A 49,584-nucleotide genomic window follows, 5' to 3' on the forward strand; every position below is an offset into this window, starting at 1 on the left:
CGCGCATTCTCGACCCCTCTCAAAACCTCTGCGGAGTATCTGCCTCGCTATGCGCTTGCGTGAGTTTTCTCCTACCTGCCTTCTGCAAGGTTCGTAACACTATGGACTCTTTCTGGCTTCTGTACGCTCTCGGGCTAGGCTTACACTGATCCCGCCGCTGCCCGTGCTGCAAGCTTTTCCTTCAGGTCCGCTATATCCTTGGGAATAAAGCGCCCAGCAAAGATGAAAAAGGCAAAGCATGCAGCCCAAGCCACCGTACATATAAGGAGGATCGCGTTTCCGAGCGTGCTTTTGTCGGCGATGATCCCCGCCATGAGGGGGGCGAGCGCGGAACCCGCGGCTTCGATAAAGTTCTGTACCGCGTTGGTCGTGGACCTGATTTCGGGCTCGGTCACATCGTAAAACGACGAAAGCACATTCGGCGACGCAAATGGGATGAACAGCGCGGTGGCACACAGCATGATGCCAAAAGGCAGGTGCGCTGCCAGGGGTATGTTCATGGTGATCCATAGCAGCACCGCCCCAATGGCAACACCCGCCGCACCCACGATCACCCGCCCTTTGGGTGTCTTTTTGAAGAGCCTGTCGCCCAGTGCCCCTCCCAGAGGGTAACCCGCGGCCAGAATGAGCACGGCTGGAACCATCGTCAGAAGCGTCTGCGTATCGCTGTAACCCCGCTCGGTCTTCAGGTAGTCGAAAAACCAGTAGGTGATGACATTCCAGGGGAACACACCGATGAATCCCTGCACGAAAAGAATGATGAGACTCTTTTTCCTGAAAAGCCCGCCCACGGTTTTCCAGCTGAACTTGAAACGCTCGAGATGCTCGACCGACGAAAGCTCCGGCTCTGTCGACCCGCGCGGCCTGTCCTTGACAAAGAGAAAAATGATAAAGGACACAACGATACCGAGCGAGCCCGTGAGGTAGAACACGTTCCGCCAGCCGTAGACCGCTCCGAAGGCCAGAGCAAGGATCATCCCGACAAGGTAGCCGAAAGGCTGGGCCACCTGCAGAAATCCGTAAATCTTACCTCGCTTTTTCGGCGGATAATAGTCGGAAATGAGGCTGTAGAGCCCGGGGTAGCTTGAGTCATCGATGCCGGTGCCCGCGCGTGTGGCAAGGAATATCGGGTAAGTGGGGGCTATGGCGTTGAGCCATGTCGATGCTCCCCACAGAAAAGACGCGAGCGCGATGAGTTTCGGCCGCGAGAACTTGTCGTAGAGCCATCCCCAGATCGGGTAGAAAATGGCACCGACGATCAAGGCTCCCGTGGTCACCGCTCCCATCTGGGTGCGGCTGATCTTGAAGGTATCCATTATCTGCGTGGTCAGCGGCCCGATCAGCAGCTTGTCCGCCTGATGCAAAAGCATAAAGCAGAACATGATCCAGAATGTGGAGCGCGCGCCTTTTACGGCGATTTCTTTTGTCTTTTCTTTCATAAGATTTATGATTTCCGCTTGCGGGTCATAACATCAAATATTACTGCAAAGAGCAGCACAAGGCCACGGATAATATACTGCAAGGATATATCAGTTCCGAGCAGGTTCATGCCGTTCATCAGCGACATATACACGAGCGCGCCGACCAGTGAACCCGTTACCGAACCGATGCCGCCAGCTGCCGAAACGCCGCCGATGTATGAAGCCGCGATGGCGTCCATCTCGAACAGTTGCCCCGCCTGGGGAGTGGCCGATTTGAGCCTCGCGGTAAACAGGATGCCGGAAAGCGCCGCGAGGAAGCCCATCGATGCGAATACCGCCATGGTTATGCGCTTGACATCGATACCCGAGAGTTCCGCCGCTTCCGGGTTGCCGCCTACCGCATAAATATGCCGTCCGATCACCGTGCGCTGGGTGATGAAGTAATACACGAGCACGACCGCGACCATTATCACGACTGTCCAGGACATCCCGTTGTATCCGGCAAGAATCCAGGTAATGAAACCGAGGACGACCGATATGAAGAGAAGTTTGGCGGTAAACAGGCCGGTCGAAAGCACTTCGAAGTTGTACTGCAGTTTCCGCCTGCGGTCGGATATCTGGCCTATAATGAAGAGTACAATCGCAACAGCGCCCAGCAGCAGCGTCGTCTTGTGCACGTTCGGCAGGAAGGATGCGCTTGCAAACAGGTCCGGTATATAGCCGTTCCCGATTGCGTTGAAGGATTCATTCGGAACGATGATCGTACCGGTCGCGGCTGTTACCAGCATCAAGGCGCCCCGGTAGATCAGCCATCCTGCGAGGGATGCGACAAAGGCGGGAATGCCGAGCTGCGCCACGGGGAAGGCCGTGACAAGCCCTGCAATGGTACCAAGCAAGAGCACCAGCAGTATGGTGAGCCATACCGGCCAGTTCCACTGGGTAAGCGCTATCGCCGCGACCGCGCCGAGGAATCCCGAAAGAAATCCGACCGACAGATCGATATGCCTGATCACGATGACCAGGGTCATTCCTACTGCAAGAACAGCAATGTACCCTGTCTGGTTGAGCAGGTTGGCAATATTTCTCGAAGAAATGAAAAGCCCGTTCGAAAGAATCGTGAAAACCGCCATTATGACTGCCAGCGCGATGTACATGCCATATTCGCGGACATTCTTTTTCAGTACCGTCAGCAATTCGTTCATTCTTCCCCTCCTCAGTACTGCGTGGCAAGGCGCATGACCGCTTCCTGAGTCGCCGTTTTTGCGTCGAGCTCGCCGGTTATCGTGCCGTTTGCGACAACGTAAATCCGGTCGCTCATGCCCAGGATCTCCGGCAATTCGGAAGAGATCATCAGTATGCTCATGCCTTTGGCCACGAGATCGTTGATTATCGTGTAGATTTCGTATTTTGCGCCGACGTCGATTCCTCGCGTGGGCTCGTCGAAAATCAGAAGATCTGGCCCGACAAACAGCCATTTTGCCACAGAAACCTTCTGCTGGTTGCCTCCCGAGAGATTCATCACGAGCTGATGAATTCCGGGTGTTTTTATGGAAAGGGACCTGACGAAATTGACGGCATTCTGCTTGTCGAGCTCTTCGTTGACAATGCCGTTTTTTGACACCCCCTGGAGATTTGCAAGTGAAATGTTGTGCTGGATTGACTGGATGAGCACGAGCCCGTTGCGCTTGCGGTCCTCGGTCGCGTACGCGAGCCCTGCCCTGATTGCATGGCGCGGATGGCGGAACACTTGCTTTTTGCCTTTGAAAATCATCTCGCCTGTGGTGATATAGCCATCCGGATTACCAAAAAGGCTGCGCGCAAGTTCAGTACGTCCCGAGCCAACGAGGCCGGAAAGCCCGACAACTTCGCCTTTGCGCACATGAAAATTGACATTATTGAGCACCTGGCGGCCAAGGTTGACATCGAATGCGCTCCAGTTGTGCACTTCGAGCAGGATTTCATCCGAAGGCTTTGTTGTTCTTGGTGGATAGATATTTTCGATGGAGCGGCCTACCATGTGCTTGATGAGAACCTGCTCGTTCACCTCGTCCTTTTGCCGGTCGAGCGTACAGATGGTCTGACCATCGCGAAGGACTGTGATAGTTTCCGCGATTTCAAGCACTTCCTTGAGCTTGTGCGAAATCATGATGCAGGTAACGCCCTGGCTCTTCAAAAGGCGCAGAATATCGAGCAAGTTTTCGCAATCGTCCTCGTTCAAGGCAGCGGTTGGCTCATCGAGAATAAGGAGCGATACATTGCGGCTCAAGGCTTTGGCAATTTCCACAAGCTGCTGCTTTCCGATACCCAGATCCTTGATCTTTGCGCTTGGATTGACTGAAAGCCTCACACGCTTCAGAAGCTCCTCGGCCTTGCGGATCATTTCTGGCGTATCGATGGTAATTCCGCGCCGTATTTCGTGCCCGAGCATGAGATTTTCGTACACCATCATTTCGGGCACGAGCGCAAGCTCCTGATATATAATGCCGATACCTGCCTTCTCGCTGTCATGAATGCCGCTGAAGGCAACCTTCTTGCCATTCAGGATAATCTCGCCCTCAAATTCGGTGTGCGGATAGACGCCGCTCAATACTTTCATCAATGTCGATTTGCCGGCGCCATTTTCCCCGACAAGACAGTGGATTTCCCCTCGGCGTACAACAAAATTCACATCATTCAAGGCGCGTACACCGGGAAACGTCTTTGTAATGTGCCGCATTTCCAGAATATTGTCACTCATACCGTACCTGCCTTGATACATAGTAGTACAAAGAGGAGCCGCCCGGAATGAGCGGCTCCACAAAATGCTTCTAATTAGCAATCACAGATTGCTCGACCCCGATTATTTGAGGCCGGTGAATTTGTCGGCAGGCCAGTATCCGGAATCGACAATTTCCTTCTTTACATTATCCTTTGTAACGGTGACGATTGCGGTCGGTTTGGCCGGAACGTCTTTCTTACCATTGTTGTAGTAGGAAGTGACGGGCGGGGTCTGACCCTTCATGTAGGCGACTGCCGCATTGATGGCATCATTGACGAGGGTGCGCACGTCTTTGAGGACCGTCATGGATTGCTTGCCGTCGATGATGTACTGGATGGACGCAATCTCGGCATCCTGGCCAGTGATGTAGTAGGTCTTGACATCCTTGTCGGCTGCAAAGGCGTCTGCGATTGCACGAGCGGTGCCATCATTTGGCGCGCAGATGTACACAGTGCCTTTTGCTTCTTTTGGCGCAGCGGTGAGGTTGGCTTCGGCCTTGTTCTTCGCATCGTTGAAGTTCCAGTTCGTGGTTACCTGGCCGATGATCTGGGCTTCCTCATCGCGGGTCAGCTTGGCCTTGTTCTTGAGTGCGACAGCCTTGTCCGAATTTCTTACGATGTAGGTGCCATCGGCAATCTTCGGCTGGAGGGCGCTCCATGCACCTTCGAAGAAGATGAATGCATTGTTGTCGCTGGCTGCGCCTGCATATAGATAGAGGTTGTTGCCCTTGCTGCCAGCCGGAACCTTGGAATTGAGATAGTCGCCCCATGCTTTTCCGACCATGAAGCTGTCGAAAGTAACATAGTAGTCGACGCTTGTGGTGTCGCGGATCAGGCGGTCATAGGAAATGACCTTTACACCAGCTTTATGGGCCAGATCGGCTGCGGCTGCTGCAGCGGTTCCGTCCTGCGGGCAAATAATGAGCACTTTGATCTTCTCGCTTATGAGTGCTTCAACGTTGGCTTTTTCCTTTGCGGAATCGCCCTGGCTGAAGAGTACTTTTGCGGAGAAGCCCGCGCTCTTGAGCGCGTCTAGGAAGCGGGTCTGGTCTTGGATCCAGCGAGGCTCGTCTTTTGTGGGAAGAACGATACCTACCTGCGTGTCAGCGAATACGAAGCCCGCTACCACCGTGAAGAGCAACGCAATAAAGAGGGTTCGTTTCATCAGGATTCCTCCTTTATGAACTTTCGCCGCATGAAGCGGTGAATTTGGCGTTCGGCTTTCAATGCTCCAGCCTTCGCCGTCTATAAGTTTCTTCCTGTTTTTTGAATCCCGCATCAGGAAAGTTATGATTATTCCAGGGGATTTGCGCACGGAGGTTAATGTCGGAGCACAAGATAGCACTTTTCTGACCAGATGAAGCAAAAATGTCCTGTACGAACTCAGCGCTTTACATTGCGGTACACATCTTCGCGTGTATGGAAGCCATCTTTGATTACCGTCGAGCCCAGGGTTTTTGCAGTGACAAGAATCGGCTCAAGCGCAATGTATGGCACCTTGTAATGGCCATCGTCGATCTTGTTGTCATAGCGAACTTTTTCGCCGCGCGCCATCATGACAGCAAAACCGGCTGCTTTCAACGCGAGCGCATCGATCGGCTTGTAGATGGTCGCGAACTGACTGCCTTCTGCAATGCGCTGGCACGCAGCAAGCTCCGCATCCTGCCCGGTGACTATGGTCTTGCCTACCATACGGTTTTCTGAAAGGACCGATATCACCGTCTCTGCAAGCATATCGTTCCCGCACAGCACTGCATCGATTTTTTGCCCCGGCTGCAAAAGCGTTTCGAACCTTGTCCTCACCTCATCGCTGATCCAGTCGCTTGGCCAGATCTCCCCTGCGAGATGAATCCGGCCGCTCTGTATGAGCGGATCGAGCACTGCGTGGAAACCTTTGTTGATCATGAATGCGTTGTTGTCGGTAATCGCGCCGTTCACGATGATATAGGTGCCGCTCGGCACCGCTTCGGAAGCTGCTTGTGCCTGGAGGCTGCCCACTTTTTCGTTGTCGAATGAGATATACAGGTCCACATCCGCGTTATGCACTAGTCGGTCATAGCTCATCACAGGCACGCCGCGGCGCTTCGCTTCGCGACACACTTCAGTGAGTTTTTCGGCATCATTCGGGATAATTACAAGCGCATCGATGCCCTGATTCAAGAGTTCCTTTACTTGGGAAATCTGGGTGTTGGCATCCTGGTTGGCGACTCGCAGCACAACCTCGGCTCCCAAGTCATGGGCCGCCTTAGTAAAGCTGTCGACATCGCGCCGCCAGCGCTCGACAACCAGTGAATCGAGGGAAAAACCGATGATGGGCGCTCTGTCCCCGATAGGCTTTCTGGCTTTGGAGCATGAAACAAGATTGAGGCTCAATGATGCCGCAAACAGGATAATCAACAGAGAAAAATAAAAATTCCCGAATTGATGCACGTGCCTCGGCCCATGCTGCAGCATATGTTTTGCATTATGCATCACTTTCCTCCCCGCCGGATTTCCGTGCGGAATATTCGCTTGGCGAGACACCCGTCATCCGGCGAAACAAGCGCGCAAAATAATTCGCATCGGAATAGCCGCAGAGCCTGCTCACATCGCGCACCGATACGTTCGGCTTTTTCAACATTTCTTTTGCTTTTTGCAGGCGGTAATCGATGAGCGTGCGCGCAAAGCCTTTTTTTAGCTCATCCGACATGAGCCTGGTAAGGTGGCCAGCTGAAATACCAATAGCCTCCGCTGCGCTCTCAAGAGTAATCGGCTCCTGATAATGATTTTCGATATATTGGATTGCGCGGACGACAAATGGCGAATGAGAACCCGCCGCCACGGCATACTTCTGCAGCGATGCAAAGCGTTCGCGCACTTTCGCCGCGAACAGATGACAGGCGGCTTGGTTCCAGAGCTGCTCGATATCGCTGAAATCCATAAACTCGCGATAGACCTGCTCGGAGAGAATACCGCCGCCGGCAAGCTTCAATGCAGCAAAAGAGAGAGCAGCAATGATACGGAAGAGCGAGTCGCGCGCTGCTGTGTGCGAGCACTCGATCTGCATGAGCATTTTCTCGAGAGACTGGCCCGCCATGGCATATTGGCCTTCCATAATTTCTTCCGAGAATTGCGCGTCGAGCGCACAGGAAGCATGATTCTTTTCCCATTCGGACAGCTGGATTTCCAAATTGACTTGAGGCTGGACAATAGCTGATCCTACAGCGGCGCTAATTCCTGCGATATCGGAGCCTTTTTTCGGAATCAGCGTGCTGCCGGCAAAAACCTGAACCGCTGCACTCCAAGACCGCTCGAGATTCTCCAAGATTTCAGGCTGGCCATGCGCGAGCACAATCTCGCCCGTCGCAAGCTCGGACGAAAAAGCTCCCCTGAGAATTTCCAAAAAGGCAGAAATTTCGGAAGCAGCAATACTTTCGCTTTCAAGCACTGCCTTCTTCATTGGCAAAAACCATGCGCAATATCGGTTATCCTCAAGCGGCCCGACCAGCACGACAGTTTTGTATTGGATTAATGAACAGAAACGCTCATACAAGGCACCTGCGTTTCCATCCATCGGCGAAAAGCTCGCAATGCCAAGAACACCCGCATCTTCGTTTATCTTGAGCATTTCTTTCACAAGCCCCAGGTTCTTCCTGAGCTCTTGCTGCCAGCGAACACTGCAGAAAAAAGCTGTCCGGATGAGCGGCACCAATCTCTGCTGGCGATCCCGAAATTCAAGCTCGCGCTTGTCGAAAAGCCGACTTCGGTCAAGATAATCAGAAGCGACGCGCAGCGCGATTTCGAGCCGTTCCCTTGATACCGGTTTCAGAAGGTAATCGCACACACCCATGCTCAGCGCTTCCCGCGCGATGTCAAAGCGCTCATACGCAGTGACAAGAATGAAGGCAGTGGCGCTTTTCTGCCGCGACAGTTCGCGAATCGCATCAAGCCCTGTGATGCCGGGCATCTGCACATCCATAAGGATAATATCAGGCGCGAGTTCCTTGGCCTTTTCGATCGCTTCGCGCCCGGATTGCGCAACCCCCACAACGGTATACTCAGTCTGGAAATAGCGCTTGAAAAGGAGCAAAAGCCCATTGACAATCGGCATTTCGTCGTCAACTACGAGTACCCGTTTCATATCGGTTTTCCTACTGGCAGCACGATAGTAATGCGCGTGCCATGACCCGGCTCGCTTTCTATTTCGACCTTGCCCAATCCGCCGGTTGCGAGCGCAACTCTGCGCACGACATTATGGAGCCCAATGCCGCGTTGCGGAGTTGTGTCTTCAGGATCGGCTGCGGAGAGTGCGCGAGCAATATCATCCTTTGCCATACCTTTTCCTGAATCGCTGACCGAAAGCCTGATTGTCTCGCCTTCAATGCGCGCTGACACGATCACATCACCGCCTTCTTCAATATCGCGCAAACCATGGGCAATCGCATTTTCGACGAGAGGCTGCAAGACCAGTGCCGGCGTTTCATTGCCGAGCGCTTCATCCTGGACTTCAATCCTGAATCTGTAGCGCTCGCCAAACCTCAGCTTCAAAAGCCAAATATACTGCCGTACACATTCGATTTCTTCGGACACAAGGACAAATCGCGTAGAAGGCTTGAGGGCATATCGAATAAAAGCCGCAAGTTTTTCGAGAAATTCAGCTGTCTTTTCGTTTCCTTCCGCCAGCGCAAGCTGCCACCCCGCCGAAAGCGTATTATAGAGAAAATGCGGATTTATCTGCGTCTGCAGCGCGAGCAGTTCCGCATCTTTGAGGCGGTGCTGGTACGTGAGCACGCGCATTCGTTCTTCCATGAGCGAGCGCTCGAGCTCTGCTTTTCTTGTCAGCTCGGCAAACGCTTTCTGGACGCTGTCCTGCATGTTGACAAACGCGTCGTGAAGCGTGCGGATTTCATCTTCATTTTCGTAGGGGGGAAGAGGATGGTCATATTCTCCGCGCCCCACTGCCTCCGCTGCAACCGACAAGCGCGCAAGCGGCTCGGTGATCGTGTACGAATACCTGGCAATGAGCGCGATGGAGAGAAGAAAGGCTGCAAGCAGCAATACTGCGTTCGACACCAGAGCAAGGCTTATATTTGCCCTATAGGAAGAAAATCCCTTGAGCGATTGGCCGAGGTGAATAGTATCCATTTTCGCACTCAAAAATTCAATCAGAGAAGCGGTGCGACGCGCTTCTTCGTAGAGGCTGACATATTGCGTCACATTCCTGCCACGTTTTGCCTGGACCGCCCCTTCCGCGCTCACGAGATAGCTGTCGACCAGAAAAGCAAGGTCCTTTTCCAGCAGAAACACATCATCCACCTTGTTTTCTTTGTTGAGCCGAAGCTTCATGTTCGACAGCGAAGTGGAAGTACGTATGAAATCCTTGAGCGATTCGGAGTTCTTGGCGCTGAGATATCCGGTCAGACTCTCCTGCGTCTCGCGCAGGGTAGCACGCAATTCTTCCATTGATATGGAGTTGCGAAATAAAAGCTCGACACTGCGGGCAAGATCGAACGATGCGAATGCAGTATACGATGTCGCAATGACGAGCACGAGCAAAATGATGATAGAATTGACAATAATGCGGTTGCGCAGGCTGCCCTGGCGCCTTGGCTTCCACGGACGGGCGAGAGACACAAGATCGATCATGGTGTCGTCCCCCGCTCAGGCTTGACATGATATCCGACCGAAATTCTCTCCGGCTTCCGGATGCCGATCCGCTGTCCAACCGCAAGCGCTACAGCGGATCTGCCCATTGCAGCAGCATCGCGGACAATGCTCGCATGTACGACGCCTTTCTCGATAAGCCGGTTTACTTCTGAATTCTCATCCGAGCCTATTATCACAACCTGCCCGACAATTCCCCGGTCGATAATGACCTGCGCAGCTCCGATTGTCGCCTTCGCATCGATACAGAGAATCGCATTGATATCAGGATGGCTCGAAAGCATCCGCGCGCAGGCATCTTCGCCGCCAAGGATACTCTCTTCTTCTCTTACAGCAGCAACAATTGCAGCGCCCGGACGATTTTTTATCATTTCCACCACGCCCCGATAGAATGGCTCCTCGGCCTGCGCATACCCCTGCGAAGTATCAGCTGAAAGAATAATACCTATGCGCGCCGCAGAACCGAGCAGCCCCAGCACAAGGGAACTTGCCTCTTTGCCCTGGCTGAAAGAATCCCCTGACACACCAGAGCGAGTCCATTGGGCCGGAGCATCCATTGCGAGCGGCACAAACGGCATCGCTGCGCTCTCTGCTTCGGCTGCAAATCGGCTTGTCTCCATGCCTTTGGACTGAAAAAGAATAATGCCGTCGGTTTTGCTGCGCAGAGCAATCTCGAACCATCGCCACACTTCTTCTGACGGGTTGCTTCCTTCGCCGATTGCCGATGCCGAATAATAAAAAACCTGCAAGGCCGCGTTCTGCCTGTCCGCTTCCTCGCGCAAGCCCTCGACAAGGTGACCATAAAATGGATCAACAGCGTCAGGAATAATCGCAGCAATATGGAATCGGGCTGTCCTTACAGTAGCCGGATTGCGCAAAATTGTCGAAGCGAGAGCACTGCGGCTTCTGCTCACAAGGGCGATATTGAAGGCAAGCGCTCCGATCATGGCGACCGCGAATACCACAATCGGCAGCATGCGCCATGCGGGATTTTTCATTCTACGGTAACACTCTTGGCAAGATTGCGCGGCTGGTCCACATCTCTGCCCAGCTCGAGCGCGCAGAAATAGGCGAACAGTTGCAGCGGCACGACCATGCTGAATGGATAGAAACGTGGATCTGCCTTGGGCACAGCGATGAAATCATCCGCCAGGGCCATGGCTTCAGTGTCCCCCTCGACGCCAACCGCGATGATAGGGCCGCCGCGCGCCTTTATTTCGCGGATATTCGAAATTGTCTTTTCGTGCAGATAGTCATCCGAAACAAGAAATACGCTTGGCACCTCGGGGCTTATGAGCGCGATCGGCCCGTGCTTCATTTCCCCCGCGCTATAACCTTCCGCGTGGATATAGGAAATTTCCTTGAGCTTGAGCGCGCCTTCGAGCGCGATGGGATAGAGAATGCCGCGGCCGAGGTACAGAAAATCCTTTGCTCTGCAATATTTTTTTGCAATGGCCTGGATGTGATCACGCTGTGCAAGGGCATCGCGGACCATTTCGGGCACTGCGAGCAGGGAGCGCGTGAACTTCTGCCCTTCTTCGCGGGACATGTCGCGCATGCGCGCCATAAGGAGGGTAAAAAGATAAAATGCCGTGAGCTGGCTGGTAAACGCCTTGGTGCTCGCAACAGCAATTTCTGGGCCCGAGTGAACATACACGCCACCGTCGGATTCGCGGGCAATTGTAGAGCCGACAACGTTGCAGATTCCGAGCACAGTGGCGCCTTTGCGCTGTACTTCGCGCATTGCATAGAGCGAATCGGCAGTCTCGCCGGATTGGCTGACCACGAACCAGAGCGAATCATTTTCCACAACGGGGTTGCGGTACCGCAGCTCGCTCGCAAGCTCAGCCTGCGCGGGAATGCGCGCGGCCTGTTCGAGAAGGTAGGAGCCTGTCATGCCGGCATGCCAGCTTGTCCCTGCGGCGATAATACGCACTCGATGCACGTCAGCGAGCTGGCGACGGCTTAAGTTGAGGCCGCCGAGCTTGGCGGTGGCATTCTCTTCGTCGATGCGGCCGCTCATCGCGCGCGCGATGGAATCGGGCTGCTCGAAAATTTCCTTTTCCATGTAGTGCATGAAGCCGCTTTTTTCGATTGCTCCAAGCTCCCATGTGATTTCATCGACCTGCTTGTCAAGCATGTTGGAATGCCGGTCGGTGATCGTGTAGCTGTCCCGGGTGATATCGACGACCTCGCCGTCATTGAGATAGATGACACGATTCGTGTAGGCGACCATCGCCGTGATATCGCTCGCAAGGAACATCTCGTCGTTGCCCACTCCGACGATGAGCGGGCTGCCATTTCTGGCACCCACAATGCGGCCTGGCTCATTGGCATGGATACACGCGATGCCATATGTGCCCTCCAGATGCTGAAGCGCAGCCAGCACTGCCTTGAGAAGGTCGCCTTCATAATACGAAGCGATCAGATGGGGGATCACTTCGGTGTCGGTTTCGCTTTTGAAAACCACACCTTTTTTTCCGAGCATGGTGCGGAGCGTTTTGTGGTTTTCGATGATGCCATTGTGCACGACGACAATTTTGCCGGACATGTCAGTGTGAGGATGGGCGTTTGCCTCGGTCACCCCGCCATGGGTTGCCCATCGGGTGTGTCCTATGCCCCAGCTGCCGTCGATATCCTCGGGCATTTTCTTTGCGAGTTCGGCAATCTTGCCGACTGATTTTATAATTTCGAGGCGAGGCTCTGCATTTTCCCTACCGACCGCGATTCCTGCCGAATCATATCCGCGATATTCAAGCCTTCTTAATCCTTCAAGGAGAATTTTCGCTGTCTTTCTAGGACCAGTATAGCCGATAATGCCGCACATCGAGCGCTCCTTTCTTTCTATGCAATTCTGACATGATTGTAATTCGATAGTATCATATAATGGATTTGCTGCAAGCGGCGCAGAGCAAAAGCTATCGGGAACGGCATACACAAGGTTCGTGACAGTATAAGCGGCTTGCAGCGCGCGGGCCTTTTCGTTCATTATCAATTCAAAATCATGAGTGAACCGGCATTCCTTTTTCGAATGTTTTCTCTTCCCATGGTAGGCTCGACTATGGACGAAGCCCGGCGCATTGCCGAAGAAGGTTTTCCTGGCGCAGCGCTGGTGCGCGCCGATACACAGAGCGCGGGTCGCGGCCGCCTTGCGGGAAGGCAGTGGGTCGATGCTCCTGGCAGCTCGCTTCTTGTGACAATGCTCATGCCTTCGGATTTCCGTACAGTAGAGGCGCTTCCGCTCCGCGCGGGCTTGGGCATTCTGCGCGCGATTGAATCAGACACCGGAAAAAGCTTGTTGCTGAAATGGCCGAACGATGTGCTTGCGCCCCCTCGATGGGGCAAGCTTTGTGGCATCCTCTGCGAGAATTCCAAAGGAAGGGTTCTGATCGGCTTTGGAATTAATATAAAAAAAAGCGCACATGCACGGGCAAATCCCTCATTCCCCGCTGCAAGCATCGAAGAACTGTGCGGCTTTGTCCCTTCGACATTTTCTGATCTGGATGCAGCGGCACAGCGAGTGGCTCGCTCAATTATGAAAGCCTTGCAGGACTCCGGTTGGCATGAAGCGTATGAATCCTATTTATGGGCGCGAGGCTCGTCTGTGCAATTCGATGCCGGGCACCCCGATGCTCCAAAACGAATCGAGGGCATTCTTGAAGGAGTCGATAACGAAGGCAAGCTCATTCTGCGCGTCGCCGGGCAGCGGAAGACGTTCGCTTCCGGAGAACTGTCTCACCTAAGAAGCATATGACTCCTCAAGCGCGCATATCGCCTGATATAGCATTTCATTGTAGGGACAGCGGATACCTGCTTCTTTCGAAAGGCGCACCATGGTTCCAGCAAATGCCTCGACTTCAGTTCTCCTGCCTGCCTCCACATCCTGCAGCATAGAAGTGCGTCCGAATGATGGCAGGCCATCCAGAATCGAAAGCATCCTTGCGATATCGTCATCAGAAAGCCCGGTGCCGAATTTTTTCGAGAGATTGACGACTTCGGCCATTGTCTGTTCCAGCAATGCGCGCGCATGCCGACTTCGATGGAACAGCGAATACGAAGCTCTCAAAAGCGCTGACCACTGGTTGACCGCAACATTCATCATGAACTTGAACCAGACCTCTTTGACAATATCTTCCGGAATTCGATATGGCACATTGCAAACGCTAAGGAAATCGCCGAGCACGCGCAGCTTTGATTCGCCAGCCGCAATCCGCTCTTTTTCAAAACCGAAAAAGATCTGGCCTTTTGATGTAAACTGGACTTCATTCGCATGACGATGCGCATCGATGCCCAGAATCATCGCAAAAGGAACCTTGTCCGCACCGAACTCATCACGAAGCCGGGGAACCGCGGTAATGCCATTCAACAGCGACAGGATTATTGTGTCGTTACCAACAAAGGGCTTCATTTCGTCGATCGCTTCATCGAGACTGTAATTCTTGACAGCCAGAATGACAAGATCGGCTTTGCGGCTTGTGTCTTTTTCTGCGAGCGGGAAAAAATACCGCGTGCCATTCACAACAAATCCTTCCTTTCTGTACCGCTCCTGCCGCTCTCCGCTCGCGCATACCTCTACTTCCGCATGACCGGAATCGCTCAGCATTGCTGCCACAGAAGCACCTATGGCTCCAGCACCCACAATGACCACTGAAGAAATCCTGTCCATTTCTCACTCCCCTTCTGATTCACGGGCTTTCCCTACTTCGGGATCCTCCGCGGCAATGTATTGCAGAATTTTGGATTCCATGCGCTGGGGCACTCTGCATCGCAGCCATGTGTATGCATCGTCGCTGCGCTCTTCCAGAACCGTTCCCTCCCGCATCACGAGGCTCACGATCCAGTAATCAGCGTGCGGAATGCGGAGCGTGCACGTTTTCATGTCCTTCGTAAGCGATTCCTGAATCGCTTCTATAAGCGCATCGAGGCCCTCTCCAGTCTTTGCTGATACCGCAAGGCTGCCGGGGTATCGCGCCAGAAAGGACTGCACGACATCGGGCTCTGCGAGATCAATTTTGTTGAGCACGAGAATGCGCGGCACATCCTGGGCGCCGATTTCAGAGAGCACCTGAATTGTCGTCGCAATATGGGCATCCACCCGCGAATCGGATGCATCCGCGACATGTATGAGAATATCCGCCTGCGAGGCTTCCTCCAATGTAGAATGAAAAGCTTCGACAAGCCCATGCGGCAAGTTCCGGATAAAGCCTACGGTATCGGTTAAAAGAAGGGTCTGACCCCTTGTTAACATAAGCCGCCGCGTTGTCGGATCGAGCGTGGCAAAGAGCTTGTCTTCCGCTCGCACGCTTGCAGCGGTGAGCGCGTTGAGGAGGCTCGACTTGCCGGCATTGGTGTAGCCGACTATGGCTGCGCGCGGCACAGACGCTCGTTCTCTCCTCCTCCGCTGGACTGCCCGCTCTTTCCGTACTGCTTCGAGTTCGCTCTGTATCTCATGAATGCGGCGCTCGATTTCGCGGCGGTCAAGCTCTATTTTCTGTTCGCCCGAGCCTTTGGTGCCATATCGCCCGCCTCGCTGGCGCATAAGATCATCGTAGGAGTGAGCGAGGCGCGGCAGTGCATATTGAAGCTGGGCAAGCTCGACCTGGAGGCTGGCCTCTTTTGTGAGTGCCCGCGATGCAAATATCTTGATAATGAGTTCAGCGCGATCGTACACCTTTTTCGAGGACAGCTTTTCCCAGTTGCGCTGCTGGACGGGGCTCAGAATGTGGTCGAAAATAATGGAATCCGCGTGCGCTTCCTCGGCCGCCGCAGCGATTTCATCCGCTTTGCCGGAACCAACCAGAAGCGAAGGTGTCGGATCTCTCAGCTGAATGAGCATTTCGCCCGCTATATCAAGGCCAAGGGTCCGCGCCAATCCATGCAGTTCATCGAGCAGCTCGCGCGCTTCTGCCTTGCGAATTTTATCTGTGGCCATGCCGACAAGAAAGGCTCGCTCGACGCTCTCGTTCTGATTCTTTTGCGCTGTATTCGAAGTCATTCTCTTATAGTACACATATATTGCGTTCTTGGCACTATGCTCGACCGCCCTGCGCTCGACTGCCCTGCTCGCCGCATGGTACAATACGTTTATCAATATTGGGAGGGTATATGCCGCTTCAGATTTCCGACCTCAGCAACGCCGTTCTCCATACCCATTATGCAGTACGTGGACCAATTGTCGCGCGCGCCCAGGAACTCGAGAATCTTGGCAGAGAAATAATCTATTGCAATATCGGAAATCCTCAGGCGCTGGGGCAGAAACCTCTTACCTACGTGCGCGATGTGCTGGCGCTATGCGAACAGCCTGCCCTTTTAGAAAGCGCGCCGCACGCCTTCCCCGAAGATGTGATTGAAGCCGCGCGCACCATTCTCGGCCAGTCAAAATACGGCCTCGGCGCCTATTCGGAATCCAAAGGCATGCGTTTTGTCCGCAAGGCGATTGCCGACTTCATAGCTGCGCGCGATAGCACAAGCGGTGTCATGCAGGCTTCCAACCCCGAACACATCTATCTCACCGATGGTGCATCAAAAGGCGTGCAGACCGCGCTGCGCCTTCTCATCGCCTCGGAAAAGGACGGCATTCTCATCCCTATTCCTCAGTATCCGCTCTATTCAGCGACAATCACACTCTATGGAGGCCGCCAGATAGGCTATTATCTCGACGAAGATTCCGGCTGGAGCCTGAGCGAACAGATGCTGGAAGAGGCGATGCACGAGGCAATAAAAGAAGGCATCCGCGCCCGGGCAATTGTTGTCATCAATCCGGGGAACCCAACGGGTGCCGTACTCACCGAAGAAAACATCGAAATGGTCATCCGCTTTGCGAAGCGCCACAACCTCGCAATCCTCGCGGACGAAGTGTACCAGGAAAATATCTACAAGCCAGGGGTGCGCTTTCTGTCCTTTGCCCATGTCATGACCAAGTTGTCCGAGCATGAAGTGAGCCTCTTTAGTTTCCACTCCACATCCAAGGGCTTTTTCGGCGAGTGCGGCCAGCGCGGCGGCTATATGGAAGTGCGCAATGTTCCCGAAGAAGTTATCGCCCAAATTACCAAACTGCAGTCAGTGGCGCTCTGTGCAAACCTTCCCGGCCAGGTGATGACCTACCTTATGGTCAATCCGCCGAAACCCGCCGATCCGAGCTACAAACGCTACGTCGAAGAGCGGAGCCATATCCTCTCGGAGCTCGCACAGCGCGCAAAAATCCTCGAAGAAGGCCTCAACCGAATCCCCGGCATCCATTGCCAGCCTATCCAGGGAGCAATGTATGCCTATCCTTCGATTTCGCTGCCTGCAGGCAAAACCGATGAAGAATACTGCATGGCCCTGCTGGAACAGACCGGCGTCTGCGTCGTGCCGGGCACGGGTTTCGGCCAAAAACCAGGCACCGCACATTTCCGCACGACAATTCTGCCGCCGACACGACAGATTGAGGCGGTAATCGATGCAGTCGATGCATTCCAGAGACAATGGGGGTGAGCGCATGGAAAAGGGGGAGCGGTCGGCATTTTCGATGGGCGAGAGAGATATCCAGGCGCAATAGGTTCCTTTTGGCCTCTTGATGTTCGATATCGACCATTTCAAAAAAGTGAACGACACCTATGGGCATCTGGCCGGCGATATCGTACTCAAAATGGTAGCCGGCACAATTTCGGGCGCACTCAGGCCGCTTGACACCGCTGCCCGCTTCGGCGGCGAGGAATTTGTGGTGCTCGTGCCCAACTGCAATGAAGAATATCTCTTTTTGCAAGGCGGCTCTTTCTGACGCAATGAGCGCGGCCAGAGGGCACGCGGCACTCAGATCGCCCGCAATTTTCGAAGCTGATTCAGGGCTGCCCTGAAGTCGCGCGGCAGCGGTGCTTCAATTTCGAGCCGCATGCCGCTTGTCGGGTGCAGAAACGTGACTTTGGATGCGTGCAGTGCCGATCGGGCTATGACAGGCTTTTCCTCGAACGCATCGCCTTTCCATCGTCGTTTGAGCTTGGAAAGCATAAGCGGCTTGGTATCCCCGTACAGTGCATCCGCAAGAATCGGCAGGCGGGATGCCGCAAGGTGAACCCGAATCTGGTGCGTTCGCCCAGTTTCCGGCAATGCGCGCACAAGCGCAAATCCGCGGAAGCGCTCGACCACTTCAAATCTGGTAAGGGCCGGCTTTCCCTTGGACATATCAATTATGGTCCTGTGCATCCGGTCGCCATCGGCGCGCAAAGGTGCGTCAATCTCCCATTCATCGTGTTCAGGTTCGCCTGAAACAATTGCAAGATAGACCTTTTCGACCTGGCGAGTGGAAAAGCGCTCATTGAGGGCGCGGTGCGCATCCTGGGTCCGGGCATAGAGGAGCACGCCGGTAGTATCCTTGTCGATGCGATGGACAGGCAAAAGCGTGCCGTATTCTTTTGCAAGCATTTGCTGGGCTACCGGCACCTCGGGATCCCAATGATCGGGGATGGCGAGTACTCCTGCCGGCTTGTCGATCGCAATGATCGAATCATCGAGGTACAGAATCGGAAATTGTGCTTTCACATGCCTACTGTAACATAAAGCAGCATATGCGGATACTCTGGAGGGGCCGAGATTATACTACGCAGGATGCGGAATTCGTCTTCCACTTGCCGAATTTTCTCATTTTTTATATCTTTGTTGAGGCCTTTCAAAGCCGTTCCAATATAGAACATCCGGTTCCGCGGCATCTCAAATCGATGCACATGTCGGCATCCGGAAAAACACTGCCATTTACAGGAGAGCAAAGGTATGGCGAAACAATTGTTGTTCAGCGAAGATGCGCGACGGAAACTGCTCGTCGGCGTCGAGACTATCTCCAAAGCTGTCAAGGTAACGCTTGGTCCGAAGGGCCGGAACGTACTTCTTGACAAGAAGTTCGGTGCTCCTACAGTGACCAAGGACGGCGTTTCGGTCGCCAAGGAAGTAGAGCTTGAGGATCCGTACGAGAACATGGGTGCCCAGCTGCTCAAGGAAGTGGCCACCAAGACAAACGACATCGCCGGCGATGGCACAACCACCGCAACCGTGCTTGCCTATTCCATCGTGAAGGAAGGGCTCAAGTCCGTTGCTGCCGGTATCGATCCGATGGCGCTCAAACGCGGCATCGACCAGGCAGTCACAATTGCTGTTGAAGAAATCCGCAAGAATTCTAAAGAAATCAAAGAAAAAGAAGAAATCGCGCATGTTGCATCTGTTTCCGCGAACAACGACATCGAAATTGGCAACCAGATCGCCGATGCGATGGAGAAAGTCGGAAAAGATGGCGTAATCACCGTCGAAGAATCCAAGACCATGGATACCACCATCGAGTATGTGGAAGGCATGCAGTTCGATCGCGGCTATACGTCCCCCTACTTTGTGACCAACCGCGATTCCATGACCACTGTATTCGAGAATCCGCTCATCCTTATCCATGACAAGAAAATCTCCAACATGAAGGATCTTCTCCCTGTCCTCGAGAAGATTGCCCAGACCGGCAAGCCCCTTCTCATCATTGCAGAGGATGTCGAAGGCGAAGCCCTTGCTACCCTCATTGTGAACCACCTGCGCGGCACGTTGAATGTCTGCGCGGTCAAGGCTCCCGGCTTCGGCGACAGGCGCAAAGCCATGCTCGAGGATATTGCCATCCTCACCGGTGGCGAAGTCATCTCCGATGAGCTTGGCCTTAAGCTCGAGAACACCAGCCTCAACCAGCTCGGAACCGCCAAAACCGTCAAGGTCGACAAGGACAATACCACCATCATCAATGGCGGCGGCAAGCAGAAAGATATCCAGGACCGCATCGCCCAGATCAAGAAGCAGATCGAAGAGACCACCAGCGATTATGACCGCGAAAAACTCCAGGAGCGCCTTGCCAAGCTCGCCGGCGGCGTAGCAGTCATCAATGTCGGTGCAGCCACCGAAGTCGAAATGAAAGAGAAGAAGCACAGAGTCGAGGATGCACTCTCCGCAACCCGCGCTGCAATCGAAGAAGGCATTGTGTCCGGCGGCGGCATTGCACTTATCCAGGCTGCGCTCGCTCTCGACAAAGCGGACATTTCCAAGCTGAGCGATGACGAGAAAGTTGGATATAAGATTGTCAAACGCGCCCTCGAGGAGCCCATCCGCCAGATCGCCGAGAATGCAGGCATCGATGGTTCCATCATTGCCGACAAAGCCAAGCACGAAAAGAAAGGCATTGGTTTCGATGCAGCGAAGATGGAGTGGGTAGACATGATGAAGGCTGGAATTATCGACCCGGCCAAGGTTACCCGCAGCGCGCTGCAGAACGCAGCCTCCGTTGCCGCACTCCTTCTTACCACCGAGTGCGCCATCACCGATCTGCCCGAGAAAGAAAAGCCCATGGCAAATCCCGGCGGCGGAATGGGTGGTATGGGCGGAATGGATTATTGATCTCCTAAGAGCAGGCTTTTATCGAAAAATTAAAAGCCTGCTCTTGCAGAAAAAACCAGTAAATCAGAAAAACGCGGTGCTATTTAGCGCCGCGTTTTTTGTTCTATTTAAGCTTATACTTCAAACTCAAGCTTGCGAATCCATAATAAAGGAGGCGACGCTCACGAGCACGCCACCTGCGCCTCGCCCGTCTCATCAAACTGGCTGTTGTAGAGCTCGGCATAGAATCCACACTTGGCAAGGAGCTCTTCGTGGGTGCCCTGCTCTACGATATCTCCGTGGTCCATGACAAGAATGAGGTCAGCGTCGCGGATGGTCGAGAGCCGATGCGCGATCACAAAGCTGGTGCGCCCTTGCATGAGCGTGTTCATGGCTTTTTGAATCAGAAGCTCGGTGTGCGTGTCGACATTGCTCGTCGCCTCGTCGAGGATAAGCATGGGCGGATGCGCGAGCATGGCCCTCGCGATGGTCAGAAGCTGCTTCTGCCCTTGGGAAATATTGGTCGTTTCTTCATTCAGAACAAGGTTATAGCCCTCAGGGAAGGCGCGCACAAAGTGGTCGACATGCGCCGCTTTTGCCGATTCGACAAGTTCCTCTTCAGCTGCATCGTGCTTCCCGTATGCAATATTTTCTTTTACGGTTCCCGAGAACAGCCAGGTATCCTGCAGAACCATGCCGAACCATGAACGCACGACCGAGCGCGGCAGGTTCCGAATCGGTATTCCATCGACGAGAATCTCGCCACTGTCCGGTTCATAGAACCGCATGAGCAATTTGACAAGCGTCGTCTTGCCTGCACCTGTCGGGCCGACAATGGCGACCTTCTGCCCTGGCAGCACGGTCGCGCTGAAGTCCTTGATAATAGGCTCACCGGGCACATACCCAAAATGCACATGCCTAAATTCGACCTTGCCTTCGATGCGCGCGGGGACAAGCGTCGCAGATGCCTCGGAATCGGGGCTCTCTTCCTCTCTGGCCAAAAACTCGAAGATGCGCTCGGCGGCCGCCGCTGTCTGTTGCAGCACATTCGAGATATTCGCTACCTGTGTGATGGGCTGGGTGAACGAGCGCACATACTGCAAGAAAGCTTGTATATCGCCCACTGTCACCATCTTCTTCGCCGCAAGGTAGCCGCCGGATACCGCGACCGCGACATAGCCCAGATTGCCGACAAAATTCATAAGCGGCATCATGATGCTCGACAAAAACTGGCTTTTCCAGGCCGACTGGTACAGTGTCGAATTCAGCGAGTCGAAGGTCTTGATGGCCCTGGACTCGCCGCCATACGCCTTTACCACCGTATGCGCACCGAAATTTTCCTCGATATGCCCGTTCAGGTGTCCGAGATATTCTTGCTGTGTCTTGAAATACTTCTGGGAACGAATGACAATAAAGCGCACCAGCACGAGCGAAAGCGGAATCATCACCATTGCGACAAGCGTCATCTGCCAGCTTATGGTGAGCATCATCACGAGCGCGCCGATAAGCGTCATCACCGAGGTGATCATCTGCGAAAGGCTCTGGCTCAATGTCTGGTTGACGGTGTCGACATCGTTCGTCATGCGGGAGAGTATTTCTCCATGGTTGGTGTTGTCGAATGCGCGGAAGGGCATGCGATTGATCTTTGCAAGTATATCTTTCCGCAAATTATACGTGATTTTTATCGCGATGCCGGATACGACCCATCCCTGTATATATTGAAGAATTGCCGAGGACAGATACAGACCGAGTACCGTCAGCAAAATGCTTCCGATTTTGGCAAAATCGATATCGCCTGTGCGAGAGAGTTTTTTAACGACGCCATCGAACAGCGTCGTGGTCGCGGTGCCGAGGACTTTCGGTCCCATAATTCCAAGAATCGTTGCAATAGTCGCAAGAATCATGACCGCAAGTATTGCCCAGCGATACGGGCCTAGGTATGCGATGAGTTTTTTCATCGTGCCCTTGAAGTCCTTGGATTTCTCGCCGGGCATGAGAGCTCCGGGGCCGCCGCGCCCCATCATGGCGCCAGGGCGGATTTTGGCTGTTCCCTGGGTGGAGCTGGGGGCACTTGAGGGTGCGCCTCCCTTGGCTGGCTCCATGCCACTGTTGGCATGGCTGGTTTGGGCCGGGCTTGCAGACTTCTGTATATTTTCAGGTTTTTGTGTGCCGTTCATGCAAGTTCCTCCTGCTTGAGCTGCGAGAGTGCGATATCGAGATACACATCGCAGGTTTTCATAAGTTCTTCGTGCTTCCCGATTCCTACTACATGCCCATCATCGAGGACAATGATCTGTTCAGCATGGCGAATAGGAGCCACACGCTGGGAGACCAGGAAAACGGTGCTGTCCTTGGCGTAGGTCTTCAATGCCGCACGGATTGCCCGCTCGGTACGGTAATCGAGGGCAGAAAAACTCTCATCGAAAATGTAGACCGGCGCTCGGCGCACGAGCGCGCGGGCGATAGCGAGGCGCTGCCGCTGGCCGCCGGAAACATTCATGCCCCCTTGAGAAATCTGGCGCTCAAGCCCTTCCGGGCTTTCTTCAACCAGGCTCCATATCTGGGACAATTCAAGCGCTTCTTTGACTTCTTCTTCTGCCGCGCTGTCTTTTCCATAACGAACATTGTCTGCAATGCTGCCGCTGAAAAGCATGCTCTTCTGGGGCACGAAACCGATCGCGCCCCGCAAATCCGAAAGCGCCAGCGTTCTGATATCAGTACCATCAAGCAGGACAGCGCCTTCTGTTACGTCATACAGGCGCGGAATGAGGCTGACGAGCGTCGACTTGCCTGAACCTGTCGTGCCGATTATCGCCGTGGTTGTACCAGGCTTCGCGGTAAAGCTGATATCATGCAGGACATCTTCCTGCGCTCCCGGATAGCGGAAGCGGACATTGCGGAATTCAATTTCGCCGCGAGTCGGTTTCGGAAGCAGCTTTGGCGCTTCAGGATCCTTGATGCTCACCGGCGTATTGACAACTTCTGCGATGCGGTCGGCAGAGACGCTCGCTCGCGGCAGCATGATGAACATCATTGACATCATGAGGAATGCAAAGAAAATCTGCATCGAATACTGCATGAAAGCCATCATATCGCCGACGCGGATCGAACCGGCCGAGACTTCGTGGGATCCGACCCATATGATAGAAACGCTGACCACATTCATGATCACGGTCATAATGGGCATCAGTACGACCATGACGCGCGTCACATAGAGCATTGTGCTGGTCAAATCGCGGTTTGCCTTGTCAAAGCGCTGTACTTCATGGTCCTGCCGGTTAAATGCGCGAATGACCATCATGCCGGAAAGATTTTCGCGCACAACGAGATTGAGCCTGTCGACCAGCTTCTGCACAGTGCGGAATCTCGGCACAACAAGGGCAAATACAAGACCAATAATGCCAATAAGCACGCCTACGGCTGCAGCGATAATCCACCACATTCCGGAGGCTTTCCCGAGCGCGCGTATGACACCCCCGATACCGATGATCGGCGCATAGAACAGCATCCGCGTGCCCATCATGATCATCATCTGAACCTGCGTCACGTCGTTCGTGGAACGCGTAATCAGCGATGCTGTGGAGAACGAATCGAACTCCGCAAGCGAAAAATCCTCAACCTTGGTAAAAACTGCCCGCCTGAGGTCGCGCGCTGTTCCTGCTGCCACTCTCGACCCCAAAAAGCCGACCATAATGGTTGAAGCCACGGAAATGAGTGTAATGATGAGCATTATCGCGCCAATGCTCAGGATGTATCCTGTTTGGAGGACTACTGTGTCGACGCCAAGCGCTTCAAATTCCTTCTGGAGTCCTCGAACAACGAGCTGCGATTTTGCGAGAGGGTCGAGGCTGTCGATCTGCGAAAGAATGGCTTGCGGACTGAGAGCCGCCGGGGCGCCTGAGGCCTGGCCGCTCGGCACTTGGCCGCTTGGCGCGGGCATGTTCGGCGCGGCTGCGCCTGGCACCGCGCCAGCCGAAGGCAATGTGCCTGCAGACGGTCCTGCGCTTGGCACCGCCCCTCCAAGTGCCCCAGCGCCACCCATCGCAGCCGCATTCGGCAGCTGCGACATCACCACAAGCTTTGGATATTCTGCAAGGAAGACCTGGCGCGCTGCATCGACAGCAGCCTTGTCCGAAAGATCCAGCGACATGACCGGCTCGGAGTTCGCGAGCGGCCATTTTTTCGAAAGCGTTTTGGCCTGATCCGAGCCGGGCGTTACGTGCGTATAGACCTTTTGAAGCGCTGCAAATTTCTCGCCTGCGCCTTCGGCCTGCAAAAGCCTGCCGAGCGCCTCGAAACTGCTTATGCGGATAACCTGCGGGAGATCCGGCTCGATGCCGCCCTGCTGAATACCGATATTGACAATTTTGGAAAGATAGTCAGGCAATGACAGGTCAGCATTCGCCTGAATAAACAAAAGCGCAATCACCAATACAATGCTGAGCCAATATGGTTTCAGATAACGGAATAACGTGCGCATTCAATTCTCCTTAGTGGCTGCTTGGGGTGTGCAGTGCGGTTTCAAGCTGCTCAGCTATCTGCGCAAACTGATTAAATAGGCCGGCTGCTTCTTTTGCTTTTTCTTCGCTGAGGCTGCTGCAAAAGTGTCCGATCCATTCCTGCCGCGCTTCAATACTGCGCTCGATAATCGTTTTTCCTTTCTGCGTGAGTAAAAGCCGCCGCACTCTTCGGTCATGGGGATCTTCCAGACGATCGACCAATCCAAGCTGTACGAGTTTATCCACCATCTGGCTCGCCGCAGCACCGCTCACGCCCAGCTCATCGCCAAGCTCGGTCACTGCACAGCGCTTATCGCCATTCAAGCGGAACAGCACCGCAATCTGCGGCATCGAAAGGCCTATCTCTGTGGCAAATGTAATAAAGCCTCTCATCGAGAGCCGCATTATCTGGCTGATCCATGCCTTCAGCGCGTTCTCGAGTTCACTATGTTCAGACATTGTTAGAGTCCTTAGAAGATAAGATGAATAAATAATAAAGAAAACTTATATTTTCGGCAAGTCCTCGGATTGGGCGCGCCATTCTCCCGCCTAGAAATACTTCCCCCTGCAGTACAGCACATCGAGCATATCGAGGCGCTGGGTATGGGTGGCGAGCCGCGTGCTGAAATCATTGAAATCGCGATTCTCGCGCGGACTCCAGAACACCTCCGAGAGCGCGCAGAGGCGCGGAAAGAGCATGTACTCAGCCTGTCTGCCAAAATACACAAGTTCGCTCCACAGGTTCGCCTGCCCGCCAAGGATGTGCGCCGCCTCTTCTTTACGGAGGCCATCGGGCACGGGATCGAAGTTGTAGGAATCCTTCAGCGTGCAGACGCCGAGATGGCCGGGCTCCTCAGGCACATCGAACTGCTTGTGATCGAGGTAGCAAGCCTTGGTCTGAGGGCACATGACGACATCATAGCCAAGCGAAGCTGCACGAACCCCAGGCTCAGCGCCCCGCCATGACATGATGAGCGTATCCTTTTGGATGCCGCCTTCCAGCACCTCATCCCAGCCGATCATCCGCTTGCCGCAGCGCGTAAGCATCTCAGCCATCCTGCCCATGAACCACGCCTGCAAGCGCTCGGGCTCGTACTGGCCGCCACCCTTGCGCATGCCAAGCACATCCATTCGCGATCTGCATGCCGGGCAAGAAAGCCATCGCGCTTTCGGGGCTTCGTCACCGCCCATGTGCACATATTCGCCGGGGAACATCGCGCAAACCTCTTCAAGCACCTCGTCTATAAAGGCCAACACGCGATCATTCCCTGCACACAAAATATCTTCGAAAATGCCGTAGTGGTCTTCAGGCTTGAAGAGGACCGAGGGATCGCTCGCGCCCCTGCATGAAAACTCGGGATGCGACGCAAGGAGCGCGGTCGAATGGCCTGGCGTCTCGATTTCCGGCACTACCATGATATGCCGCGCTGCTGCATATTCCACAACGCGCGCTACATCGGCTCTCGTATAAAAGCCGCCCTTTTCCCATTCGATCTCATACCGCATGTCCTGTCGGAATGCGCCTCGACCAGTCAGCTCGGGTTTCGAAGCAATTTCGAGTCGCCATGCCTGATCGTCAGTGAGATGCCAATGGAACACATTCAGCTTGTGCAGAGCGGCGAGATCGAGCAGTTTTTCTATAAATTCCACCCTGAAGAAATTGCGCGCACAGTCGAGCATGAATCCACGCCATGCAAAACGCGGCCAATCCTGAATCCGCAAGGATCGCAGCGCTCGGCTCTGCGAAAGCGCGAGCTGATACAGGCTTGACGCTCCTCGGACAATGCCAGCCGCATCCTTCGCTGCAATGCGAATCCCCTGCGGTGCTATGCCAAGTTCGTATTCTTCGGCCCGCTGCATTCCCGGATCGAGGCTGAGGCTGATCGAGGTCGCCGCGTTTGCCACAGGCGCCCTTGAGATACCAACCTGCCCGACTCCTTCAATTCCCGAAAGCCACTCGGCCAGTAGCGCCGCTTCTTTTTCCAGCCCCGCCGACACCTGAACACTCATCCCGGGACCTAGCTCAAAAACCCCTTCCTTCGCCTCGCAGAGCACAGGAATCGGAACAAGATCGCACCCCATGGGCACCCCCATCTAAAGCCCAAAGCCCGCAATCGCGTCGCGATAGTAATAAAAACTGAGCTTGGGCCGCCGCGCCTTGGTAATATGATCGATGCTCACCAAGCCAAATTTGCGCGTATATCCGAATGACCACTCGAAATTGTCCATGAGGCTCCAGACAAAATAGCCTTTCAGCGGCACCTCGTCAGCGATTACCTGCCGGCATGCTGCAAGATGCTCTCTCAGGTATTCGATTCTGTCATAATCGCGAATCACACCATCGGGCGAAGGCGCATCTGCAAAGGCCGCCCCGTTTTCTGTCACATACAGTACTTTTGCCGGCCAGTTCCTCGCTATATGCATTAAAATGCGGCGCAAACCCTGCGCTTCGATATCCCACCCCATCTCGGTTTTTCTTTGCCAGGTAGGCACATATTCAAAGCCATACGGATTTTCTTCGCTTAGCAGCGCTGCGCGCACTGCATCCTCGTTATAGTAATTCACCCCGATAAAATCGATCGGCGCGGCAATAATGTCCATGTCGCCGGGCTCGATGGGCATCTGGCTCCCAAAGTGCTGCATGAAAAGCTCGGGGTAGCCCCGCCCGAACACAGGATCGAGCCATAGCGATGTCCGTTCGATCGACGCACGCTCCGATGCTTCGACATCCTCCGGTCTCAGAGTCGCTGGCCTCGGCTTTGCCGCATTGATGACGAGGCCATATTCGCCTTTGAATCCGCCCTCGCGGTATGCTCTCGCCGCAAGTCCATGTGCCAAAAGAAGATGGTGCACTGCCCTGCTTGTCTTCTCCCTGTCGCGCAAGCCAGGCGCATGCTCGCCGGTAAGGTGCCCCAGAAACGCAGCGCACCAAGGCTCGTTCATGCTTGTCCAGTGCTCGACCCGATCTCCGATGGCCTTGTACATGATCCGGGCGTATTCCTCGAAACGGAACGCAGTGTCGCGATTTCGCCAGCCGCCGGCATCTTCGAGGGCCTGTGGAAGATCCCAGTGGAACAGTTCAAGCCAGGGCTCGATGCCAGCCTCCCGCAAGCCATCGACAAGCCGCGAATAGTAATCGAGTCCTTTCTGGTTGGGCTTGCCCTTGCCATCAGGCTGAATCCGCGTCCACGAAACCGAAAAGCGATACGCACCCGCATTCAACTCTTTGAGCAGCGCGACATCCTCTCTCCACCGATGGTACGAATCGCAGGCGATATCCCCTGTGTGCCCCTGAACCACCTTCCCGGGCGTATGCGAAAATGTATCCCATATCGAAGGCCCGCGCCCATCTTCGCTCGCTGCGCCCTCGATTTGATAGCTCGATGTAGAACAACCCCAGACAAAATCCTCAGGAAATCCGTCCTGCCGCTTCATGCAATGCTCCTTTCAGCCTTTATGGCGCCCGCGGCCTCACTGCAATCGCGCTGCGCCCCAATTCAATCTGAAGCCTATTGCTCAACCCTTTATCGCGCCCGCCGCCACGCCCTTCGTAATCTGCTTGCGGAAAATCATATAGAATACCAGCATCGGCACCATCCCGATGGTCAGCGCCGCAAACTGTTTCCCGTAATCAGTGGAGAGCGAGCCCGAAAACTTGTAGATGCCCAGCGGCAACGACTTGAGCTCGGTCTTGGACACCAGAATATTGATAAGCGCGAACTCGTTCCATAGCCCCGTAATGTTCAGCATCGCGAGCGTCGTTGCCACGGGCACGCTCATCGGCACAATTATCTTCAGAAAAATCGTAAAAAAACCTGCCCCATCGATGCGCGCCGACTCGACCACCGCACTCGGAATCGCCTTAATGTACTCCGTCGCAAGGTATATCCCGATAGGTAGCCCAGCCCCGATATACACAAGCAGCACCGCGAGCCTCGTATTATAAAGGCCAAGCAGATTCACCTCCAGAAACAGAGGGATCATCAGAGTCTGCGTCGTGAGCAGAATCCCGATGACAAAACTGTTGTAAATAAGCTTTGTCGCCCTCGACTTCAACTTCGCAAAGGCAAACCCCGCCATCAGCGAAAGAAAAATGATCCCCGCTGTCGCGCCCAGCGTGTAGAGCACCGAGTTCGGGAACAAAAGCCCGAAATCGCCCATTTTCCATGCTTCCACATAGTTCTGGAGTGTAGGCGCCCTGGGAAAAGCAAGCTGGCTCACCTGGAATTCCCTCGTGGTCTTGAACGAGTTCATGATAAGCCAGAAAATCGGGTACAAGGTCATCAGCGCAAAAAGGCTCATCACAATATACACAGCCCCCCGCCCCACGGCAGCGAGCGCTTTTTGCAACTTCGTTTCTTTGATCATCTCGGACATCGCTCATTCCTCCTTTCCGCCGTAGCGTTTTTCCACAGCCTTTGTGAGCACAATCAGCACTACGCTGATGAGGACCATAATGAGCGAAATCGCATTCGCAAGCGGAAAATTGGGCCTTCCCAGGAATGCGTTGTTGTACATATAAATAGAAAGAATTTCGGTGACCCGCGACGGTCCTCCGCCCGTCATCGCGAAGATAAGGGCGAAGCTCGACAGCGAGCCCGAAATCGCAAGTATCGCGGAATTGACAATCGTGCCCGACAGCGCAGGCAGAATGATGTAGCGCATGACCTGCCCCTCGTTTGCGCCGTCGATCCGCGCCGATTCGATGATCTGCGCATCGATTTTCTGCATATTTGCAAGAAAGAGAATGAGATACATGCCCGTGTACATCCACAGGATGACAAACAGAACTGGCAGCATCGCGATATCCGTTTTGGTCAGAAATGCAGGGCTCCATTTCTGCACAAAGAGATTGCTGAGCGCAGTGTAGATTTCTGAAATCGGCTGCCCATTGTACGATGCCAGCAAATCCCTTAGCTCCGGCACAGGGTCCGAAAACATTGCCTGCCCGGAAGGCCCGGCCAAGTGCAGTATTTTTTTGATGACATCATCCGAAAGCGAAAAGCCCCCGGCTCCATCAAAAATCGCCTTCAGCTGCCCCTGGAAACTGCTCGCATGAATGCTGTTCACTATTTCGGCAATAGGCCCGTGCGGCGAAAAAATCACTTGCCACAAAAGGCCAACCACAATCACCGAAATGATATTCGGCACATAGAGCACGCCCTGCCAGAAACTCGGCGCTCGTACTATTTTCGAGTAAATGAAATACGCGAATATAAAACCGAGCGGGAGCTGGCCGAACACAGAAATCAATACAATATACAAGTTATTTTTAAGCGCATTCCAGAACCACGGGTCGGTAAACACGCGGGCATACGCGGAAAATCCGGCGAATCCCCATTTTTCTCCCCCGAACATCTTGCCGCCCGAATAGTTCGAGACCGACAACATGATCGAAAGAATGATAGGGAATGCCATGACAAGAAGATAGAGAGCGAATGCCGGCATCACCATTGCCCAATATGCCCGCTTTTCTTCCAGATGTACTCTATTCAAATGCACCATAGCAACTCCAGAAATGGCCAGCGACTCATATACTGCGTTCCATTTTTTGCAGCGCTTATTAAAGCGCTTTTTTGCGGCGCCTTTGCAGCGCCTCGAGTTTTTCGTAAAACAAAACCAGGATGCCTGGCCGCACTTTTACGCGCGGCACAGCTGCATCCTGGCTCACAATTATTTATTATTTCTGGGAAGCTTTCCAGGTTTCGTACGCCTTCTGGACATCAGCAGCCACTTTTTCGGGAGTAGATGTGCCAAGGCCGATTGCGATGAGGCCATCATTCACGACATTGTACACAGCCGGGTCGAACATGCCATCGAACACATAGCAGGTTTTGGGATTCGCCGCATAGAACAGCGGAACCTTCGCAACGAGCGGCTCGACATTGGCTTTGACATTCTTGCGGGTTGGGACATAGGCGCCGGTGCTGTAGCGGATTGCCTGCACTTCGTCAGAGTACAGATACTTGATAAGCCGCACAGCTGCTTTTTCTTTCGCCGAACCAGCAGGAATCGATGCGGAAATTGCCCAGCCTGTGCCAGCGATTGCAGATAGCACGCCAGGATTCACTTCGCCGGGGATAGCCGGGAAAGGCAGCAGCGCAAAATCGCTCTCCTGTGCTGCTGGCGGAATGAGCGCTTTGCCGGATGCCTTGTCGGTAATGTAGGCACCCACTCTCCAGTCGCCATCGATGTAGATCGTTGCTTTGCCGGAGACGAAGAGTCCGGGGGCCTCGCCATAGCCGACCTGGTTGTCTTCGCGGGCAATAATGCCATCTTTGTAGAGGTTGTCGATCACCTTGAGCGAATCAACAAATGGCTTGTCGGTGAATTTTGCCTTTCCAGCGAGAATTGCATCCACGAAGGAGTTGCCCGCCATGCGCCCGAGCACTGTGGAGAAAAGGCAGGACTGCATCGGCCAGCCATCCTTGTCCGGAAGCATGATGACATTGATGCCTTTGGCTTTGAGTTTCGGCACCATTTTCTTGAGGTCATCGTAGGTCTTCGGCAGGTCGAATCCGTTGTCGGCAAGCAATTTCTTGTTCACATACATCACCGAGGTGTACGTAAACGACTGCGGCAGCATGGCCATATACTTGCCGAGCTGGTTGTTCGGATCGGTCGCTGCGCCGGAGAAATCCTTGAGGAAGTCCGGGCCGAGGAGCTTCGAAAGATCCTTTGCAAGCTTCTTCTCATGAATAACCGCGCTGCGGGCAGTCGGCCATACATAGAACACATCCGGCAGAGTTCCCGCTGCGGCATATGCCTGCAATTTCTGGTGATACGGCTCATTGAACAGCACTTCCATATTGAGCGTGATATCGGGATTCAGCTCCTGGAATCGCTTCCAGATTGCCACATCTTCCTGATACCCCGCCTGGTCTGCCTGCTGATAATTGAGCACATTCAGCGTGACTTTTTCCTGCGCCATAACACTGCCCAGTGCAATGATCAGCGCAAGGAACACAAACAATCCCTTTTTCATGAAAACCTCCTTGAATGGGCTTTTCAGCCCTTATTCCAAGACTATATGCAAGGCATTTCTGCCTATGCTCCAATCTGTTGGTCGAGATTTTTCAGTTCGACCGCAAGCCCGGGCATGCTCCGCTCTGCCATGAGCCGCTCGAATACCATGCCCGCCGCACCAAATGCAACCGCTTTATCGCCCAGGCTAGAATACCGGATTTCGACATCCTTGGGAGAAGGATACATCCAGTTTTCCTCGAGCCTGTGCCTCAGAATCGCCGGCAAATCGATATCGAGCGCTTCGATATCGCCCCCGATATACACATGCTGAAAATCCATCGTATTGATGAGCATTGCCATGTTGCGCGCGAGCTCATCGACAGTTCTATGCAAAAGGTTCTTGTCGCCTCTGAGGCACATAAGTTCTTCGCGGCTCAGCGAGAATTGCAGCTCGCCTGGCCCATCACAAAAGGCGCTTCGGAATTCCCCTGAATATCCATGGGCTCCCGTATGCACCCTCCCTCCGAGCACAACACCGAACCCAACACCAATACCTCCATATCGAATGAGCGATGTTTCATCCTGACGGTACTCAACCAGCGCGAACAGAAAATCCTTGAGTTCTTCATCTCTATTGAAGGCAAGCTCGCCCCAGGCGCAGCAATTCGCATCGTTCTCTATAAAAGCGGGAGCCTTCAGTTTCCCTGCAATGGCTTTGGCAAAATCCAGGGTTTTTTGAATCCCGAGCGGAACGGAATATTTGATTCGCCCTTTTTTCGAGTCTACCAAGCCAGCAGTGCCGACTCCGACACCCAAAAGCAGAGAATCGCTGCAGAACCGCTTCTGCATGGTATCGACGATATCAGCAACGGTTGCTGCAAAATTCTCCTGTGTGATACGCACTTCGCCTCGCGCTGTCTCGAGAATATCGCCTGCAAGATCGACAACCACCGCTTCAAAAAATCCAAGCTGGAGCTCGATTCCTATAAAGCGCCCATATTCCTTGTTCACGGCGAGGTAAATTGGCTTGCGGCCGCCTCTCGCGGATGCTTCTCCTTCTTCTTTTTCTTCGATGAGGCCATTTTCGAGCAAGTCTGCAACCTGCTTGGTGACGGTGGATTTGTCAAGCCCGAGTTTTTTGGCAAGATCGACGCGGCTTATGTTCGGGTTGCGCCAGATTGTGCGAAATATCCGCGTTGCGGTGCGCGTCCATTGATCACTGCGTGAAGACACATGCCAGCTCCTATTCAAGTTGGTTGGTTGGCCAGTTAGTTGGTTGATTTATTCAATCAATCATGGTATAGCATCACTATCTTGAGTTGTCAAGAAAAATCTTTCACAATCATCAGGGAGGCAGCGTGTGGAGATTATCAACCTTGCGGGGCAATGGCGGCTTGTCCGGCTCGCTGATGGAAGCGCGCGGCCGATGGAAGTGCCCGGCGATATTTATTCAGCTCTCATTCAATCAGGAGAGCTCAAGGATCCGTACTATGGCGAAAGCGAACTGAAAGCCCAGTGGCCGGGCAGAGAAGACTGGAAAATCGAGCGCAGCTTTACAATTCCGGAGCATTTCCTTCAGCTCGAAACAATCCGCTTGCAGGCAGATGTGATCGATACCATCAGCGAGGTGTATATCAACGGCAGCCTTGCGGGAACCAGCAACAACATGTTCCGCAGCTTCGAAGCCAACCCCAAACCTCTTCTGCATCCTGGCGAAAATTTCATTGCCGTGATCATCCGCTCCCCCGAACAAGCGGCCATCCGCGAAGCTGCCCGCCTTCACTACCCTATTCCTGCCTCGCTCTATCCTGTTTCATCGCCGCACCGCAACCTCATTCGCAAAGCGCAGTGCATGGCGGGATGGGACTGGGGCCCCTGCCTCATGACTGGCGGCATCTATGACAGCATCAAGCTGATCGCGACCGATGGGCCGGTGATCAAATATGTCCAGACACGCATGAAAGCGCTTGGACCTTTCCCCGCCACTGAAGAAGAGCCGGCATCCGGCCCCGATTTTTCACTTGACATCTTCGCCGATATCGAAGTCCCCGAAGAAATGGATATCGAAACAGAATTCTTTCTGGTCGGGCGCCACGTTTCCCATGACTGTCACCTTGTGTCGAACTATCATCTCGCGGCCGGCACGCATCGCATTTCAGCCACAATGCTGGTCAAGAAGCCTGACCTATGGTGGCCGAACGGGCATGGAAAGCCTGCGCTGTATGACCTTTATTTAAAAACGGGGTCTGACCCCCTTTCTGAAATTTCTGCTGAAGTGCATAAAAAGATCGGCTTCCGCGAGCTTCGCGTCGTATCCGAAGAAGACGACATCGGACGCAGTTTCAAATTCGTCGTCAATGGCAAAGAAATCTTTGCAAAAGGCGCAAACTGGATCCCCGCCGATGCCCTTCCCTCGCGCTGGACACGTGCGCGCATCGCAGGCCTTCTGGACTCAGCAGTAGAGGCGCATATGAATTGCCTGCGCGTGTGGGGCGGCGGCCGCTACGAAAGTGACGATTTTTACGAACTGTGCGATGAGCGCGGCATCATGATCTGGCAGGACTGCATGTTCTCTTGCGCGCTGTATCCATCGAGTCCCGAATTTCTTTCGAATGTCGAGGCTGAAATCACGCATCAGGTCAAGCGTCTTTCGGATCATCCAAGCATCGCTTTGTGGTGCGGAAACAACGAGGCACTCGGCGCTATCACATGGTACGAAGAATCGAAAAAAAATCCTGCGCGCTACATCGTCGACTACGATCGCCTCACAGAAGGCGTGCTGGGGCGGGTCATTCGCGCTCTCGATCCCGACCGCTGTTTCTGGCCATCAAGCCCGTCTGCTGGGCCTAATGACTTTTCCGATAACTGGCATTCGGATGAACGTGGCGACATGCATTTCTGGTCGGTCTGGCACGAGGGCAAGCCCTTCTCGGAATACCTCACTGTGCAACCGCGCTTCTGCTCGGAATTCGGCTTTCAGGCATTCCCTTCCATGCGTACGATCGAAAGCTTTGCACCGTCCGACGAACGAAATATCAGCGCCCCGGCACTGGAGGCGCATCAAAAACACCCCCGCGGCAACAGCCTTATTCTCGATACTATGCTGCGATATTTCCGCCTTCCGAAAGGATTCTGGGAGCTCGTTTATCTGTCGCAGGTCCAGCAGGCGATGGCGATCCGCACCGCCGTCGAATACTGGCGAAGCGCTATGCCGCGCTGCATGGGCACGTTGTATTGGCAGCTCAACGATGTCTGGCCGGCTGTAAGCTGGTCGAGCCTAAATTACGACGGTACGTGGAAACTTCTCCACTACGAAGCTAGGCGATTCTATGCGCCCGTCATCCTTGCGCTCTTTATAAAAGATGGCATTGCGCAGGCTCATATTGTCAGCGAAATCCCCGGAGAGCACACCGCAACCATTACTTTGCAGCTTCTTGATTTTCATGGGGAACCGCGCGGCGTACTGTGCACGAATAGCTCGACAATCACGAATCTCACGTCGCAGATAGTGTGGCACATGCCAGTTTCGGAACTGCCTTACAAACCAGAAGAAGCCTACATTGAGGCGGCGCTCGACGTTCCCGACCTCGGAATCAGTACTATTGCGATACTCTTCCTCACTGAACCAAAGCGCTGCAAGCTTGCGGATCCGGGCCTCGACGTGACGCTCGCGACCAATGAAAAAGGGCAAATCGAAGCCACTGTACACGCGTCAGAAGCCCCGGCTTTTTATGTTGCCCTTGAGCTTGAAGGACTACCAGGCCAATTCGAGGATGCCGGTTTCTATTGCAAAAAAGGAGCCCGAAAAAAAGTCGCATTTATCTCGGAAGAAACAGCCACGACGCGAAAGCATGCATCGATTGCGACGCAGCGGGCACACGCCGAAGCAAGCGCAATCAGCATGGCCAATGCCTCATTACAAGCCCGGCTTCGCGTATTCCATTTACAGAACAGCTTTGAACACTGAAGCGACAGTGAGATTGCGTACCCAGCGCTCTTTTGCAAGCCACCATCCGGCAACCAGCGCCTTGGGAATATCCGAAAGCTTCGCAATACCGAAAAGAGCGACAGGCCCCCAGCTCGTATACCGCGCGATGACAAAAGCCGCAGGAATAAAGAGAACATATGTCACCCCGACATCGACAAAAAGCCCCATCAGCGTATCGCCGCCAGCCCGCGACACACCGAATTGTGCATTGAGCAGGCACCACAAAGGCAAATAGATCGCAATCACGAAAATAATGCTGCGAGTGACAATGCGGGCCTGATCCGACAGGTTGCCAAAAACAAGCGGAACCACTGCAGTCGAAAGTGCGGCAAAGAGCCCCGCTGCAAGGCCGAAAAACACCGATCCTGCCATAATCCAGCGCGCCTTTGCCCTGCCTTCATCCAGCTTGCCCGCTCCAAGTGTCGATCCCACAATGACATTCGTTGCTGTGTGAATGGCTGGGAATACCAGGAAAAACAAATTTGCAACCGACCAGCCGGCAGCCATCCCAGCAACCGTTTCCGGTCCGCCACGCCGGTTATAGAGCGCGGTGATAATCGTTTCCGACACAACCCATGCAGTCTCCGAAAAGAACATCATCGCGGAGCGCGACAGCACATCAGCAAAAAACTTTCCGTTGATCCGGAATATGGTTTTCAGCCTGAACGCAAAGGCCGGTTTTCTTGCCTTGAGCATGACAATGAACGCAGTGATCTCAAGGCCGCGCGCAATCACGGTTGCAGTGGCGGCGCCTACAACTTCCAGGCGAGGCGCACCGAAGTTTCCGTAGATTAAAAACCAGTTGCCGATGGTATTTGCAATTGCCGCGGCTGTGGAGACAAGGAGTGGCACCTTTGGTTCTCCAATATCGCGGAACGAACTTCCGATAGCGCCTGACAACGCGATGGGAATAAACGAAAAAGAGACCGCCCGCATATAGCGAGCTCCTTCAGCGACAATCACCGCTCCCTGCGCGTTATTCGAAACCATAAGCGAGAGCAGCGCCTCAGGAGCCAACACACAAACCAGAAAATATGCTGTCGAAAGACCTGTCCCCATAACCAGCTTGAACCGGAATGCCTGGATCATGCCTTCTTGATTTTTTGCGCCCCGATGTTGGGAAAGGAAAATGCCTCCTGCTATCGTGACAACATTGATTATCACCATGAAAACGAAATTCACCTGATTTGCGATATTGACGCCGGCCATTTTGGCATCGCCGAGACCTGCCACCATAAAATTGTCCACAAGTGAAACAAGGCCGGTAATGAGGCTTTGCAGCATGACAGGAATTGCAAGGGCGAGCGCTTCGCGGTAAAACGTCCATGGGCCCAAAAGCGACAGCGATCGAGCAAACGGGCTGGCTGTTGTGTTCGGCATAGGCTTTTCTGTTTGTTTACCGATCATTGCATAGAATGCGATTCTACGCTAGCCTGCGGGCTGATTGCCGGACGAGGTCGCGGAAATCCTCGGGAATCCTTCTATTTGACGCATTTTGACGACGGCAGTATACTTTAGTCACTTGCAGGCCTCGAAGCGTTTGCCCTTAGAGAAAAAGCTTAAAGGGGCCATTCCACGAAAAGGAGTCTGAAATACATATGAGCGCTGAAGTTACATTGACCTCCGAAAATTTCAAGAAAGAAGTACTTGAATCAAAAATCCCCGTTCTCGTCGATTTTTGGGCCGAGTGGTGCATGCCATGCAAAATGATCGCTCCCAGCGTTGCCCAGATCGCTGAGTCATACAAAGACAGAATCAAAGTGGGAAAACTCAATGTCGATGAACAGAGCGATCTTGCATCCCAATATGGCATCATCTCCATCCCCACGCTTATTGTTTTCAAGGATGGCCAGGTCGCGCGCCAGAAAGTCGGCGCAATGCCGCGACACGAAATCGAAAAGCTTTTCCTCGATCTCATTTAGGGCATCGCATTACTTCTCTAATTTACAATCCCTGGGCTCTGGCTTCCGCTCTCCCCAATTCCCCATGCGCTCGCCCCATATGGTGATGTAGACGTGCGCACGAGGGGCCTGGAAGTTGAAGGCTTCCATAATAATGCATTTTCCCAAAGAGGCGGCACATCGAGCTTCCACAGCCCTGCATCCGCAAGTTCCCTCGCAAGAGCTATGAGCTTTGCCGACTCGAGTTTTCCGCTTTTTGAACTGTCTGCGTAAAAAATTCCGTCAATAGGTAGTGCCCCTTCTCTTTCATGCACCGTGATTGCGCCGCTTGCATCTGGCAAGCCTCCCGCATCTGACCAAAAATCCCTGCCTTGCGCTGTTGCATCGATCCCGCCTGAAAGCCCAAGCTCGCTGCCTGTTTCGTTCTTTTCTTCCGCCACCCCCTCAGGCGCCAGATGAAGGACAATTACTTCACCTGCCCGAACCTCACAGGCAGGAAAATCAAACCTCATTGTCTTAGTCGAACTCGCCCACTGCACATATATGCCGCCCAGATTGCCCGCTTTTTTTACAAGAAACTCAATATAGTCGCGATGGGGCGCCTTTTTCGAAGTATTCTTCGCAGTCTGTATTTCAGTAATGACCAGACCTGCCGGTCTGTCGTTGTACCCCTTGAACTGCACCTGCACTCTGGTGCTATTGCCGCACATGTCTTGCACAGTTCCTGCAAGTGTCACTACTTCGCCAGGCGACGGCTGAGGCTCGAATAGTACGCTCACCACATTCTCGGAACTCTCTGCCTGTGCGGCAAGCCTTTTCGGCTCGGCGGAAAAGCTGTCCTTGGGCACCCTGACCGGTTCATCAAATTCGAGAATAAACTCATACCCGCTCTCAAGCCTGGCATTTTTTACCATAGGCGGACGAATATCACCCAGCACGGCGCTTTCTATCGCGGGTGGCGAACAACCCGTCACAACCCACATTGCCAAGCCCATAACCAGTGCTCTGGTAAACAGGCGCGCCATACCTGCAGCTCTTTTCACTCTCACCCGCATCCTGCCCATTGCTCTTTCTTTCGACATTGAATCTCCCCTACTAGAAAGACGCATTGATATTTTGATACGCTTCAAATTTCATGCTTGTGAAAACGTTTTCAGTCGTATAAAATGCAGGTATCACAGAGTTAGGGGATTTACTTACTTTGTGAAAATAAATATCATGCGAGGTAGTATGAATACACACGAAATCCAGGCGCTTGAGCGCAAGGCCCGCGAAATCCGGGGCCTGACAATCGAAGAAATCGGGTATCTCGGCGTAGGGCATATCGGCGGAGCATTGTCGATCGTCGATCTGCTTGTTCTCCTCTACCACAAGCACATGAACATTAACCCGAAAGAACCGGGTTGGCCCGAGCGAGACATGCTCGTTCTCTCGAAAGGACACGCAGGCCCCGCGCTCTATGCGACACTCGCCGACAAAGGCTATTTCCCCCTCGATTGGCTTTTGACGCTCAACAAGGGCGGAACCAACCTGCCCAGTCACTGCGACCGCACAAAAACCCCCGGCATTGACATGACAACCGGCTCGCTCGGGCAAGGCCTCTCGGCTGCCGCCGGACTCGCGCTCGGCAGAGCCATGGACCGCAAACCCGGCTTTGTGTACTGCATTATCGGCGATGGCGAATCCAATGAAGGCCAAGTGTGGGAAGCTGCCATGTTTGCCGCACACCGCAAGCTTTCGAACCTCATTGCATTTGCTGACTGGAATGGCATGCAGATCGATGGACTCACCAAAGAAATTATCGATATGGACGATATCGTCGCAAAGTGGACCGCCTTCGGCTGGCATGCCCGGATGGTCGACGGTCATGATTTTGCTGCGATGGACAAGGCCATCGAAGAGGCAAAACGCCGTGCCGCGCCGGGCATTGAGCGGCCTTCGATGATCGTTCTCCGCACAATAAAAGGTAAGGGCGCCTCCTTCTGCGAAGGTCAGGTCACTAACCACAATATGAGTTACGGCATTCCGCAGACAAAAGAAGCGCTGGCAGCTCTTGGCGTACCGGCGCGCCTCATTCCGGAACTCGTTCATGGCGCATGAACGCAGTACTGCAGTCACTACTCAATTACAAGGAGATAGCTATGTCTGATCAAAAAGAAATGCGTGCTGTATATGCCGAAACACTTATTTCCCTCGTCGAGGAGGGCAAAGATATTGTCGTACTGGAAGCTGACCTCATGCGAGCCACCGGAACAACCGCCTTCGCAAAGAAATACCCCGATCGCGCCGTCAATGTCGGTGTCGCCGAGGCGAACCTCGTCGGCATAGCTTCAGGTCTCTCTGCCGCGGGAAAAGTCCCATTTGCCGCGACATTCGCGTGCTTCGCATCCCGCCGCGCATACGACCAGTTCTTTCTATCAGCCAATTATGCCCAGCTCAATGTAAAGCTCATTGGCACCGATCCGGGAGTAACCGCTGCCTTCAACGGCGGAACCCACATGCCATTCGAAGACCTCACCCTTATGCGCGTCATTCCGAGGCTCACTATCGCAGAGCCCTCCGACCCTATATCGCTCGCAGCGATCACACGCCTGGGCGCAAACCTCAAAGGCTCTTTCTACATGCGACTTCAACGGAAGCCTGCTCCCGTCATCTATCGCGAAAATGAATCGTTCTCAATCGGCAAGGCAAAAGTTCTGCGCGAAGGAGGCGATGTCACCCTGGTCGCATTAGGCACCGTCATGGTGAACGAAGCACTGAAAGCAGCCGACATGCTGGCCCAGGAAGGCATCAAAGCAACAATCATCGATGCCTTGTGGCTCTCGCCGCTCGATGAGGAGACAATTCTCGCCCATTCAGGCTGTGGATGCATTGTCACCTGTGAAAATCACAGAGTGACGGGTGGGCTCGGTTCTGCAGTCGCGGAAGTTATCGCGGAAAAAGCCCCTGGTGTGCGGCTTGCGCGAATCGGTGTTGCCGCGGATTTATTCGGCGAGGTTGGAACCCTTGATTGGCTTGCAGAGCGATTTGCGCTCACCGCCCCGCATATCGCAGACGCCGCGCGAACGCTCATCCAGCAAAAATGAGGCGAGCGGATATATGGCAAGGACGCCCCAAAAGATGAGCGCTCTTGTCCAAATTTCGTTTTTATAAGGAGAAATACCAAATGCCGGAGAAAATTGTCATTGCGATCGCAAGCGACCTTTCGGGCTTTCCCCTCAAGCGCGAAATCGTAAAGCACCTGCGTGAAAACCATCCAGAGCTCGAAGTGCTCGATTTCGGCATCGAGAGCGAAGATGCCCCCAAGCCCTACTACATCCAAGCACCGAAAGTCGCAAAGGCCATCCAGGACGGCCGCGCCCAGAAAGGCATCGCCATCTGCGGCACCGGCCAGGGCATGGCAATCGTCTGTAACAAGCACAAGGGCATCTACGCCTGTGTCGCAGATGACATCTTCTCTGGTGAGCGCGGCAGAATTATCAACAACGCCAACGTACTCACCATGGGCGGATGGATCACCGCTCCCTTCCTTGGCTGCCAGATTGTCGATGCATGGCTGTCGGTCGCATTCACCCAGAAAATGGAATTCAAAAAAGATTTCCTTACCAACGCATTTAACAATGTCCAGAAAATCGAAGAGGAGAATTTCAAATGAACGGGCAGAGCATATTATCAGAGCAGGCTTCATCAGAGCAGGCTTCAGCAGGGCAGACTTCATCGAGCGCGCCGAAAACCGACAGCGCCGACGGCCAGGCGTTTATCGCGGAGATAGTTGCCCGTGCCCGCGCAGCCCAGAAAATCGCCGCCACATGGAGCCAGGAGCGCGTCGATGAAGTATGCGTCGCCGTCGGCTGGTCCGTCTACAACGACGAAAATATCCGCAAACTCGCCGAACTCGCAGTCGCGGAAACCGGCATGGGCCGCGTCGAGGACAAAATCACCAAGCACAAGAACAAAGTGATGGGGGTCTTGCGCGACATCCGGGGAGTGCGCACGGTCGGACTAATGGAAGAAGACCCTGCCCGCGGCCTCAGAAAATATGCCAAACCTGTCGGCGTCGTCGGGGCTTTGGCGCCGGTCACGAACCCGACTGCTACCCCCGCTTCCAATGGCCTTTCGATCCTCAAGGGCGCCAACGCCGTCATCTTCGCTCCACATCCCAAGGCAAAAAAATCGACCACCCTCGCGTGCACCTTCATGCGCGAAGCCCTGCGCAAAGTCGGAGCTCCGGAGGACCTTGTCCAGGTCATAGAAGAGCCTTCCATAGAGCTCACCCAGGAGCTTATGCGCCAGGTGGACCTCATTGTGGCTACAGGCGGCAGCGCAATGGTCAAAGCAGCCTACTCTTCCGGAAAGCCTGCATATGGCGTAGGCCCCGGCAACGCTGTCCAGCTTCTGTGCGAGGACGCCGATCCTGAAGATGCTGCAAAAAAAATCGCCACATCCAAGAGCTTCGACAACGCGACCAGCTGTTCGAGCGAAAATTCCGCCGTTGTACACCGCGCAGTGTGGGACCGCTTCCTTGCCGGCCTCCAGAAAGAAGGCGGCTGGCTCTGCACCGCAGAACAGAAAAAAGCCCTGCGCCACTATCTTTGGGTTACCGGCAAGAACGGCCAGGAAAACCTCAACCCCGCCATCATCGCCCAGGATGCCGACAAAATCGCCCGCGGCGCTGGCTTCGACGTGACCAAAGGGACCCGTTTCCTCATCGTCCAGGGCGAACAGCCGATCGAATCTGACCGCTTCTTCTGGGAAAAGATCTCGCCCGTGCTCACGGTACTCCCCTGCGATTCATTCGAAGAAGGCCTAAGGTTTGTCGAACGCATCACCGACCTGTGCGGTACCGGCCACTCGTCCGGTATTTTCACCTTCCGGGAAGACTATATAGACCGGATGGGCTTATACATGCGTTCGAGCCGCATCATGGTCCGCCAGCCCATGGTTTCCGGCAATGGTGGCACCTTTTTCAACGGCATGCCCAGCACGGTCACCCTCGGCTGCGGCACATGGGGCAACAACATCACTACCGAAAACATCCACTGGAAACATTTCATCAACGTGACATGGCTTGCCATGCCGATAGAGCTGAACCGCCCGAAAGATGAGGATATTTTTGGTGACTATTGGAAACGCTTCGGAAAATAAACGAGCGGCCCGATCTGCCAGGCTGAAACCCATTCACCGACCGCTAAGTGGCCGCAAAGAGGTACCATGAAACTGCACGAATACCAGGCAAAAGCTTTGTTCAGAGAGTTCGGTATCCCGGCCCCACAAGGGGAACTGGCTGATACTGTCGAAGCCGCCGTCAACTCCGCGGAACACCTAGGATGGCCTGCCGCTCTCAAGGCGCAGGTCCTTCGTGGCGGTCGCGGCAAGGCAGGCCTTGTCAAAATCGTGCAGACCCCCGAAGAAGCCTGCACCGCAGCCCAAGCCATTTTCGCTTCCGACTGGAAGGTGCGCAAAATCCTTGTTGAGCAAGCAATTGCCCATGAGCGCGAACTGTATGTGTCGTTCAGCGCGGATTCCCGAACCGGCGCGCATCTTTTGCTCGCGAGCGCCGAAGGCGGCGTCGAAATCGAAGACCTCGCCAGAACCGCACCCGAGAAAATCCTCAAAGAGCACATCGACAGCATCCGCGGCATACTGCCCTACCAGGCTCGCACCGCTGCCTATGACCTCGGCTTCGCACCTTCCCTGGCAAAGGGCTTCGCAAGCATCATCGAAAAACTGTATAGGCTCTATGTGCAAAAAGATTGCGAGCTCGCCGAAATCAACCCGCTTTTCGTGACGCTCGAAGGTAACTTTATCGCTGCAGACGCTAAAATCTCGATCGACGACAATGCCCTTTTTCGACATCCCGAATTCGAGCAGGACCCCGCCGATTTCGATTCCGACATCGCCCGCGAAGCTGCTGCCGAAGGCATCCCCTACCTCCAGTTCGATGGCGACATCAGTCTCATGTGTGCAGGGGCTGGCCTCACCACCGCCGTCTACGACCTCGTCGTCGACTTCGGAGGCACCGTCGCGAACTACCTCGAATTTGGCGGCCCCAACTACCGCAAATCCGTGCGCGCGATGAAACTGTGCATTAAGAACAACCCGAAAGTCATTCTCATCGTAACCTTCGGCACCATCGCCCGCGCTGACATCATGGCTGAAGGCATTGTCGAAGCGATACGCTGCCTTAGGCCCGATTGCCCAATCGTCACCTGCATCCGCGGCACCGGCGAGGACAAGGCACGCGAAACCCTTTTATCAGCAGGACTCGAGCCACTCACCGACACCGAAGAAGCGGTCAAGAAAGCCGTAGAGCTCGCCCACATTGCCCGTTCCACTGCCACAGAGCGCCCCACACCCGCTGCCGCCAGCAAGCAAGGAGGTCAGCCATGAGCATCCTCGTCGACCAAAGCACCCGCACCATCGTCATGGGCGCCACCGGCTCCGAAGGAACATTCTGGACTGAGCACATGGTCAACCTCGGCACACACATTATCGCGGCGGTTACCCCGGGCAAAGAAGGCGAGCATGTCGGTGATATCCCTGTCTATCATTCCGTACACCGCGCGCTCGATGCCAGCGCACTCGGATCCCGCAGCGCCGCTGGTGCCCCTGCAGACACCTATGCCCCCGCAGATGCCGCAATGCTCTTTGTCCCGCCGCACTTTACCAAAGACGCAGTCTTTGAATGCCTCGACGCCGGCATCAAACTTATCGTTATCGTCGCGGACGGCATACCCCTGCACGACGCCCTGCAAATACGCGCAGCCTCGCGAACAGAAGGCGCTCTCGTCGTCGGCGGCAACACCTCCGGAATCATCTCGCCCGGCAAAGCCATGCTTGGCATGTTTCCCTACTGGATTGAGCGAGTCTACAAACCCGGACGCATCGGCGTGATGACCCGCTCCGGCAGCCTCACCAACGAAGTGACCGCCATGGTAGTGCGCGCAGGCTTTGGCGTGTCGACCCTTGTCGGCGTTGGCGGCGACCCCGTGCCCGGCACTCGCTTCGCCGAGATCCTCGCACGATTCCAGGAGGACAGCGAGACCGACGCCGTCGTCATGATCGGCGAGCTGGGCGGCACCATGGAAGAAGAAGCGGCTGAAATGATTGCCTCGGGTGCATTTTCGAAGCCCCTCATCGCATTCATAGGCGGACGCCACGCCCCGAAAGACAAGCGCATGGGGCACGCCGGCGCGATTATCTCTGGCGGAAAAGGCAGCGCCCTCGACAAAATGCGCGCTCTCGAGGAAGCAGGCGCCCTGACCGCTGAACGCGCTTCACAGGTGGGGATACTCCTTGCAGAAACCCTCAAATCCCGCGGCCAGGCTGTTACCTCAGCAAAAAGCGCCCGCTCTCCCCTCAGCGCCGACTCAGCCCCCGGCGCCAGCACCCGAGGTAGCCACAATGAATAAGAATTCTGCCGCCCGCAAACTCGCCGCCATCGGCATCGCAGCCATCCTCTTTGCCGTGCTCGCATTTCTTCCCCTACCTGATTCTGTCCGCCGCGCAGGCGATGCCCTCCTCGATCCAAAAGGCCAGCGCGCCATCGCAGTCCTTGCAGGCGCACTTGTCATATGGGTGCTCGAAGCGCTCCCATTCCATATCACGGGACTCCTTGCCATGGTCATGCTCGCCCTAGTCGGCGCTGGCGACTTTGCCACAATCGTAAAAAGCGGCTTTGGCGACGATGTCGTGCTCTTTTTTATCGGCGTCTTAGCCCTCGCCGCGGCCATCGTGCGCTCGGGCCTCGGAAAGCGAGTTTCCCTTCTTGTGCTCTCGATTACCGGCAACTCGACCCGTCGCATTATTTTCGGTTTTCTTGCAGCAGGAGCCTTCCTTTCGATGTGGGTAACCGCCATTGCCTCCAGTGCCATTATCATGCCCCTAGCACTCGCAATCCTCACCGAAGAAGGCGCAAAACCAGGCGAAAGCCGCTTCGGACGCGCCCTCATGCTCGCTGTCGCCTGGGGAGCCCTCATCGGCGCAGTCGGCACACCCGCAGGATCAGGCTCCAACCCCCTCGTCGTCAAATTCATGGGCAGCCTCGCCCATGTCGATATTTCTTTTGTTCGCTGGATGACAATCGGATTGCCTATTGTCGCGCTTCTTCTGCCATCCGCATGGGGCGTCCTCGTTCTCTTTTCGCCTCCTGAAATGACCCACCTGCAGAAAAGCCGCGACGATATCAAACACGAATTTTCGAACCAAAGCCGCATGAGCCATGACGAAAAAGCCACCCTCATTGTCTTTGCGATCACTGTACTCATTTGGGTTGCTTCGCCCCTGTTTCAAAGCTTCTGGCACATCAAAATCCCGATATCGATGGGCGCAGTCGCCGCCGTTGTCCTCCTCTTCGTGCCAGGCATGACTTCATTCAAATGGAAGGACCTCCAGAAAGAGATCGACTGGTCCGGCATAATCCTCATTGCTGCAGGTATTAGCCTCGGCATGACCCTATACCAGACAGGCGCAGCAGCCTGGCTCTCCGTCGTACTCCTTGGAGGCATCGGCAACCTTCCGCTCTTTGTCAGGCTCGTACTCATCGTGCTCGCCGTCCTTACCGTGAAAATCGCCTTCTCCTCCAACACCCTCACCGGGACCATCATCGTACCCCTCGTCCTTGCGCTTGGACCCCTCCTCGGCACAGGAGCCGCAGGCCTTGCCCTCGCTGCGGGCTTTACCGCAAACCTCGCCATCATCCTTGTCACAACCTCGCCCGTCAACATCATCCCCTACACAACAGGCTATTTCAGCATAAAAGACATGGCTATTGCGGGCCTCATCCTCACCCCCCTCGCCGCCCTCATCATTGCTCTCGTCTTCAGCATCCTGGGACCGGCGATGGGAATCCTGTAAACCGGCAATTGTGCAAAGCCGGAGCCGCTTCACTTTGCCTCTAATTCTTTTTCCAAAATAAGATTGACCACCTCCTCAGACCGATTTACAATGCTTTTCAGAAGAATGTGATAAAATGCGATTTGCTGAAATGTGAACCTGTTTCGGCGGCCACTTTCACCATCGCTGTCAGAGAAGAGATTAGAATGGCGCAGAACACGCGAGCCCTGCTCACAGATTCTCCAGAGGACTGCGCACGCCCCTCTTGTTCCGCATTGCGACATGCGTATATATCATCGTCGTCTGCACATTCGAATGTCCAAGCAATTCCTGAATCGTGCGAATATCGTACCCATCCTCGATAAGGTTCGTCGCAAAGCTGTGGCGCAGCGTATGTGCGGAAGCCAGCTTCTGAATCCCCGCAGCCTGGATTGCCAGCCGAATCTTCTTCTGGATCACCGATGGATGCACATGCCAAAACGCAATCTCCCCCGTCCGCACATTTGCGCACGGGCTTTTTGCCGGGAAAAGCCAGAACCAGCTCCACTCCTTCGAAAGCCCCGGATATTTCCGGTCGAGCGCTTCCGGTAGAAAAATTCCCGGCAAATCCCGCCTTCGCATTTCTTCCCAAAGCGCACGCAATTCTCGCAGATGCTCATGCAGGACTCTTTTAAGCACGCCAGGAAGCATCGTCAGCCTGTCCTTGCCTCCCTTGCCCGCGCGCACCTCGATCGTCTCATTCTCGAAATTGATATCCTTCACCCTGAGCGACAAACACTCTTCCAGCCTGAGCCCGCACCCATACATAAGCGACGCCATGAGCCGATACGGCTGCCTCAATTGCGCAAGCAACGCAGAAACCTCCTCGCGACTCAGCACCATAGGAAGCCGCTTTCGCTTCTTCGCCCTGAGCACACTCGACAAGCCCTCAATTTCGATATGCAAAACCATCCTGAAAAGAACGAGCAGCGCATTCAGAGCCTGCTCCTGCATACTCGCGCTCACCCGCACATCAACCGCCAGATAACTCAAATACGCCCGCAGATGATCCGCAGTAATTTTCGGAGCACCATCTACAAAATTTGCCAGGCGCCTTACCCTTATAAAATCGAGAAATCGCCTTGTCCATCCCAAATATGTTTTTTCAGTCCTGAGCGATCGATGCTTCAAGCGAATGAGCTCCCGCACCTGCTTCATGGCTCTCGACGCAAACTCCTGCCATTCGCGATCTTTGGATTCGCCTGGATTTTCCTCAGAGGATGCTGAGATTGAACATGTTTTTGACCTCGAGCCGGTCGCATCTTCTCCTGACTGAGTTGATCGAGCCAGCGGTCGTTCACCCAACTCAAAATCGATAAAAGCAATAAACAATTGAACAGACCGAAGCGCCAAATTGACAATATTTGCAGGCTTTCTTCTGGACAGCGCCTCTGAAAAGCCGGCAATCGCCTTCTCGCGATTCTCGCTCCAGTCCGGATAGAAGCGCAGGAATTTTTCAACCCAGATACAGGCCCATTCCGTGCCTTTGGCACTGAAATTGCATTTAGCCATGAGATAATTCATGAATGCGGCTTTATCGAATATTATAGATCCCATAATGAAGCCCCTCCCAGGAAAAGAACAGGAACAGAGGCTAGCCCGCACCCCTGCCAAAGGCGCTAGCCGAGCCGTGCTTACATCACTCCTATATAACAATTCGCAAAAAAGCTTATCGCCGCTTCAAAACCGCATAACATTTTTTATAGAATCCTTACATCGCCGATATCTTTCGCCCAGCAGATATTTCTTTTCTTATCTCGTTTTCTGATGTAGAATATGTTAGGCAGGTTATAATTATTGCATTCCTAAGCCCATCCAACCACGGTACGGTTTATTATCATCAGCATAAATTATTTTTGATGACTTCTCAAAACCATCATTTGCATAGCCTCCAATTGTTTTTCCTGTAACTGCGTAGGTTATAAAATCTGCCGCAGTATAAACTACTGCTAGGGCTGTCCCTGCCCTTTTGACAATCCCGAGTGAAATGCCAATAATTGCATCGACTACAAAATCAGCATTTTCTCTTGCTGTTGGTCTAGCAAAAGCTGGGACAGATACAACTAACAGGACAATCAGCACACAAGCAAATATCTTTTTCATTTTTTTCCTCCAATCTATATTTTAGAGGTATTACAAAATAATTAAATAATCAAAATGTTTATTATTTATTTGGATAAACCTAATACAGATTAATATCGTGTTATGAAAAGTATTATTATTTCTCATAACAAGTTATTTACTATTTGCCTGCATAATATGTTGAATTATTTGGTTAAAGACAACAAAAATATTATAGATAATTTTGTATTAATTGTAATTGATGCTACTAGTATTGATAGCAATATAATTTTACAGAAATTATTATTAAAATATTCCGATAGTATATATAGGATATTACTAATACATGATCATGTTGATGATTTAACTGAAAAAATCGTTTATAATAGTAGAGTGGTAGCAGTTTATAATCCTCGAGCAAGTAATTCAACAAAGTTTGGCCATCTATTACAACATGTTCTGGATGGCGGAGTTATGTTGTCAAAAGAGAAACTTTTTGAATTGCGTCATACAGAATCAATACATACAAAGATCGTATTTACAAAACGTGAAGAAGAAATCAATCAATTACTCCATAATGGAGATTCCATAAAAGTTATTAGTTCGAAATTGCATATTTCTCAGAATACTGTAAAAGTATACATATCTAGAATATATAAAAAATTAGGTATCCATTCCCGTGCAGAATATTATATTAATTATGATGTCTTATCTGGCAATATGGAGGTAAAGGCATGATTTATGGAATTCTAGTATTCGTGTTGTGGTGTATCATTGGATATATCTTTTCTCTAATAACAGAGATTCCTCTTGGTTATGTAGGACCGATTGCCATACTGCTAGGAATAATTTCTATGAATATTATTAGAAAGAAGATGAAAAAATAATCAATATTTGTTTGGGTGTTTCTGCCTAACACACGCTTGGAGCCGACTCGGCGGCTGTCACGCGGTTTGCAGAAAACCAAAGTAGCCCAAAATTGTAGCCATGCAAACCGCGCGCCAGTCTGCCCGCCTCGCGGCTCACGCGCACGTTCGGTTGACGCTTAGGGCACAAAAAGTATTGACTATACGTATATCATTCATTATAATTATACGTATAGG

General features: G+C 53.6%; 39 protein-coding genes. 14 read left to right on the forward strand and 25 right to left on the reverse strand.

The features are described 5' to 3' along the window. Positions 1-140: 140 nt before the first annotated feature. The 9 genes from GAP13_RS05730 to glmS all read right to left on the reverse strand — a co-directional run bounded on the left by GAP13_RS05730 (position 141) and on the right by glmS (position 12,648). Entirely contained in the window at positions 141-1,439 is a 1,299-nt protein-coding gene (locus GAP13_RS05730; protein WP_158907096.1) for an MFS transporter, read from the reverse strand. A 5-nt stretch (positions 1,440-1,444) separates the two neighbouring features. Continuing rightward, a complete protein-coding gene (locus GAP13_RS05735) occupies positions 1,445-2,623 on the reverse strand; it encodes a sugar ABC transporter permease (RefSeq protein ID WP_158907098.1) in 1,179 nt (392 codons plus the stop codon). 11 nt (positions 2,624-2,634) lie between these two features. After that, on the reverse strand, positions 2,635-4,158 hold the full coding sequence (locus GAP13_RS05740) for an ATP-binding cassette domain-containing protein (RefSeq protein ID WP_158907100.1): 1,524 nt from the start codon (positions 4,156-4,158) through the stop codon (positions 2,635-2,637). A gap of 102 nt (positions 4,159-4,260) precedes the next feature. Then, a complete protein-coding gene (locus tag GAP13_RS05745) occupies positions 4,261-5,343 on the reverse strand; it encodes a sugar ABC transporter substrate-binding protein (protein WP_158907102.1) in 1,083 nt (360 codons plus the stop codon). Between the two features lie 218 nt (positions 5,344-5,561). Continuing rightward, positions 5,562-6,650 (reverse strand): D-xylose ABC transporter substrate-binding protein, encoded by a 1,089-nt coding sequence (locus GAP13_RS05750; protein WP_158907104.1) that lies wholly within the window; start codon positions 6,648-6,650, stop codon positions 5,562-5,564. After that, on the reverse strand, positions 6,643-8,298 hold the full coding sequence (locus GAP13_RS05755) for a response regulator (protein ID WP_158907106.1): 1,656 nt from the start codon (positions 8,296-8,298) through the stop codon (positions 6,643-6,645). The genes GAP13_RS05750 and GAP13_RS05755 overlap by 8 nt, the downstream gene beginning before the upstream one ends. Beyond that, a complete protein-coding gene (locus GAP13_RS05760; RefSeq protein WP_158907107.1) occupies positions 8,295-9,803 on the reverse strand; it encodes a sensor histidine kinase in 1,509 nt (502 codons plus the stop codon). Before GAP13_RS05760 ends, GAP13_RS05755 begins: the two co-directional genes overlap by 4 nt. Next, positions 9,800-10,819 carry a sugar ABC transporter substrate-binding protein gene (locus tag GAP13_RS05765; protein WP_158907109.1) on the reverse strand — a complete coding sequence of 340 codons (1,020 nt, stop codon included), beginning with the start codon at positions 10,817-10,819 and terminating at the stop codon, positions 9,800-9,802. Before GAP13_RS05765 ends, GAP13_RS05760 begins: the two co-directional genes overlap by 4 nt. Further along, positions 10,816-12,648, reverse strand: a complete 1,833-nt coding sequence (gene glmS, locus GAP13_RS05770; RefSeq protein ID WP_158907111.1) for a glutamine--fructose-6-phosphate transaminase (isomerizing) — start codon at positions 12,646-12,648, stop codon at positions 10,816-10,818. Before glmS ends, GAP13_RS05765 begins: the two co-directional genes overlap by 4 nt. Positions 12,649-12,825: 177 nt before the next feature. Between glmS and GAP13_RS05775 the strand changes: the two genes are divergently transcribed. After that, a complete protein-coding gene (locus tag GAP13_RS05775; protein ID WP_158907112.1) occupies positions 12,826-13,575 on the forward strand; it encodes a biotin--[acetyl-CoA-carboxylase] ligase in 750 nt (249 codons plus the stop codon). Here the strand turns inward: GAP13_RS05775 and GAP13_RS05780 are convergent. Both GAP13_RS05780 and hflX read right to left on the reverse strand, forming a co-directional pair. After that, positions 13,561-14,487: a ketopantoate reductase family protein gene (locus tag GAP13_RS05780; protein WP_158907113.1), complete on the reverse strand. Its 927-nt coding sequence runs from the start codon at positions 14,485-14,487 to the stop codon at positions 13,561-13,563. The genes GAP13_RS05775 and GAP13_RS05780 overlap by 15 nt on opposite strands. Before the next feature lie 3 nt (positions 14,488-14,490). Continuing rightward, positions 14,491-15,816 (reverse strand): GTPase HflX, encoded by a 1,326-nt coding sequence (gene hflX, locus GAP13_RS05785; protein WP_158907114.1) that lies wholly within the window; start codon positions 15,814-15,816, stop codon positions 14,491-14,493. A gap of 110 nt (positions 15,817-15,926) precedes the next feature. On the opposite strand from hflX, the gene GAP13_RS05790 reads away from it, so the two are divergent. Next, complete coding sequence (locus tag GAP13_RS05790) at positions 15,927-17,297, forward strand: aminotransferase class I/II-fold pyridoxal phosphate-dependent enzyme (protein WP_158907115.1); 1,371 nt, start codon at positions 15,927-15,929, stop codon at positions 17,295-17,297. Positions 17,298-17,376: 79 nt separating this feature from the next. Beyond that, on the forward strand, positions 17,377-17,583 hold the full coding sequence (locus GAP13_RS05795) for a GGDEF domain-containing protein (protein WP_371709626.1): 207 nt from the start codon (positions 17,377-17,379) through the stop codon (positions 17,581-17,583). A 32-nt stretch (positions 17,584-17,615) separates the two neighbouring features. Here GAP13_RS05795 and GAP13_RS05800 read toward each other — a convergent pair whose 3' ends face one another. Next, positions 17,616-18,341: an RluA family pseudouridine synthase gene (locus GAP13_RS05800; protein WP_158907119.1), complete on the reverse strand. Its 726-nt coding sequence runs from the start codon at positions 18,339-18,341 to the stop codon at positions 17,616-17,618. Between the two features lie 228 nt (positions 18,342-18,569). On the opposite strand from GAP13_RS05800, the gene groL reads away from it, so the two are divergent. Continuing rightward, positions 18,570-20,213 carry a chaperonin GroEL gene (groL, locus tag GAP13_RS05805; protein WP_158907121.1) on the forward strand — a complete coding sequence of 548 codons (1,644 nt, stop codon included), beginning with the start codon at positions 18,570-18,572 and terminating at the stop codon, positions 20,211-20,213. Between the two features lie 161 nt (positions 20,214-20,374). Here the strand turns inward: groL and GAP13_RS05810 are convergent, their stop codons facing one another. From GAP13_RS05810 to GAP13_RS05850, 9 genes are all read right to left on the reverse strand, one after another. Continuing rightward, on the reverse strand, positions 20,375-22,369 hold the full coding sequence (locus GAP13_RS05810; protein ID WP_241864298.1) for an ABC transporter ATP-binding protein: 1,995 nt from the start codon (positions 22,367-22,369) through the stop codon (positions 20,375-20,377). Next, complete coding sequence (locus tag GAP13_RS05815) at positions 22,366-24,672, reverse strand: ABC transporter ATP-binding protein (protein ID WP_158907123.1); 2,307 nt, start codon at positions 24,670-24,672, stop codon at positions 22,366-22,368. The genes GAP13_RS05810 and GAP13_RS05815 overlap by 4 nt, the downstream gene beginning before the upstream one ends. 10 nt (positions 24,673-24,682) lie before the next feature. Beyond that, complete coding sequence (locus GAP13_RS05820) at positions 24,683-25,150, reverse strand: MarR family winged helix-turn-helix transcriptional regulator (protein WP_158907125.1); 468 nt, start codon at positions 25,148-25,150, stop codon at positions 24,683-24,685. Between the two features lie 90 nt (positions 25,151-25,240). Then, complete coding sequence (locus tag GAP13_RS05825; protein ID WP_158907127.1) at positions 25,241-26,773, reverse strand: beta-N-acetylhexosaminidase; 1,533 nt, start codon at positions 26,771-26,773, stop codon at positions 25,241-25,243. Between the two features lie 12 nt (positions 26,774-26,785). Next, on the reverse strand, positions 26,786-28,126 hold the full coding sequence (locus GAP13_RS05830) for a GH1 family beta-glucosidase (protein WP_158907129.1): 1,341 nt from the start codon (positions 28,124-28,126) through the stop codon (positions 26,786-26,788). Between the two features lie 81 nt (positions 28,127-28,207). Continuing rightward, complete coding sequence (locus GAP13_RS05835) at positions 28,208-29,068, reverse strand: carbohydrate ABC transporter permease (protein ID WP_158907131.1); 861 nt, start codon at positions 29,066-29,068, stop codon at positions 28,208-28,210. Between the two features lie 3 nt (positions 29,069-29,071). Beyond that, a complete protein-coding gene (locus tag GAP13_RS05840; RefSeq protein WP_158907133.1) occupies positions 29,072-30,196 on the reverse strand; it encodes a carbohydrate ABC transporter permease in 1,125 nt (374 codons plus the stop codon). A gap of 175 nt (positions 30,197-30,371) precedes the next feature. Beyond that, positions 30,372-31,676: an ABC transporter substrate-binding protein gene (locus GAP13_RS05845; RefSeq protein WP_158907135.1), complete on the reverse strand. Its 1,305-nt coding sequence runs from the start codon at positions 31,674-31,676 to the stop codon at positions 30,372-30,374. 62 nt (positions 31,677-31,738) lie between these two features. Then, positions 31,739-32,890, reverse strand: coding sequence for an ROK family transcriptional regulator (locus tag GAP13_RS05850; RefSeq protein WP_158907137.1), 1,152 nt, complete (start codon positions 32,888-32,890; stop codon positions 31,739-31,741). A gap of 127 nt (positions 32,891-33,017) precedes the next feature. Here GAP13_RS05850 and GAP13_RS05855 point away from each other — a divergent pair, with 127 nt between their 5' ends. Next, the gene (locus GAP13_RS05855) at positions 33,018-35,624 is read left to right on the forward strand and encodes a glycoside hydrolase family 2 protein (RefSeq protein WP_158907139.1); all 2,607 of its coding nucleotides are present in this window, start codon (positions 33,018-33,020) and stop codon (positions 35,622-35,624) included. Here GAP13_RS05855 and GAP13_RS05860 read toward each other — a convergent pair. After that, positions 35,601-37,052 (reverse strand): MATE family efflux transporter, encoded by a 1,452-nt coding sequence (locus GAP13_RS05860; protein ID WP_241864299.1) that lies wholly within the window; start codon positions 37,050-37,052, stop codon positions 35,601-35,603. The two genes, GAP13_RS05855 and GAP13_RS05860, sit on opposite strands and share 24 nt — an antisense overlap. Positions 37,053-37,243: 191 nt before the next feature. Here GAP13_RS05860 and trxA point away from each other — a divergent pair, with 191 nt between their 5' ends. Then, complete coding sequence (trxA, locus tag GAP13_RS05865) at positions 37,244-37,567, forward strand: thioredoxin (protein ID WP_158907141.1); 324 nt, start codon at positions 37,244-37,246, stop codon at positions 37,565-37,567. A gap of 17 nt (positions 37,568-37,584) precedes the next feature. On the opposite strand, the gene GAP13_RS05870 is transcribed toward trxA, so the two are convergent. Beyond that, positions 37,585-38,628 carry a lipoprotein TP_1001-related protein gene (locus GAP13_RS05870; protein WP_158907143.1) on the reverse strand — a complete coding sequence of 348 codons (1,044 nt, stop codon included), beginning with the start codon at positions 38,626-38,628 and terminating at the stop codon, positions 37,585-37,587. Positions 38,629-38,776: 148 nt separating this feature from the next. On the opposite strand from GAP13_RS05870, the gene GAP13_RS05875 reads away from it, so the two are divergent. From GAP13_RS05875 to GAP13_RS05905, 7 genes are all read left to right on the forward strand, one after another. Then, the gene (locus GAP13_RS05875) at positions 38,777-39,646 is read left to right on the forward strand and encodes a transketolase (protein WP_158907145.1); all 870 of its coding nucleotides are present in this window, start codon (positions 38,777-38,779) and stop codon (positions 39,644-39,646) included. Positions 39,647-39,687: 41 nt separating this feature from the next. Continuing rightward, a complete protein-coding gene (locus GAP13_RS05880) occupies positions 39,688-40,632 on the forward strand; it encodes a transketolase family protein (RefSeq protein ID WP_158907147.1) in 945 nt (314 codons plus the stop codon). 80 nt (positions 40,633-40,712) lie between these two features. Further along, the gene (locus GAP13_RS05885; protein ID WP_158907149.1) at positions 40,713-41,201 is read left to right on the forward strand and encodes an RpiB/LacA/LacB family sugar-phosphate isomerase; all 489 of its coding nucleotides are present in this window, start codon (positions 40,713-40,715) and stop codon (positions 41,199-41,201) included. Continuing rightward, positions 41,198-42,691: an aldehyde dehydrogenase family protein gene (locus GAP13_RS05890; protein WP_158907151.1), complete on the forward strand. Its 1,494-nt coding sequence runs from the start codon at positions 41,198-41,200 to the stop codon at positions 42,689-42,691. The genes GAP13_RS05885 and GAP13_RS05890 overlap by 4 nt, the downstream gene beginning before the upstream one ends. A 66-nt stretch (positions 42,692-42,757) precedes the next feature. Further along, on the forward strand, positions 42,758-43,936 hold the full coding sequence (locus GAP13_RS05895; RefSeq protein WP_158907153.1) for a succinate--CoA ligase subunit beta: 1,179 nt from the start codon (positions 42,758-42,760) through the stop codon (positions 43,934-43,936). Next, positions 43,933-44,958: a succinate--CoA ligase subunit alpha gene (locus tag GAP13_RS05900; RefSeq protein ID WP_158907155.1), complete on the forward strand. Its 1,026-nt coding sequence runs from the start codon at positions 43,933-43,935 to the stop codon at positions 44,956-44,958. The genes GAP13_RS05895 and GAP13_RS05900 overlap by 4 nt, the downstream gene beginning before the upstream one ends. Then, complete coding sequence (locus GAP13_RS05905; protein ID WP_158907157.1) at positions 44,951-46,402, forward strand: SLC13 family permease; 1,452 nt, start codon at positions 44,951-44,953, stop codon at positions 46,400-46,402. Before GAP13_RS05900 ends, GAP13_RS05905 begins: the two co-directional genes overlap by 8 nt. A 210-nt stretch (positions 46,403-46,612) precedes the next feature. Here the strand turns inward: GAP13_RS05905 and GAP13_RS05910 are convergent, their stop codons facing one another. Together GAP13_RS05910 and GAP13_RS05915 are read right to left on the reverse strand one after the other, a co-directional pair. After that, positions 46,613-47,977, reverse strand: coding sequence for an integron integrase (locus GAP13_RS05910; RefSeq protein ID WP_222126157.1), 1,365 nt, complete (start codon positions 47,975-47,977; stop codon positions 46,613-46,615). A gap of 237 nt (positions 47,978-48,214) precedes the next feature. Then, a complete protein-coding gene (locus GAP13_RS05915) occupies positions 48,215-48,523 on the reverse strand; it encodes a hypothetical protein (RefSeq protein WP_158907159.1) in 309 nt (102 codons plus the stop codon). A gap of 102 nt (positions 48,524-48,625) precedes the next feature. Between GAP13_RS05915 and GAP13_RS05920 the strand changes: the two genes are divergently transcribed. Then, complete coding sequence (locus GAP13_RS05920) at positions 48,626-49,219, forward strand: response regulator transcription factor (protein ID WP_158907160.1); 594 nt, start codon at positions 48,626-48,628, stop codon at positions 49,217-49,219. The last annotated feature ends 365 nt before the right edge of the window (positions 49,220-49,584 follow it).

Origin of the sequence: Rectinema subterraneum (genome assembly GCA_009768935.1) — a bacterium.
Lineage (GTDB): Bacteria > Spirochaetota > Spirochaetia > Treponematales > Rectinemataceae > Rectinema > Rectinema subterraneum.

What these genes read in the sequence shown, in the direction of transcription:
- GAP13_RS05730 (WP_158907096.1), bottom strand. Translation starts at nt 1,439, where the DNA reads ATGAAAGAAAAGACAAAAGAAATCGCCGTAAAAGGCGCGCGCTCCACA.
- GAP13_RS05735 (WP_158907098.1), bottom strand. Translation starts at nt 2,623, where the DNA reads ATGAACGAATTGCTGACGGTACTGAAAAAGAATGTCCGCGAATATGGC.
- GAP13_RS05740 (WP_158907100.1), bottom strand. Translation starts at nt 4,158, where the DNA reads ATGAGTGACAATATTCTGGAAATGCGGCACATTACAAAGACGTTTCCC.
- GAP13_RS05745 (WP_158907102.1), bottom strand. Translation starts at nt 5,343, where the DNA reads ATGAAACGAACCCTCTTTATTGCGTTGCTCTTCACGGTGGTAGCGGGC.
- GAP13_RS05750 (WP_158907104.1), bottom strand. Translation starts at nt 6,650, where the DNA reads ATGCATAATGCAAAACATATGCTGCAGCATGGGCCGAGGCACGTGCAT.
- GAP13_RS05755 (WP_158907106.1), bottom strand. Translation starts at nt 8,298, where the DNA reads ATGAAACGGGTACTCGTAGTTGACGACGAAATGCCGATTGTCAATGGG.
- GAP13_RS05760 (WP_158907107.1), bottom strand. Translation starts at nt 9,803, where the DNA reads ATGATCGATCTTGTGTCTCTCGCCCGTCCGTGGAAGCCAAGGCGCCAG.
- GAP13_RS05765 (WP_158907109.1), bottom strand. Translation starts at nt 10,819, where the DNA reads ATGAAAAATCCCGCATGGCGCATGCTGCCGATTGTGGTATTCGCGGTC.
- glmS (WP_158907111.1), bottom strand. Translation starts at nt 12,648, where the DNA reads ATGTGCGGCATTATCGGCTATACTGGTCCTAGAAAGACAGCGAAAATT.
- GAP13_RS05775 (WP_158907112.1), top strand. Translation starts at nt 12,826, where the DNA reads ATGAGTGAACCGGCATTCCTTTTTCGAATGTTTTCTCTTCCCATGGTA.
- GAP13_RS05780 (WP_158907113.1), bottom strand. Translation starts at nt 14,487, where the DNA reads ATGGACAGGATTTCTTCAGTGGTCATTGTGGGTGCTGGAGCCATAGGT.
- hflX (WP_158907114.1), bottom strand. Translation starts at nt 15,816, where the DNA reads ATGACTTCGAATACAGCGCAAAAGAATCAGAACGAGAGCGTCGAGCGA.
- GAP13_RS05790 (WP_158907115.1), top strand. Translation starts at nt 15,927, where the DNA reads ATGCCGCTTCAGATTTCCGACCTCAGCAACGCCGTTCTCCATACCCAT.
- groL (WP_158907121.1), top strand. Translation starts at nt 18,570, where the DNA reads ATGGCGAAACAATTGTTGTTCAGCGAAGATGCGCGACGGAAACTGCTC.
- GAP13_RS05810 (WP_241864298.1), bottom strand. Translation starts at nt 22,369, where the DNA reads ATGAACGGCACACAAAAACCTGAAAATATACAGAAGTCTGCAAGCCCG.
- GAP13_RS05815 (WP_158907123.1), bottom strand. Translation starts at nt 24,672, where the DNA reads ATGCGCACGTTATTCCGTTATCTGAAACCATATTGGCTCAGCATTGTA.
- GAP13_RS05820 (WP_158907125.1), bottom strand. Translation starts at nt 25,150, where the DNA reads ATGTCTGAACATAGTGAACTCGAGAACGCGCTGAAGGCATGGATCAGC.
- GAP13_RS05825 (WP_158907127.1), bottom strand. Translation starts at nt 26,773, where the DNA reads ATGGGGTGCGATCTTGTTCCGATTCCTGTGCTCTGCGAGGCGAAGGAA.
- GAP13_RS05830 (WP_158907129.1), bottom strand. Translation starts at nt 28,126, where the DNA reads ATGAAGCGGCAGGACGGATTTCCTGAGGATTTTGTCTGGGGTTGTTCT.
- GAP13_RS05835 (WP_158907131.1), bottom strand. Translation starts at nt 29,068, where the DNA reads ATGTCCGAGATGATCAAAGAAACGAAGTTGCAAAAAGCGCTCGCTGCC.
- GAP13_RS05840 (WP_158907133.1), bottom strand. Translation starts at nt 30,196, where the DNA reads ATGGTGCATTTGAATAGAGTACATCTGGAAGAAAAGCGGGCATATTGG.
- GAP13_RS05845 (WP_158907135.1), bottom strand. Translation starts at nt 31,676, where the DNA reads ATGAAAAAGGGATTGTTTGTGTTCCTTGCGCTGATCATTGCACTGGGC.
- GAP13_RS05860 (WP_241864299.1), bottom strand. Translation starts at nt 37,052, where the DNA reads ATGATCGGTAAACAAACAGAAAAGCCTATGCCGAACACAACAGCCAGC.
- trxA (WP_158907141.1), top strand. Translation starts at nt 37,244, where the DNA reads ATGAGCGCTGAAGTTACATTGACCTCCGAAAATTTCAAGAAAGAAGTA.
- GAP13_RS05870 (WP_158907143.1), bottom strand. Translation starts at nt 38,628, where the DNA reads ATGTCGAAAGAAAGAGCAATGGGCAGGATGCGGGTGAGAGTGAAAAGA.
- GAP13_RS05875 (WP_158907145.1), top strand. Translation starts at nt 38,777, where the DNA reads ATGAATACACACGAAATCCAGGCGCTTGAGCGCAAGGCCCGCGAAATC.
- GAP13_RS05880 (WP_158907147.1), top strand. Translation starts at nt 39,688, where the DNA reads ATGTCTGATCAAAAAGAAATGCGTGCTGTATATGCCGAAACACTTATT.
- GAP13_RS05885 (WP_158907149.1), top strand. Translation starts at nt 40,713, where the DNA reads ATGCCGGAGAAAATTGTCATTGCGATCGCAAGCGACCTTTCGGGCTTT.
- GAP13_RS05890 (WP_158907151.1), top strand. Translation starts at nt 41,198, where the DNA reads ATGAACGGGCAGAGCATATTATCAGAGCAGGCTTCATCAGAGCAGGCT.
- GAP13_RS05895 (WP_158907153.1), top strand. Translation starts at nt 42,758, where the DNA reads ATGAAACTGCACGAATACCAGGCAAAAGCTTTGTTCAGAGAGTTCGGT.
- GAP13_RS05900 (WP_158907155.1), top strand. Translation starts at nt 43,933, where the DNA reads ATGAGCATCCTCGTCGACCAAAGCACCCGCACCATCGTCATGGGCGCC.
- GAP13_RS05905 (WP_158907157.1), top strand. Translation starts at nt 44,951, where the DNA reads ATGAATAAGAATTCTGCCGCCCGCAAACTCGCCGCCATCGGCATCGCA.
- GAP13_RS05910 (WP_222126157.1), bottom strand. Translation starts at nt 47,977, where the DNA reads ATGGGATCTATAATATTCGATAAAGCCGCATTCATGAATTATCTCATG.
- GAP13_RS05915 (WP_158907159.1), bottom strand. Translation starts at nt 48,523, where the DNA reads ATGAAAAAGATATTTGCTTGTGTGCTGATTGTCCTGTTAGTTGTATCT.
- GAP13_RS05920 (WP_158907160.1), top strand. Translation starts at nt 48,626, where the DNA reads ATGAAAAGTATTATTATTTCTCATAACAAGTTATTTACTATTTGCCTG.